Annotated in this window: 49 protein-coding genes and 1 riboswitch (2 of these 50 only partly in view); of the genes, 27 read left to right on the top strand and 22 right to left on the bottom strand. The window is 67.2% G+C overall.

The genetic code is table 11. The features are described 5' to 3' along the window. From GO608_RS11730 to GO608_RS11700, 7 genes are all read left to right on the top strand, one after another. A protein-coding gene (locus tag GO608_RS11730) for a MacB family efflux pump subunit (protein ID WP_169199672.1) crosses the window boundary here: on the top strand, positions 1-1251 show its 3' portion. 735 nt of this gene lie to the left of the window's left edge; only the last 1251 of its 1986 coding nucleotides appear in the window; its start codon lies off the left edge, out of view; it ends in the stop codon at positions 1249-1251. Between the two features lie 77 nt (positions 1252-1328). Next, positions 1329-2741: an efflux transporter outer membrane subunit gene (locus GO608_RS11725; RefSeq protein ID WP_247003083.1), complete on the top strand. Its 1413-nt coding sequence runs from the start codon at positions 1329-1331 to the stop codon at positions 2739-2741. 313 nt (positions 2742-3054) lie between these two features. Beyond that, positions 3055-3603 (top strand): iron transporter, encoded by a 549-nt coding sequence (locus tag GO608_RS11720; RefSeq protein WP_169199670.1) that lies wholly within the window; start codon positions 3055-3057, stop codon positions 3601-3603. Between the two features lies 1 nt (position 3604). Continuing rightward, complete coding sequence (locus GO608_RS11715; RefSeq protein ID WP_169199669.1) at positions 3605-5089, top strand: carbohydrate porin; 1485 nt, start codon at positions 3605-3607, stop codon at positions 5087-5089. A 78-nt stretch (positions 5090-5167) separates the two neighbouring features. Further along, entirely contained in the window at positions 5168-5506 is a 339-nt protein-coding gene (locus tag GO608_RS11710) for a cupredoxin domain-containing protein (RefSeq protein WP_169199668.1), read from the top strand. 20 nt (positions 5507-5526) lie between these two features. After that, positions 5527-6339: an FTR1 family iron permease gene (locus GO608_RS11705; protein WP_169199667.1), complete on the top strand. Its 813-nt coding sequence runs from the start codon at positions 5527-5529 to the stop codon at positions 6337-6339. A gap of 2 nt (positions 6340-6341) precedes the next feature. Next, positions 6342-7727, top strand: a complete 1386-nt coding sequence (locus tag GO608_RS11700) for a 4Fe-4S binding protein (RefSeq protein ID WP_169199666.1) — start codon at positions 6342-6344, stop codon at positions 7725-7727. 75 nt (positions 7728-7802) lie between these two features. On the opposite strand, the gene infA is transcribed toward GO608_RS11700, so the two are convergent. Both infA and GO608_RS11690 read right to left on the bottom strand, forming a co-directional pair. After that, positions 7803-8063, bottom strand: coding sequence for a translation initiation factor IF-1 (gene infA / locus GO608_RS11695; RefSeq protein WP_053421334.1), 261 nt, complete (start codon positions 8061-8063; stop codon positions 7803-7805). Between the two features lie 152 nt (positions 8064-8215). Continuing rightward, entirely contained in the window at positions 8216-8422 is a 207-nt protein-coding gene (locus GO608_RS11690) for a cold-shock protein (RefSeq protein WP_041645847.1), read from the bottom strand. A 317-nt stretch (positions 8423-8739) separates the two neighbouring features. After that, a riboswitch (S-adenosyl-L-homocysteine riboswitch) is annotated at positions 8740-8808 on the top strand. Between the two features lie 75 nt (positions 8809-8883). Here GO608_RS11690 and ahcY point away from each other — a divergent pair. From ahcY to GO608_RS11675, 3 genes are read left to right on the top strand one after another with little or no spacing between them, the layout of a single operon-like run. Further along, on the top strand, positions 8884-10308 hold the full coding sequence (gene ahcY / locus GO608_RS11685; protein ID WP_169199665.1) for an adenosylhomocysteinase: 1425 nt from the start codon (positions 8884-8886) through the stop codon (positions 10306-10308). A gap of 12 nt (positions 10309-10320) precedes the next feature. Beyond that, positions 10321-11154, top strand: a complete 834-nt coding sequence (metF, locus tag GO608_RS11680) for a methylenetetrahydrofolate reductase [NAD(P)H] (protein ID WP_169199664.1) — start codon at positions 10321-10323, stop codon at positions 11152-11154. A gap of 51 nt (positions 11155-11205) precedes the next feature. Then, on the top strand, positions 11206-11709 hold the full coding sequence (locus GO608_RS11675) for a cupredoxin domain-containing protein (RefSeq protein WP_169199663.1): 504 nt from the start codon (positions 11206-11208) through the stop codon (positions 11707-11709). Here the strand turns inward: GO608_RS11675 and GO608_RS19690 are convergent. From GO608_RS19690 to GO608_RS11650, 6 genes are all read right to left on the bottom strand, one after another. Next, the gene (locus GO608_RS19690; protein WP_169199662.1) at positions 11664-11855 is read right to left on the bottom strand and encodes a DUF305 domain-containing protein; all 192 of its coding nucleotides are present in this window, start codon (positions 11853-11855) and stop codon (positions 11664-11666) included. The genes GO608_RS11675 and GO608_RS19690 overlap by 46 nt on opposite strands. Before the next feature lie 77 nt (positions 11856-11932). Continuing rightward, positions 11933-12229 carry a hypothetical protein gene (locus GO608_RS11670; RefSeq protein ID WP_169199661.1) on the bottom strand — a complete coding sequence of 99 codons (297 nt, stop codon included), beginning with the start codon at positions 12227-12229 and terminating at the stop codon, positions 11933-11935. 107 nt (positions 12230-12336) lie between these two features. Then, on the bottom strand, positions 12337-13863 hold the full coding sequence (locus GO608_RS11665; RefSeq protein ID WP_169199660.1) for a helicase HerA-like domain-containing protein: 1527 nt from the start codon (positions 13861-13863) through the stop codon (positions 12337-12339). A gap of 77 nt (positions 13864-13940) precedes the next feature. After that, positions 13941-15149, bottom strand: a complete 1209-nt coding sequence (locus tag GO608_RS11660; protein ID WP_169199659.1) for a 3-oxoadipyl-CoA thiolase — start codon at positions 15147-15149, stop codon at positions 13941-13943. A 26-nt stretch (positions 15150-15175) separates the two neighbouring features. Next, positions 15176-16696, bottom strand: a complete 1521-nt coding sequence (locus GO608_RS11655) for a 3-hydroxyacyl-CoA dehydrogenase (RefSeq protein ID WP_169199658.1) — start codon at positions 16694-16696, stop codon at positions 15176-15178. 3 nt (positions 16697-16699) lie between these two features. Next, positions 16700-17470 (bottom strand): enoyl-CoA hydratase, encoded by a 771-nt coding sequence (locus tag GO608_RS11650; protein ID WP_169199657.1) that lies wholly within the window; start codon positions 17468-17470, stop codon positions 16700-16702. Positions 17471-17709: 239 nt separating this feature from the next. Between GO608_RS11650 and GO608_RS11645 the strand changes: the two genes are divergently transcribed. The 3 genes from GO608_RS11645 to GO608_RS11635 all read left to right on the top strand — a co-directional run bounded on the left by GO608_RS11645 (position 17710) and on the right by GO608_RS11635 (position 21005). Next, positions 17710-18513 (top strand): IclR family transcriptional regulator, encoded by an 804-nt coding sequence (locus GO608_RS11645; protein WP_169199656.1) that lies wholly within the window; start codon positions 17710-17712, stop codon positions 18511-18513. A gap of 88 nt (positions 18514-18601) precedes the next feature. Continuing rightward, positions 18602-20254, top strand: coding sequence for an electron transfer flavoprotein-ubiquinone oxidoreductase (locus tag GO608_RS11640; protein WP_169199655.1), 1653 nt, complete (start codon positions 18602-18604; stop codon positions 20252-20254). Between the two features lie 136 nt (positions 20255-20390). After that, a complete protein-coding gene (locus GO608_RS11635; protein ID WP_169199654.1) occupies positions 20391-21005 on the top strand; it encodes a transferase hexapeptide repeat family protein in 615 nt (204 codons plus the stop codon). 303 nt (positions 21006-21308) lie between these two features. Here GO608_RS11635 and GO608_RS11630 read toward each other — a convergent pair whose 3' ends face one another. The 3 genes from GO608_RS11630 to badH form a co-directional block, all read right to left on the bottom strand. Continuing rightward, the gene (locus GO608_RS11630; RefSeq protein ID WP_169199653.1) at positions 21309-22463 is read right to left on the bottom strand and encodes an acyl-CoA dehydrogenase family protein; all 1155 of its coding nucleotides are present in this window, start codon (positions 22461-22463) and stop codon (positions 21309-21311) included. 111 nt (positions 22464-22574) lie between these two features. Continuing rightward, complete coding sequence (badI, locus tag GO608_RS11625; RefSeq protein ID WP_169199652.1) at positions 22575-23357, bottom strand: 2-ketocyclohexanecarboxyl-CoA hydrolase; 783 nt, start codon at positions 23355-23357, stop codon at positions 22575-22577. 44 nt (positions 23358-23401) lie between these two features. Next, on the bottom strand, positions 23402-24169 hold the full coding sequence (gene badH / locus GO608_RS11620; protein WP_169199651.1) for a 2-hydroxycyclohexanecarboxyl-CoA dehydrogenase: 768 nt from the start codon (positions 24167-24169) through the stop codon (positions 23402-23404). 103 nt (positions 24170-24272) lie between these two features. Here badH and GO608_RS11615 point away from each other — a divergent pair, with 103 nt between their 5' ends. After that, entirely contained in the window at positions 24273-24743 is a 471-nt protein-coding gene (locus tag GO608_RS11615; RefSeq protein ID WP_169199650.1) for a MarR family winged helix-turn-helix transcriptional regulator, read from the top strand. A gap of 7 nt (positions 24744-24750) precedes the next feature. Here the strand turns inward: GO608_RS11615 and aliB are convergent, their stop codons facing one another. Continuing rightward, the gene (gene aliB / locus GO608_RS11610; protein ID WP_169199649.1) at positions 24751-25899 is read right to left on the bottom strand and encodes a cyclohexanecarboxyl-CoA dehydrogenase; all 1149 of its coding nucleotides are present in this window, start codon (positions 25897-25899) and stop codon (positions 24751-24753) included. 399 nt (positions 25900-26298) lie between these two features. On the opposite strand from aliB, the gene aliA (GO608_RS11605) reads away from it, so the two are divergent. The 3 genes from aliA (GO608_RS11605) to GO608_RS11595 are packed head-to-tail and all read left to right on the top strand — an operon-like array spanning position 26299 to position 29798. After that, positions 26299-27948 carry a cyclohexanecarboxylate-CoA ligase gene (aliA, locus tag GO608_RS11605; RefSeq protein WP_169199647.1) on the top strand — a complete coding sequence of 550 codons (1650 nt, stop codon included), beginning with the start codon at positions 26299-26301 and terminating at the stop codon, positions 27946-27948. Continuing rightward, positions 27948-28721, top strand: coding sequence for an enoyl-CoA hydratase (locus tag GO608_RS11600; RefSeq protein WP_211159503.1), 774 nt, complete (start codon positions 27948-27950; stop codon positions 28719-28721). Before aliA (GO608_RS11605) ends, GO608_RS11600 begins: the two co-directional genes overlap by 1 nt. A gap of 36 nt (positions 28722-28757) precedes the next feature. Next, positions 28758-29798 carry a porin gene (locus tag GO608_RS11595; RefSeq protein ID WP_169199646.1) on the top strand — a complete coding sequence of 347 codons (1041 nt, stop codon included), beginning with the start codon at positions 28758-28760 and terminating at the stop codon, positions 29796-29798. Between the two features lie 81 nt (positions 29799-29879). Here the strand turns inward: GO608_RS11595 and GO608_RS11590 are convergent, their stop codons facing one another. Continuing rightward, on the bottom strand, positions 29880-30785 hold the full coding sequence (locus tag GO608_RS11590) for a LysR family transcriptional regulator (protein WP_169199645.1): 906 nt from the start codon (positions 30783-30785) through the stop codon (positions 29880-29882). A 187-nt stretch (positions 30786-30972) separates the two neighbouring features. On the opposite strand from GO608_RS11590, the gene aliA (GO608_RS11585) reads away from it, so the two are divergent. The 3 genes from aliA (GO608_RS11585) to GO608_RS11575 all read left to right on the top strand — a co-directional run bounded on the left by aliA (GO608_RS11585) (position 30973) and on the right by GO608_RS11575 (position 34607). Then, on the top strand, positions 30973-32616 hold the full coding sequence (aliA, locus tag GO608_RS11585) for a cyclohexanecarboxylate-CoA ligase (RefSeq protein WP_169199644.1): 1644 nt from the start codon (positions 30973-30975) through the stop codon (positions 32614-32616). 90 nt (positions 32617-32706) lie between these two features. Continuing rightward, positions 32707-33174, top strand: coding sequence for a CBS domain-containing protein (locus tag GO608_RS11580; protein ID WP_169199643.1), 468 nt, complete (start codon positions 32707-32709; stop codon positions 33172-33174). Between the two features lie 38 nt (positions 33175-33212). Beyond that, the gene (locus GO608_RS11575; protein WP_169199642.1) at positions 33213-34607 is read left to right on the top strand and encodes a GntP family permease; all 1395 of its coding nucleotides are present in this window, start codon (positions 33213-33215) and stop codon (positions 34605-34607) included. A gap of 65 nt (positions 34608-34672) precedes the next feature. Here GO608_RS11575 and GO608_RS11570 read toward each other — a convergent pair whose 3' ends face one another. Together GO608_RS11570 and GO608_RS11565 are read right to left on the bottom strand one after the other, a co-directional pair. Then, a complete protein-coding gene (locus GO608_RS11570) occupies positions 34673-37732 on the bottom strand; it encodes a sensor domain-containing protein (protein ID WP_169199641.1) in 3060 nt (1019 codons plus the stop codon). A 292-nt stretch (positions 37733-38024) separates the two neighbouring features. Further along, positions 38025-38639: a TetR/AcrR family transcriptional regulator gene (locus tag GO608_RS11565; RefSeq protein WP_169199640.1), complete on the bottom strand. Its 615-nt coding sequence runs from the start codon at positions 38637-38639 to the stop codon at positions 38025-38027. Positions 38640-38801: 162 nt separating this feature from the next. Between GO608_RS11565 and GO608_RS11560 the strand changes: the two genes are divergently transcribed. The 5 genes from GO608_RS11560 to GO608_RS11540 all read left to right on the top strand — a co-directional run bounded on the left by GO608_RS11560 (position 38802) and on the right by GO608_RS11540 (position 45660). Next, complete coding sequence (locus GO608_RS11560) at positions 38802-40016, top strand: efflux RND transporter periplasmic adaptor subunit (protein WP_211159502.1); 1215 nt, start codon at positions 38802-38804, stop codon at positions 40014-40016. A gap of 10 nt (positions 40017-40026) precedes the next feature. Continuing rightward, entirely contained in the window at positions 40027-43188 is a 3162-nt protein-coding gene (locus tag GO608_RS11555; RefSeq protein WP_169199639.1) for an efflux RND transporter permease subunit, read from the top strand. Beyond that, on the top strand, positions 43188-44618 hold the full coding sequence (gene adeC / locus GO608_RS11550; protein WP_169199638.1) for an AdeC/AdeK/OprM family multidrug efflux complex outer membrane factor: 1431 nt from the start codon (positions 43188-43190) through the stop codon (positions 44616-44618). The genes GO608_RS11555 and adeC overlap by 1 nt, the downstream gene beginning before the upstream one ends. Positions 44619-44800: 182 nt before the next feature. Continuing rightward, positions 44801-45172, top strand: coding sequence for a DUF6152 family protein (locus GO608_RS11545; protein WP_169199637.1), 372 nt, complete (start codon positions 44801-44803; stop codon positions 45170-45172). Between the two features lie 8 nt (positions 45173-45180). After that, entirely contained in the window at positions 45181-45660 is a 480-nt protein-coding gene (locus GO608_RS11540) for a hypothetical protein (RefSeq protein WP_169199636.1), read from the top strand. 63 nt (positions 45661-45723) lie between these two features. Here the strand turns inward: GO608_RS11540 and GO608_RS11535 are convergent, their stop codons facing one another. The 4 genes from GO608_RS11535 to GO608_RS11520 form a co-directional block, all read right to left on the bottom strand. After that, a complete protein-coding gene (locus tag GO608_RS11535; protein ID WP_011236940.1) occupies positions 45724-46260 on the bottom strand; it encodes a Dps family protein in 537 nt (178 codons plus the stop codon). 140 nt (positions 46261-46400) lie between these two features. Continuing rightward, entirely contained in the window at positions 46401-49169 is a 2769-nt protein-coding gene (locus tag GO608_RS11530) for an Hsp70 family protein (protein ID WP_169199635.1), read from the bottom strand. Positions 49170-49174: 5 nt separating this feature from the next. Then, the gene (locus GO608_RS11525; RefSeq protein WP_169199634.1) at positions 49175-51019 is read right to left on the bottom strand and encodes an Hsp70 family protein; all 1845 of its coding nucleotides are present in this window, start codon (positions 51017-51019) and stop codon (positions 49175-49177) included. Beyond that, entirely contained in the window at positions 51016-51570 is a 555-nt protein-coding gene (locus tag GO608_RS11520) for a DUF2760 domain-containing protein (protein WP_169199633.1), read from the bottom strand. Before GO608_RS11520 ends, GO608_RS11525 begins: the two co-directional genes overlap by 4 nt. Positions 51571-51951: 381 nt before the next feature. On the opposite strand from GO608_RS11520, the gene GO608_RS11515 reads away from it, so the two are divergent. Beyond that, positions 51952-52680 carry a glutathione S-transferase gene (locus GO608_RS11515; RefSeq protein WP_169199632.1) on the top strand — a complete coding sequence of 243 codons (729 nt, stop codon included), beginning with the start codon at positions 51952-51954 and terminating at the stop codon, positions 52678-52680. Here GO608_RS11515 and GO608_RS11510 read toward each other — a convergent pair. Further along, complete coding sequence (locus GO608_RS11510) at positions 52677-54305, bottom strand: isovaleryl-CoA dehydrogenase (RefSeq protein ID WP_169199631.1); 1629 nt, start codon at positions 54303-54305, stop codon at positions 52677-52679. The genes GO608_RS11515 and GO608_RS11510 overlap by 4 nt on opposite strands. A 163-nt stretch (positions 54306-54468) precedes the next feature. Next, positions 54469-55824, bottom strand: a complete 1356-nt coding sequence (locus GO608_RS11505) for an IS1182 family transposase (protein WP_169200653.1) — start codon at positions 55822-55824, stop codon at positions 54469-54471. 101 nt (positions 55825-55925) lie between these two features. On the opposite strand from GO608_RS11505, the gene GO608_RS11500 reads away from it, so the two are divergent. Further along, on the top strand, positions 55926-56993 hold the full coding sequence (locus GO608_RS11500; protein ID WP_247003081.1) for an NAD(P)/FAD-dependent oxidoreductase: 1068 nt from the start codon (positions 55926-55928) through the stop codon (positions 56991-56993). 69 nt (positions 56994-57062) lie between these two features. On the opposite strand, the gene GO608_RS11495 is transcribed toward GO608_RS11500, so the two are convergent. Next, positions 57063-57148, bottom strand: partial view of a tellurite resistance/C4-dicarboxylate transporter family protein gene (locus GO608_RS11495; RefSeq protein WP_169199679.1) — the 3' end only. 988 nt of this gene lie beyond the right edge of the window; only the last 86 of its 1074 coding nucleotides appear in the window; its start codon lies off the right edge, out of view — the gene reads right to left on this strand; it ends in the stop codon at positions 57063-57065.

Here is a 57148-nt window from a genome sequence, read left to right as displayed (position 1 = left end):
GGCCCCCATCCGCGCCCCGGCGTCGAGCCCGACTTCGCGCCGCACGTCGACCGCAGCTCGCCGCTGTCCGACATCGTCGAAGCCGCGCGCACTGCGTTGCGGGCGCTGCGCGCAAACATCTTTCGTGCCGCGCTGACGCTCCTCGGCATCGTCATCGGCGTCGCGGCGGTCATCGCGATGCTCGCGATCGGCGACGGCGCGAAGCAGGATGTCGTCGATCGCATCAGCTCGATGGGGACCAACCTGCTGACGGTGCGCCCCGGTGCGCCGAACCAGCGCGGCCGCGACACGGCGACGCTCGTGCTCGACGACGTGCGTGCGATCGCCGACCTGCCCAACGTCCTCGCCGCAGTTCCCGAGCAAAGCTCGACGGTGACGATCCGCTCCGGCAACGCCGACCACCGGACTTCGGCGAACGCGACGGGCGCCGACTTCACGCTCGCGCGCGCCTGGCCGATCGCCCGCGGCACGTTCTTCAGCGCCGCCGACGAACGCAGCTATGCGACGGTTGCCGTCCTCGGCCAGACGGTCGCGAAAGCGCTGTTCGGCGACGCCGATCCGGTCGGCGAGTTCGTGCTCATCAACAGCATCATGTTCCAGGTGCTCGGTGTCATGGGCCCGCAGGGCGCGACGCCGTGGGGCACCGATCAGGACGACGTGATCTTCGTGCCGTACTCGACCGGCAGCCTGCGGCTGTTCGGTCAGCGCCACCTGCGCAGCGCAACGGTCGCGGTCGAGGACGTCGCCGCCATCGACGACACGCAGGCGGCGGTGCACGAGCTGTTGCAGGCACGCCACGGCGGCATCGAGGACTTCCAGATCCGCAACATGGCGTCGGTCATCGAGAGCGTGTCCGAAACGCAGAACACGCTGACAGTGCTGCTCGGCACCGTCGCCGCGATCTCGCTGCTGGTCGGTGGCATCGGCGTCATGAACATCATGCTGGTGTCGGTCACCGAGCGCACCCGCGAGATCGGCATCCGCATGGCGACCGGCGCGCGGATGAAGAACATCCTGCAGCAGTTCCTCATCGAGGCGCTCGTCGTCTCGGCGCTCGGCGGCGTCATCGGCGTCGTCGTCGGCTTGGGCGCAGCGGCGATCATCGAAGCTTTCGACACGCCGATCGTCTACTCGCTGCCGCCGGTGCTGCTCGCGTTCGGCTGCGCCTTCGCGACCGGCCTCGTCTTCGGCTACCTGCCGGCACGCAAGGCAGCCCGCCTCGATCCGGTCGTCGCGCTCGCTTCGGAATGACATCCCCGATGCACTCATCCTCCTTTCCCGCGCCGCCAGGTGGCTCGTCCCGAGCCGGCCGGCGTGGACGGCGCGCTTTGCTCCTCGCCGTCGTTGCGCTGCTCGCCGCTGGCTGCGCGATCACCGAGCCGACGACGCGGCCCGCGTTGACGATGCCAGGGGGGTGGTCCGAGCCCGTTCCCGCCGCCCCGATGCAACCGGGCGCCGGCTGGTGGCGCAGTTTTTCGTCGCACCAGCTCGAAGGCCTGATCGGTGAGGCGCTCGCCGGCAGCCCCGATTTCCGCATCGCGGCGGAACGCGTGCGCCAGGCCGAGATCCGGTTACGCACCGCCGGCGCGACGCTGCTACCGTTCGCCACCATCGGTGGCGACACCGACTGGCGCCGCACCGAGCCCGCCCGAGGACGTGCGATCGACAGCGAATCGTCGGGCGCGAGCCTCGCGGTCAGCTACGAAGTCGACCTGTGGGGCAGGCTGGCCGCGGGCGTCGCCGGCGCCGACGCGAGTCTTGCGGCGACCCGCCACGACTTCGACGCGGTGCGGCTGACGCTCGTCGCCGGCGTCGCGAGCACGTATTTCCAGCTGCTCACGACCCGCGCCCGCCTCGACATCGCGCGCGACAACCTCGCGATCGCCGAGCGCGTGTTCGACATCGCCGAGGCCCGCTATCGCAATGGCGCCGCGTCCGCGCTCGACGTCAGTCGCCAGCGCGGCATCGTGCTCGCGCAGCGCGCCGCGCTGCTGCCGCTCGAAAACCAGGAGCGCCAGACGCTCACCGCGCTCGCCGTGCTGCTCGGCCGCGTCCCGCAGGACTTCGGCGTCAACGGCGAAACGCTCGCCACGCTCGCGATTCCCGAAGTCGCCCCAGGCCTGCCTGCCGACCTGCTGGTGCGCCGCCCGGACCTTGCCAGCGCCGAAGCGCAGCTCGCCGGGGCGGACGCCGACGTCGCCGCCGCGCGCGCCGCGCTGTTGCCGGCAGTGCAGCTTTCGGGCTCAGCCGGCTTGGCGAGCACGGCGCTGCTGTCGCTCGCGAACCCGTCGAATAGCGTCGCGCTCAGCACGAGCCTTGCGCAGACGCTGTTCGACGGCGGGCGGCTGCGCGGCGACGTCGAGTCAGCGCGCTCACGCCGGCGCGAATTCGTCGAGAATTACCGCGCCGCGATCTTCACCGCGCTGAAGGAGGTCGAAGACGCGCTCGGCAACGCGGACCGCAACCGCCGCGAGGAAGACACCCAGCAGCTGATCCGCGACGAGGCGGCGCGCGCGCTGCGGCTCGCCGAGCTGCGCTACCGCGAAGGCGCCGACGACCTCCTCGCGGTGCTCGACGCACAGCGCACGCTGTTCCAGGCGCAGGACCGGCTCGCACAGCTGCGCTTCGCGCGGCTCGCCGCCGCGCTCGACCTCTTCAAGGCGCTCGGCGGCGGATGGGAGCACTCGGGTCCGGCAGCTTCCAGCACCGACGAAAACATCCGGCATGTATCCCAGCGATGACGCCGGGGACTGACCAGCTGCGCCCGCCCCTTCACCGCCAAGCCTCGCCCAAGGCCTGCCCCCTGGCATCCAAACCTCACGCGGCGACGCATTCCGAGCCTGATCGACGGGGCTGAGGCGCGATTCCGGCGGCGCCGTTCGTGCCGCCCGTCCCGAGTCCTGCCACCGTCGTTCCTCCCGGGCGGGATATTCGTTCCACGACAGCGAATCTCAAATTGGCTATTGCGAACAACTCTCATTATCTTTATTATTCTCACACATTCCGCTCATGGGTGCCGCATCCTGCCCATTCCAATTTTCGAAAGGATTCCCGATGCACCGTTTCCCGCTTCGCCCCCTCGCCGTCGCCGCGCTGGCCAGCCTGTCGTTCGCCACCCATGCCCTGGAATATCCCATCGGCACGCCGCAGCACCGCGACGGTATGGAAATCGCAGCCGTCTATCTCCAGCCCATCGAGATGGAACCGGACGGCATGATGAAGAAGGCATCGGAGTCCGACATCCACATCGAGGCCGACATTCGCGCGCTGGCGAACAACCCGAACGGCTTCGAGGAAGGCAGCTGGATTCCGTACCTGACGGTCAAGTTCGAGATCGCGAAGCTCGGCAGCGACTGGAAACAGTCGGGCGAGTTCATGCCGATGGTCGCAAGCGACGGCCCGCATTACGGCGACAACATCAAGCTCGCGGGCCCGGGCAAGTACAAGGTCAAATACACGATCCTGCCGCCGGGCGCCGCCCACCATGGCAGCCACTTCGGCCGCCACACCGACCGGGCGACGGGCGTGCGGCCGTGGTTCAAAGAGTTCGAGGTCGAGAACGAGTTCACGTACGTCGGCGTCGGCAAGAAAGGCGGCTACTGAAATGGCGCTGACCCGATTCGCCCGGACCGCCGTCGCGCTCGCGGTGCTGGGCGCAACCGGTGCGGGCCACGCCGCGCCCGCCCCGGACAAGGTGCTTGCCGAACTCAGGCGGCTCGCCGAACGGATCGAGAAACTCGAGCAGCGCAACAGCGAACTCGAAGCACGGCTCGCGGCGACTGCAACGCCCGCTCCGGCACTCGCACAGCGCGTCGAAGCGCTGGAACAGGCGAACCAGGATCTCGCCACGAGCCTCGGCAGCGACCGCATCAGCGAGCGTGAACCGGAGCTCGCGATCCGGCTCAAGGCGATCGAGGAACGGACCAATGCGATGGGCGCACCGTCGCGCCTGGCGGAGGCTCTCGATGGCATCGCGGTCGAAGGCAGCGTCGCTACCGTCGCGCAGCGGATCGACGGTGACGCGCGCGAAGACGGCAGGCACGAATCGCAGCTGTCATGGCGCGGCGACCTCGGCATCACGTTGCCGGCGGGCGATATCGGCCGGGGCCAAGGCGAGTTCTACACGCAGTTGCGGATGGGCCAAGGCGACAGCTTCACCGGCCTGAAGCCCACGTTCACCGCCGCGTTCAACAGCCTCGCGTTCCAGACCGGTGGCGGCTCGGAGGAAACCTACGTGATCGTCGCGCAGGCCTGGTACCAGCTGACGACGCCGCTCGGCGACAGCGCGGAGTCGCCGCACAGCCTGCAGCTCACCGTCGGCAAGATGGACCCGTTCGTGTTCTTCGACCAGAACGCGATCGCCGACAACGAAGCCGAGAAGTTCCTCAACAACGTCTTCGTGCATAACCCGATGCTCGACTCGGGCGGCGGGGTCGGCGCCGACAGCTACGGTTTCACGCCCGGCCTGCGCTTCGCGTACCGCAACGAAAGCGGCGCGCCCGACTGGTGGCAGGCGTCGATCGCGGCGTTCGGCGCCGGCGAAGGCGCGCGCTTCGGGCGCAGCTTCAACAAGCCGTTCGTCATCGGCCAGCTGGAGTACGGGCGCAAGAGCCACGGCTTCGACGGCACGTACCGCCTGTATGCGTGGCGCAACGGCCAGCACGAAGGTTTCGACGCGACGACCCGCAGCGCCAGCGGCTGGGGCGCGAGCGTCGACCAGCGCGTGCATGAGGACGTGACGCTGTTCGCGCGCTTTGGCCAGTCGAGCAGCAGCAAGGTGGCGTTCGACCGCGCCGTGACGATCGGCACCGAGATCGCCGGCAACGCCTGGGGACGCGGCGCCGACAGCGTCGGGTTCGCGTGGGGCTGGCTGCGCGCGAGCGACGAATTCCGCGACGCCGCCCCGCTGCTCGACGATTTCGGCTTCACCGCGCGTGGCGCCGAGCAGGTTGCCGAGCTGTATTACCGCTGGCACCTGAACGACCAGCTGTCGCTGACGCCGGACCTGCAATACGTGCGTCGCGCTGCCGCCGACCCGGACGCGAAAGCGATCACCGTCGTCGGCCTGCGCGGGCTGTATGCGTTCTAGACCTGCACGCCCCTCCTGCCCCGCCCGGCTCCCCGCCGCGCGGGGTTTTCGTCATTTTCAGCACAGGAATTCCCGATCGTGATTGTTCCGCGCCTGCTCGCCCGTGTACTGGGCATCCTGGCCCTGACGGCGTCGAGCGCCGTGCAAGCCGAATTGCCGACGTTCGAAGTCGTGGCCGAAAACGGCCGCTTCACGCCCGACACGATAACGGTGCCGGCCAACACCCGCTTTCGCTTGCAGCTGACGAACCGCAACGCCGGCCCCGAAGAGTTCGAGACGACGAGCCCGTTCAAGGAACTCGTCGTCGCGCCGGGCGTGACGCGCAGCACCATCTTTCCGCCGCTGAAGCCCGGCACCTACCCGTTCTTCGGCGAGTTCCACCCCGACACGGCAAAAGGCCGGTTCGTCGCCCAGTAACCGCAGATTCAGGAAACATCATGGGTAATTCGCTCTTCATCGTGTGGCGCGAGAGCGTCGAAGCGATCCTGGTGATCAGCATCCTCTACGCGTGGATTCGCACGCGCGGCAACGGCCGTATCGGCGTCCATCACCTGTGGGCGGGCGTGGCCGGCGGGCTGCTGCTCGCCGGCGTGCTCGCGCTGGCGATGCTCGGACTGCAGAGCCAGCTCGCCGGCGACGCGCTGGAGGCGTTCCAGGCCGCCATCGTCATCGTCGCCGCCGGCCTGATCACGCACATGGTGTTGTGGATGCGTGCGCACGGGCGGCACATGAAGCGCGAGCTCGAAGCGGGGCTGGCGAAAGCCGCCGACGCCGCGGGCGGAGTGTCGGTCGCGCTGCTCGCGGCGATCGCAGTCGGCCGCGAAGGGGCCGAAACCGTGCTGTTCCTGTACGGCCTCGGCGTCGAGCAGTCCGGCGACACGCTGACCCGCATGCTCGCCGGCGCCGGCCTCGGCTTCGTGCTGGCGCTGGCCACCGCGTGGCTGATTCAGCGCGGCTCGCACTGGCTGCCGAGGCGGGTGTTCTTCGGCGCGACCGAGATCGTGCTGTGTTTGCTCGCGGCCGCGCTGCTCGTGTCGGGCGTCGAACGGCTGATCAACATGGAATGGCTGCCGCCGCTGCTCGAGCCGGTATGGGACAGCTCCGCGCTGCTCGCCGACGGCAGCACGGCCGGCGGCATCGCCGCGGCGTTCGCCGGCTACCGCGCGCAGCCGTCGCTGACCGTGCTGATCACGTGGTTCGGCTACTGGGCGCTGTTCGCATGGTTCGGCCGCCCGCCGCGGAGAACCTGAGCATGACGAGCTGCAGTCTGCCCGCAATGCGCCCGCCGCGGCTCGCCCGGCTCGGCGACCTGATGCGCCGTCACCGCAACTGGATCGTCGGGGTCCAGTGGGCAGTGCTCGTCGCCTACGTTTTCCTCGTCGTCACGCCGGCTTTCCTGCCGCTGCCCGAGTCCGGCGCGCACGTCTGGGACAACTTGACATTGTTCGCACAGTTCGTGTTCTGGGGCATCTGGTGGCCGTTCGTGCTGGTGTCGATGATGCTGATGGGGCGCGTGTGGTGCGGCGTACTGTGCCCTGAAGGCTTCGTCGCCGAGCAGGCGTCGCGCGTCGGCCTCGGGCGTCCGGTACCGCGCTGGATCAAGTGGGGCGGCTGGCCGTTCGTCGCGTTCCTCGCGACGACGGTGTATGGCCAGCTCGTCAGCGTGTATGAATACCCGAAAGCCGTGCTGCTCGTGCTCGGCGGCTCGACTGTCGCGGCGGCTGCAGTCGGCCTCGTATACGGCCGCGGCAAGCGCGTGTGGTGTCGGCACCTGTGCCCGGTGAGCGGCGTGTTCGGCCTGCTCGCGCGGCTCGCGCCGGTGCATTTCCGCACCGATCGCGAAGCGTGGCAGGCGCATCCGGCAAAGCGGGTGATCCCGATCAACTGTGCACCGCTGGTCGATATTCGCCGCATGGAGAGCGCTGCCGAGTGCCACATGTGCGGGCGCTGCAGCGGTCACCGCGACGCGGTGCAGCTGGTCGGGCGCATGCCCGGTGCCGAAGTCGCGAGACTGCGCAGCGACGAAACCGACGTATGGGAAGCGCGCCTGCTGGTGTTCGGCGTCATCGGCACCGCTATCGGCGCGTTCCAGTGGTCGGCGTCGCCATGGTTCGTCCAGGCCAAGCTCGCTGCCGCCGAATGGCTCGTCGAGCGCGACGCCTTCGCGCTGCTCGACAGCGACATTCCGTGGTGGGTGCTGACGCATTACCCCGAAGCGAACGACGTGTTCACGTGGCTCGACGGCCTGATGATCCTCGGCTATATCGGCACGACCGCGCTCGTTCTCGGCGGCTGGATCACGCTGTGGCTGCGTGCCGCCGCGGGGCTCCTCGGCGACGCGGCGGCGCACCGGCGGCTCGCCTACGCACTGATTCCGCTCGGCGGCGTCGGCGTGTTCCTCGGCCTGTCGGCGCTGACCGTCACGCTGCTGAGTGCCGAAGGCGTCGTGCTCGCGAACCTGCCGCTGGTGCGCGGACTGCTGCTCGCCGTGGCTGCCGGAGCCAGCCTGGTGCTCGGCGCGCTGCAGGTGCGGCGTACGGTATCGTCCGGCCTGCGCCGGGCCACTGCGCTGCTCGCTTTTTGCACCGCCGCCGCAGGCGCGGTTGCGCCGTGGGTGACAATGTTCTTTATCTGGTGAAACGGGGTACGGGCGAGGACAGCAGTCCGCCGCCCCGACGCCTTCAGGCAGCCAGGTCCTGAATGCGGGACGCGATCAGCGTCTGCGCCGCTGCTGGGGACCGAGAGGCCCGCGACCTTCGATGTGGCGGAAAGTGATGCGCCCCTTGCTCAGGTCGTAAGGGGAAAGTTCAAGTGAAACTTTGTCGCCGCACAGGATGCGGATATGGTGCTTGCGCATCTTGCCCGCGGAGTAGGCGACGAGGTTGTGGCCGTTGTCGAGGGTGACACGGAAACGGGAGTCGGGCAGGACTTCAACTACCATCCCGCTCATTTCGATCAGTTCTTCCTTGGCGATGACGATGTCTCCAGAAGGAAAGCAGAAAGGGAAAAAGTCCGGCATGCGCCGTAATTTTTCCCTCGGGGAGGCGTTCTTGAAGGAATGCCGCAATCCCGGCCCCGTGTGGGGCCGAAGGCATGGCATTGCTGCCATGCCGCGTCCGGGAACGCTCAGTCAGCCGGACGGATGTTCGACGCCTGCTGGCCTTTCGGGCCGGAGGTGACGTCGAAGCTGACGCGCTGGCCTTCAGCCAGGGTCTTGAAACCCTGTCCCTGGATCGCGGAGAAGTGCGCGAAAAGATCGTCGCCACCGCTTTCCGGGGTGATGAAACCGAAGCCTTTGGAGTCGTTGAACCACTTCACGGTACCTGTTGCCATGTCTTGAATATCCTGAAAAATGAAGGGACGTGCCCTAAGGTGAGGGCGAAGCTCAAGACGGCAGGGTGATGAGGGAGAGATACCGCAGAAAAGCAGATACTGAACCTGACAACAACGGTGCTACTTGAAGATCGCTGCGGTGCACTGTGGACTGGATCACCGGGTTTTGCAAACGGAACGCACATTCTTACATCTGCTCAGCTCCGGATGAATGCCTCCGACATCGCCGATTGCCGCCGTTCCGGGGTGGTCCAAAAGGCGGGCATTGCAAATCGAAGCGGCGCTCCACGCGCCGCCGCGGACAGTTATAATCCGTGCCTGCCGAGGAGCGCTGCGAGACTTTCGTCCCAGGCTCGGCTCATTTTCCGCAACTGCGCTCACCTTAACCCGTGCCGGGCACGGGGTGACGAAGGTGAGCCCACCGCAGCACCCCTTCCCGGCCACACGTTCAAGGAATTCACATGAACTCTGTGGCTGAAAACTTCACCGATTACGTCGTCGCCGACCTCGCGCTCGCCGGCTGGGGTCGCAAGGAAATCCGCATCGCCGAGACCGAGATGCCCGGCCTGATGGCGATCCGCGACGAGTTCGCCGCCGTGCAGCCGCTCAAGGGCGCGCGCATCACCGGGTCGCTGCACATGACGATCCAGACCGCGGTGCTGATCGAGACGCTGACCGCGCTCGGCGCCGACGTGCGCTGGGCATCGTGCAACATCTTCTCGACGCAGGACCACGCTGCGGCCGCGATTGCCGCGTCCGGCGTGCCGGTGTTCGCGGTCAAGGGCGAGTCGCTCGCCGACTACTGGGACTACACGCACCGCATCTTCGAATGGCCGGGTGCGAACGGCGAGCCGGCCTTCAGCAACATGATCCTCGACGACGGCGGCGACGCGACGCTGCTGCTGCACCTGGGCGCACGCGCCGAGCAGGACATTTCGGTGCTCGCGAAGCCCGGTTCGGAGGAGGAACGCATCCTGTTCGCGGCGATCCGCGCGAAGCTCGCGATCGATCCGACGTGGTATTCGGAGCGTCTCGCCGCGATCCGGGGCGTCACCGAGGAGACGACGACCGGCGTGCATCGCCTGTACCAGATGTTCGAGCGCGGCGAACTGAAGTTCCCTGCGATCAACGTCAATGATTCGGTGACGAAGTCGAAGTTCGACAACCTGTACGGCTGCCGCGAGTCGCTCGTCGACGGCATCAAGCGCGCGACCGACGTGATGATCGCCGGCAAGGTCGCAGTCGTGTGCGGCTACGGCGACGTCGGCAAGGGCTCGGCGCAGGCGCTGCGCGCGCTGTCCGCTCAGGTGTGGGTCACCGAGATCGACCCGATCTGCGCGCTGCAGGCGGCGATGGAAGGCTACCGCGTCGTGACGATGGACTACGCCGCCGAACATGCCGACATCTTCGTCACCTGCACCGGCAACTACCATGTGATCACGCACGACCACATGGCGAAGATGAAGGACCAGGCGATCGTCTGCAACATCGGGCACTTCGACAACGAGATCGACGTCGCGAGCATCGAAAGCTACGAGTGGGAAGAGATCAAGCCGCAGGTCGATCACGTGATCTTCCCGGACGGAAAACGCATCATCCTGCTCGCGAAAGGCCGCCTCGTGAATCTCGGCTGCGCGACCGGCCATCCGAGCTACGTGATGTCGTCGTCGTTCGCGAACCAGACGATCGCGCAGATCGAGCTCTTCACGCGCACCGCGGATTATCCGGTGGGCGTCTATACGCTGCCGAAGCACCTCGACGAGAAAGTCGCGCGGCTGCAGCTGAAGAAGCTCAACGCGCAGCTCACCGAACTGCGCCCGGACCAGGCGGCCTACATCGGCGTGCCGGTCGAAGGGCCGTACAAGTCCGCCCACTACCGCTACTGACCGGGGGGCATCATGCACAAACCCGAACTTTCGATCGAGTTCTTCCCGCCGCAGACGCCGGACGGGGAAGAAAAGCTGCGGGCGACGCGCGCCACGCTCGCGGCGCTGAAGCCGACGTTCTTCTCGGTGACGTACGGCGCAGGTGGCTCGACGCGCGAGCGCACGTTCTCGACCGTCAGGGAGATCGCCGCCGACGGCTTCGAAGCCGCTCCGCACCTGTCGTGCATTGGCTCGACGCGCGCCGGCATCCGCGAAATCCTCGACGACTACGCGTCGGCCGGGATCCGGCGCATCGTCGCACTGCGCGGCGATCTGCCGTCCGGCGTCGGCGATCCCGGCGAGTTCCGCTACGCCAACGAGCTCGTCGAGTTCATCCGTGCGGAAACCGGCGATCGCTTCCGCATCGAAGTCGCCGCGTATCCTGAATGGCATCCGCAGGCGAAAAACCCGAAGGACGACCTCGCGGCATTCAGGCGCAAGGCCGAGGCCGGCGCGGATTCGGCGATCACGCAGTATTTCTACAATCTCGACGCTTACGTGCATTTCGTCGACCAGGTGCGCGCGATGGGCGTGGAGATCCCGATCGTGCCCGGCATCATGCCGATCGCGAGCTTCTCGAAGCTCGCGCGCTTCTCGGACGCGTGCGGCGCCGAGCTGCCGCGCTGGATGCGGCGCAAGTTCGAGGGGTACGGCGACGACACCGACTCGATCCGGGCGTTCGGCCTCGACGTCGTGACGAACCTGTGCGAGCGCCTGCTCGCTGCCGGCGCGCCCGGCCTGCATTTCTACAGCATGAACCAGGCCGGGCTGACGACGGCGATTTGCGAGCGTCTCAAGCTGGGTTGAAGGAGGCCTTCCGTTGAAGGCTCGTCGGACGGCAACCGAACGGAGCAAGTAATGAAGATTCGCAACAGTTTCCTGGCCGCTGCCCTCGTAACCGTCTCCCTGCTTTCGGGCGGCGCGGCAATCGCTCACGGAGAGGCGACGCACGCAAGGAACGCGGCACCGGTCAACAAGGAACAGCAGGACTGGGGCATCGCCGGGGACGCGGACGCAGTGACTCGCACGCTCCGGGTGACGATGACCGATCAGATGCGTTTCGACCCGGACCGCATTCAAGTGCGGCTGGGCGAGACGATCCGGTTCGTGCACCGCAATGCCGGGAAGGTGATGCACGAGATGGTGATCGGAACCAAGTCGGCGCTTGACGAACATGCCGATCTGATGGTGCGGTTCCCGGAAATGGAGCATGACGAGCCATGGATGACACACGTGGCGCCCGGCGGAAGCGGCGACATCATCTGGACTTTCAATCGGCCGGGCGAGTTTGACTTCGCGTGCCTGATTCCCGGCCATTACCAAGCAGGGATGGTAGGCCGCATCATCGTGTCCGGCGGATGACGGGGCCTGCCCCATACCCCTTGCAGAACCAGCTCGTACCACGCCTGCAGCCAAGTTTGCATATCGGCGACCTCGGTCTGCTGAGCGGCGATGATCTGCTGGCACAGCGATCGCAGCTTTTCGTGGACGGCCTTCGCAGGTTTCAACTTCGAAGCCGGTGATCAAATGCAGCCGTTCGACCCGAGCCTATCGAAAAGCGTCGACACTGTCGCTCGCACGGCGGTTAGCTCATGCCGTGGCGTCGCATCCAGTTGCGGAAATCCTCCTTCGCCGCGGCGCCCCGCAGGCGCCCGAGATGCAGCACGAGGTTTTCCACCATCGTGTGCGCGGCTATTGCGGCCATCACTTCCAGCCGTGCTTCGGCAGTCATGCCATGTTCGGCGAGTTTGCGGTCGATGGCGCAGAAGTGTTGGGCCATCAGGCGGCGGGCTTCATGCTCGCCGATGGCGAGGTCGCCGAAGTCGATGCGGTCTTCGGCCTCGATCTCGGCAATCAACGATTCAACGGATTGTGGCGTCATCGCGGACCTCCAGCTGACAATTGGTGGCGATTGGACCTGCGCCACCCCTCATCAGTGCCCGCCGACGCGTCATCCGTCTGCGACAGTCGACCCGCGCACGCGCAAAATCAGCGCTTGCGGCTGCTCCCGCCGAACAGCGAGCCGAGCACGCCGCGCACGATCTGCCGACCGACCGAACTGCCGATCGTGCGCGCGACGGTTTTCGCCGCGATATCGACGAGCCCGTCGCGCTTGCCGCCGCGTGGGCCGGTCGAACCGAACAGGATGTCGCCCATGCCGCCCATCAGGCCGCCCGACCCCGTACCTTCGGCCGGGCCAGGTCCGGAAGCCTGGGCTGCATCCGCCGCGGTCGCCGCAGCCGCCTGCGCCCGCAGTAATTCGTACGCGGACTCGCGGTCGAGCAGCTTCTCGTAATGACCGTACAGCACCGAGCCGCGGATCGCCTGGCTGCGCTCGTCGGGCGTCAGCGGACCGAGCCGCGACGCGGGCGCGATGACGGAGGCGCGTTCGACGATTTCGGGACGGCCTTTTTCGTCGAGGAAGGACACCAGCGCTTCGCCGACACCCAGCTCGGTGATCGCCGTTGCGGCGTCGAACGCCGGGTTCGCGCGCATCGTCTCGGCCGCGGTGCGGACCGCTTTCTGGTCGCGCGGCGTGAAAGCGCGCAACGCGTGCTGCACGCGGTTGCCGAGCTGGCCGAGCACGGACTCGGGCACGTCGAGCGGGTTCTGCGTGACGAAATACACGCCGACGCCTTTCGAGCGAATCAGCCTCACGACCTGCTCGACCTTGTCGACGAGAGCCTTCGGCGCGTCGTCGAACAGCAGGTGCGCTTCGTCGAAGAAGAACACCAGCTTCGGCCGGTCGAGGTCGCCGACTTCGGGCAGCTGCTCGAAAAGCTCCGCGAGCATCCACAGCAGGAAAGTCGAATACAGCGCCGGCGAGTGGTACAGCTTGTCGGCGGCGAGCACGTTGATGACGCCGCGGCCGTCGGCATCGGTCTGCATCAAGTCGGCGAGGTCGAGCATCGGCTCGCCGAAGAACTGGTCGCCGCCCTGCTCCTCGAGCGCCAGGAGGCCGCGCTGGATCGCGCCGATCGACGCGGCCGAGACGTTGCCGTACTGCGTCGTGACGGACTTCGCGTTCTCGCCGACGTGCTGCACCATCGCGCGCAGGTCCTTCAAGTCGAGCAGCAGCAGGCCGTTGTCGTCAGCGATGCGGAAGACGATCTGCAGCACGCCGGCCTGCGTCTCGTTGAGGTTCAGCAGCCGCGCGAGTAGCAGCGGTCCCATGTCGGAGACGGTTGCGCGCACCGGGTGCCCGGACTCGCCAAACACGTCCCAGAAGACGACGGTGTTCGCGCGCGGCGTGTAGTCGGTGATGCCGATCGCGGCGAGCCGTTGCAGCAGCTTGTCGCTCGCGACGCCGGCCGCCCCGATGCCGGACAGGTCGCCCTTGATGTCGGCGACGAACACCGGTACGCCGATGCTGGCGAAGGATTCGGCCATCTTCTGCAGCGTCACCGTCTTGCCGGTACCGGTCGCGCCGGCGATCAGGCCGTGCCGGTTGGCGAGTCGCGGCAGCAGGTTGATGTCCTTGTTCCCGGTGCGGGCGATCAAGAGCGGCTCGACCATGGCGAAATCCTCGATGGATGAATTCGCCCGAGTTTAGCAGGATGCCGGGGCGCAGGCCTCCCGGCATCCTGCGGCGATCACCCCGGAACGCGTTCGATGACCAGCGCGATGCCGTGGCCGACGCCGATGCACAGGCTGACGACCGCGTAACGCCCGCCGCGGCGCTCGAGTTCGCGCGCGGCCGACAGCGCGATGCGTGCGCCGGACGCGCCGAGCGGATGGCCGATCGCGATCGCGCCGCCGTTCGGGTTGACACGCGGATCGTCGAACGCGACGTCGAGCAGCTTCAGGCAGCCCAACACCTGCGGCGCGAACGCCTCGTTGATCTCGATGACGTCCATGTCCTTGAGCGTCAGCCCGGCGCGCGCGAGCGCTTTCGGGATCGCGTAAGCCGGTCCCACGCCCATGATGCGAGGCTCGACGCCGGCGACCGCGCCGCCGAGGATGCGCGCCATCGGCGCAGCGCCGGCCCGCTCGCCGGCCGCACGGCTACCGACGATCAGCGCAGCCGCGCCGTCGTTGATGCCCGAAGCGTTGCCGGCAGTGACGACGCCGTCGGCGAACAGCGGCTTCAGTTTCGCGAGCGCCTCGTACGTCGATTCAGGGCGCGGATGCTCGTCCTCGGCGACGACCAGCGGCGGCGTCTTGCGCCCGGTCGGCACCGAGATCGGAAGGATCTCGCCGGCATAGAAGCCGGCTTCTTTCGATGCCGCGTATTTCGCCTGAGACGCGGCGGCGAAGCGATCCGCGGCGTCGCGCGTGATGCCGAACTCCGCGGCCACGTTGTCGCCGGTCTCCGGCATGCTCTCGTTGCCGTACTCTTCGACGAGGCGCGGATTCGGGAAGCGCGCGCCGATCGTCGTGTCGAACACCTTGAAATCACGGCTGTACGCGGATTCGGCCTTCGCGACGACGAACGGCGCGCGGCTCATGCTTTCGACGCCGCCGGCAACGTACAGATCGCCTTCGCCGCAAGTCACCGCGCGCGCGCTGTCGAGCACTGCGGCAAGACCGCTGCCGCACAGGCGGTTGATCGTCTGGCCGGCGACCGTGGTCGGCAGGCCGGCGAGCAGCGCGGCGTGGCGGGCGACGTTGCGCGAATCCTCTCCGGCCTGGGCCGCGCAGCCGAGGATCACGTCCTCGACATCGGCGCCCTGGAACGGCGAGCGGACCAGCACTTCGCGGATCACGGTCGCGACGAGGTCGTCGGGGCGAACGGCAGCGAGCTTGCCGGCGTGGCGGCCGATCGGGGAGCGCAGACCGGCGTAAATGTAAGCGTCGAGCATCAATAGTCCTTGTAGGAAAAGCAGGTTCAGTTTTCGGGAGTCAGCAGCGACACGCCGAGGCGTGCGCGCCGGATCAGCCACGGACTCGGGCGGTAGCGCGGGTCGCGGTAGAAATCGTGGAGCCGCTCGAGGATCGTCAGCACCGTGGCGGCGCCGAGCGCATCCCCCAGCGCGAGCGGGCCTTTCGGGTAGCCGAGGCCGAGCCGGACTGCGGAGTCGATGTCCTCGGGAGTTGCGACGCGCTGCTGCGCGATGTCGCAACCGATATTGACGATCATCGCGACGACGCGCTGCGCGACGAAGCCCGGGCTGTCGTGGATCACCGAAACCACGATATCTTCGCCCGCGAGCGCGGCCCACGCGGCGTCGCGCGCGGCGGACGTCGTCAGCGGGTTCGTCATCAGCGTCAGGTGGCCGTCGAGAAACAGCGGATCGAGCGCGAGCGTGCGCGACGGGTCGAGTTCTTCGGCGAGCGCGGTCGTCGTCGTATCAAAGCCGACCGGCAGCACGAGGCACACCGAGCTGTCGGCCGGACGCTCGCCGTAGTCGATCGGGATGCCGCGCCCGGCGAGGAGCGTCAGCACGCGCGCGTGCCGGACCGGGTCGCTCGGGCTGACCCAGATTGGCGTCTGCGTCAGCGCCGGCACCGCCGGCGTCGCGACCGGCTCGGCTTGGCCGTTGGTATATGTATAGAAGCCGCGCCCGCTCTTGCGCCCGAGCAGCCCTGCGGCGAGGCGCGTGCGCGTCAGCGGCGACGGACGGAAACGCGGCTCCTGGTAATACTGCGCGTAGATCGACTCCATGACCGGGTGCGAGACATCGAGCCCGGTCAGGTCGAGGAGCTCGCACGGTCCCATGCGAAAGCCCGCGGCATCGCGCAGGATCGCATCGACGGCCGGGACTTCGGCAATGCCTTCGCCGAGGACGCGCAGCGCTTCGGTCAGATAGCCGCGCCCGGCGTGATTGACGATGAACCCCGGCGTGTCCTTCGCGCGCACCGGCGTGTGGCCCATGCGCCGCGCGAGCGCCGTCAGCGCTTCGCCCGCCCACGGCGAGGTCAAGGTACCGTCGATGACTTCGACGATCTTCATCAGCGGCACCGGGCTGAAGAAATGGAAGCCGGCGACGCGTTCGGGCACGCGGCAGCCGGCGGCGATCGACGTCACCGACAGCGACGACGTGTTCGTCGCGAGCAGGCACACGTCGGGAACGATCGTTTCGAGGTCGCGGAACAGCTGGCGCTTAGCGTCGAGGTCCTCGACGATCGCCTCGACGACGATGTCGCAGTCGGCGAGATCCTGCAGCGTATCGGCGATGTGCAGGCGCGCGACAGCGGCCTGCGCGTCGTCGGCGCTGAGCTTGCCTTTCTCGGCGAGCTTCGCGAGCATCTGCGCGACCGCATCGCATGCTTCAGCCGCGGCGCGCGGGCGGCTGTCGAAAAGCCGCACCTGCACGCCGCCCTGCACCGCAATTTGCGCGATACCGCGGCCCATCAGGCCGGTGCCGACGACTCCGAGAGTCAGGTTCTGGCGTGTCGCATCGAGCATGATTCACTTTCCTTCAAAGTTGGCTTTCCGTTTCTCGAGGAAGGCCTGCATGCCTTCCTTCTGGTCTCGGCTCGCGAACAGCAATTGGAATGCCTTGCGCTCGAGCATCAGCGCCGTCTCGAGCGAGGCGTCCTGGCCGGCGATCAGCACTTCCTTGATCTGCGCGATCGCCAGCGGCGGCAGCGCGGCGATCTGCGCAGCCAGTTCGATGGCGTGCGCCTGCACGTCCGCATCGGCGACGACTTCGCTCGCCAGGCCCATTTCGAGCGCGTCGCGCGCGCCGATCGGCTGGCCCGTTAGGACCATCTTCATCGCCTTGAACTTGCCGACTGCGCGGGTGAGACGCTGCGTGCCGCCGGCGCCCGGCATGATGCCCACTTTCACTTCCGGCTGGCAGAACGATGCGGATTCGCCCGCGACGATGATGTCGGCGTGCATCGCGAGCTCGCAGCCGCCGCCCCACGCGTAGCCGTTGACTGCGGCGATTACTGGTTTCGGGCAGCTCGCGATCGCCTGCCACAGGCGATGGGTGTGGCGCAGCATCATGTCGATCGCGCCAGCATCGGCCATCGCGCGGATGTCGGCTCCGGCGGCGAAGAACTTGTCCCCGCCCGTCAGCACGATGCAACGCACGTCCGGGTCCTGGCCGAACGCGGTGAAATGCGTCGCGAGCTGCTGCCGGACTTCCTGGTTCAGCGCATTGCGGGCGTCGGGCCGGTTCAGGCGCAGCAGCACGATGCCGGGCCCCGGGCGCTCGATGAGGACTTCGTCCATGGTCTTCCCCTTTTGTTTCGCTCTGCGAACGATGCGTTTGCACAACACGTTGAATCAACGATACGGTCTTTGCCGTCCGGTGTAAATACTGCGCCCAGGAGGGCCGTAGCACGCGAGCCGTTGTGTTTCGCTGTGCGAACCATGATGCCGCATTTGCATTGACACGTGCGAATTCGCCATGTCACCATGGCAGCGGAAAACGAAACTGAAAACCGCCACGCGGAACCCGGGGACTTCTCATGGATGACGACATCCAGGTATTTGCCGACGACGAGGAAAGCAGGGACCGCCAGTTCGTCAACGCGCTCGCACGCGGCCTCGAGCTGTTGCGCTGCTTTCGTCCCGGCGACACCGAACTGAGCAACGCCGAACTCGCGCGCCGCACCGGCCTGCCGAAACCGACCATTTCACGGCTCACCCATACGCTGACCAAGCTCGGCTACCTCGGTTTTTCCGAGAGCCGCGGCACCTACCGTCTGGCCGCCGGCGTGCTCGCGCTCGGCTACGCGCTGCTGTCGAACCTCGACGTGCGCAAGGTCGCGCGGCCGTACATGGAAGAGCTGTCCGAGTACGCGCAGGTGTCGGTGTCGATCGGTGCGCGCGACCGCCTGAGCGTCGTTTATATCGAGAGCTGCCGCAGCAGCGCAAACGTCACGCTGCGCCTCGATGTCGGCTCGCGCATCCCGCTCGCAACTTCCGCGGTCGGGCGCGCGCTGCTGTGCGGCCTGCCGCAGGGCGAGCGCGACTACCTGATGGATCACATCCGCCTGCGCGACGAGGAAAACTGGCCGCGCGTCAAGGCCGGCATCGAGCAGGCGCTGCGCGACTACCACGAGCGCGGCTTCGTCGTGTCCGCCGGCGACTGGCAGAAGGACGTCCACGCGGTCGGCGTGCCGATGACCGGCGTCGACGGCGAGCGCGCGATGGCGTTCAACTGCGGCGGCCCGGCTTTCCTGCTGTCGCGCGAGCGGCTCATCGGCGAGGTCGGCCCGCGTCTCGTCGAGCTCGTGCACAAGGTGGAAGCCGATCTCGGCCGCGCCTGAAACACGCGCCTGAAACATTCTCGGATCGAGTCGTTCCGCGGCAGAGCGTGGCGGAACGCGACGAAATACAGCCTGTGGAGATGCAAAGATGAGTCGTGAAGCAATGGAATTCGACGTCGTGATCGTCGGCGGCGGCCCGGCCGGGCTTTCCGCGGCGATCCGCCTGAAGCAGCTCGCTGCGGACGCCGGCAGCGAGCTGTCGATCTGCGTCATCGAGAAAGGCTCGGAAGTCGGCGCGCACATCCTGTCCGGCGCGGTGATGGACCCGCGCGCGCTCGCCGAGCTTTTTCCCGACTGGCAGGCGCTCGGCGCGCCGCTGAAAGCGGCGGTCACCGAAGACCGCTTCCTGCTGCTCGGTGAAGCCGGCGGGCGGCAGCTACCGAACGCGCTGCTGCCCGACTGTTTCCACAACCACGGCAATTACGTCGTCAGCCTCGGCAACGTGTGCCGCTGGCTCGCGACCCAAGCCGAAGCGCTGGGCGTCGACGTCTATGCCGGCTTCGCCGGGGCCGAGATCCTGTACGACGCCGAAGGCCGCGTGACGGGCGTCGCGACAGGCGACATGGGACGGCTGAAGGACGGCTCGGAAGGCCCGAACTTCCAGCCCGGCATGGAGCTGCAGGCGAAATACACGCTGTTCGCCGAAGGCTGCCGCGGCCACCTCGGCAAGCAGCTCGAGGCGAAGTTCGACCTGCGCCGCGACTGCGATCCGCAGACCTACGGCATCGGCATCAAGGAGCTGTGGGAACTCAAGCCCGAACGCCACCGCGAGGGTCTCATGATCCACACCGGCGGCTGGCCGCTCGAGCCGGACACCTATGGCGGCGGCTTCCTGTACCACATGGAAGACAACCTGGTGTCGGTCGGCTTCGTCGTCGGCCTCGGCTACCGCAACCCGCACCTGTCGCCGTTCGACGAGATGCAGCGGCTCAAGACCCACCCGCTGCTGAAGGATTTCTTCGCCGGGGCGCGGCGCGTCGGGTACGGCGCGCGCGCGATCGCGGCCGGCGGCCTGCAGTCGATGCCCAAGCTGGTGTTCCCGGGCGGCGCGCTGATCGGCGACGACGCAGGCTTCCTCAACGCGAGCCGCATCAAAGGTTCGCACTGCGCGATCAAGTCCGGTTCGCTCGCTGCGGAAGCCTGTTTCGCCGCGCTCGCGACGAGCCGCGCGCACGACGAGCTCACCGCCTACCCCGAGGCGTTCCGCGCCAGCTGGCTGTACGAGGAGCTGCACAAGGCGCGCAACTTCAAGCCGTGGATGAGCAAGGGGCTGAAGACGGGCTCGCTGATGTTCGGCATCGACCAGATCGTGCTACGCGGGCGCGCACCCTGGACGCTGAAAAACAGCGCCGACCACGGCAAGCTGCGACCCGCAGCCGACTGCGCCCCGATCCTCTATCCGAAGCCGGACGGCGTGCTGACGTTCGACCGGCTGTCGTCGGTGTTCATCTCGAACACGAACCACGAGGAAGACCAGCCCTGCCACCTGACGCTCGGCGATGCCGCGGTGCCGATCGACGTGAACCTCGCGCAGTTCGACGCGCCGGAGCAACGCTACTGCCCGGCCGGCGTCTATGAGGTCGTCCGCGACGCGGACGCCTCATCCGCCAGCGGCGCGCGCCTGCAGATCAACGCGCAGAACTGCCTGCACTGCAAGACCTGCGACGTCAAGGATCCGACGCAGAACATCACGTGGGTCGTGCCGCAGGGCGGCGAAGGGCCGAACTATCCGAACATGTGAGCGCCATCACGCCCGCCGCGGCAACCGCGTTCGCGAACCGGCGCCGCTCGCAGCGCGTGTCGTGATGCCGCCCCATCCCGACCCCGCGCCATCCGACCCTATTTCGCCCGCAGTGCGCGGGCAGCAAGGAGACAGCATGAAACCGCCCCGCGTCTATGCCATCGACGGCGTCGTTCCGGTCATCGACCCGAGCGCCTACGTCCACCCCTCCGCCGTGCTGATCGGCGACGTCATCGTCGGCCCCGGCTGCTACGTCGGCCCGTGCGCGAGCCTGCGCGGCGACTTCGGCCGGCTGATCCTGAAGGCCGGTGTCAACGTCCAGGACACCTGCGTCATCCACAGCTTTCCGGACCACGACACGGTGGTCAACGAGAACGGCCATATCGGCCACGGCGCCGTGCTGCACTGCTGCACGATCGGCCGCAACGCGCTCGTCGGCATGAACGCCGTCGTCATGGACAATGCGGTCGTCGGGGAGAACGCGTTCGTCGCCGCGTGCAGCTTCGTCAAGGCCGGCATGCAGGTGCCACCGGGCACTCTTGTCGCCGGCACGCCGGCGAAAGTCGTCCGCCCGCTGACCGAACAGGAGATGGCGTGGAAAGTCCAGGGCACCGGCATCTACCAGAATCTCACCCGCCGCTGCCTCGCAACGATGGTCGAGACCGACGCGCTCGCCGCCGTCGAGGCCGACCGCAAGCGCATCGTGATGCCGGAAATCATCCCGCTGAGCGAGCAGAAACAGCGCAGCTGAGAAAAAACCGGCCCGACGCTGCTGCGTCGGGCCGGTGAAAACTCCGGCGAATCAGGAAGGAGGAGAGGGAGAAACTTTCGCCGGAGGCAAGACCGGGTTCAGGCGCGGTCTGAGCGCCAAAGCTCAGAGCAAGCGTCGTTCCCTGCCGGGTGGCCTGCGAACGGCCGAAAGCTCGGCGCCGCGAACAGGCCCGGCAGCCCGCCGGGGGCGGCGTCGAAAGGCCGGAACGGCGGGTGCGGTGCGAACAGCGCCGGCGACATTGCGGACGCCTTATCGGCGGCCCCGATGTCCGGCGGGGTTTCGTCAGCCCGCATGCTCGCGGATCATGTTGCGGGCGATGACGAGCTGCTGGATCTGCGTCGTGCCTTCGAAGATGCGGAACAGGCGCACGTCGCGGTAGAAGCGCTCGATGCCGTACTCGGCCAGATACCCGGCACCGCCGAAGATCTGCACTGCGCGGTCGGCAACGCGACCGCACATTTCCGACGCGAAGAGCTTCGCGCACGCGGCTTCGGTGCCGACATCGAGCCCGTCGTCGCGGCGCCGCGCGGCATCGACCACCATGCTGCGCGCGGCATAGATCTCCGCCTTGCTGTCGGCGAGCATCGCCTGGATCAGCTGGAACTCGGCGATCGGTTTGCCGAACTGCTTGCGTTCGAGCGCGTAGCGCAGCGCATCGTCGAGCATGCGTTCGGCGACGCCGACGCACACGGCAGCGATGGTGATGCGGCCCTTGTCGAGCACTTTCATCGCGGTCTTGAAGCCGACTTCCTCGCGCCCGCCGATCAGGTTCGCGGCCGGCACGCGGCAGTCGTCGAAGATCACGTCGCAGATGTGCGCGCCTTTCTGGCCCATCTTCTTGTCGATCGGCCCGAGCGACAGGCCCGGCGTGCCCTGCTCGACGATGAACGCCGAGATGCCGTGAGCGCCGCGCGAGTCCGGCGTCGTGCGCGCCATCACCGTGAAGATGCCGGCTTCCGGGGCATTCGTGATGTAGCGCTTCGTGCCGTTGAGCACGTAGAAGTCGCCGTCGCGGCGCGCGCTCGTGCGCAGGCTCGCAGCATCCGAGCCGCTGTCGGGTTCGGTCAGCGCGAACGAGCCGATGATCTCGCCGGACGCGAGCTTCGGCAGGTAATGGCTTTTTTGCTCTTCAGTGCCGTCGATGACGATGCCCTGCGCGCCGATGCCGTTGTTGGTCGCGAACAGCGACCGGAAGCACGGCGAGGTCTTGCCGATCTCGAAAGTCGCGAGGACTTCCTCTTCCATCGTCAGCCCCATCCCGCCGTATTCCTCGGGGATCGACAGGCCGAAGAGGCCGAGTTCCTTCATCTCGTCGACGAGCTCCTGCGGAATCTGGTCGGTTTCGGCGACGTGGGCTTCCTGCGGCACGAGGCGCTCGCGCACGAAGCGCGAGATCGTGTCGAGAAGAATGTTCAGAGTCTCCTGATCGCGGATCATGTCCTGTTCCCTCTCCGGTCGTGATGGTGCGTTGTGGTTTTCAGGGTGATGCGTGCGAAACGCCGCCGGCCGATCGATGACCGGCCGGGACGGCGGCACCTGCGCCAGGGCTTACTTGGCGTGCTTGCGGAACTCGGGCTTCCTCTTCTCGCGGAACGCGTTTCCGCCCTCGGCCGATTCGGCCGTCTCGTAGTACAGCTTCAGCGCGTGCATCGCCAAGCCGCCCATGCCGCGAATCATCTCGGTGTCGACGTTGAACGACTTTTTCGCCAGCGCGATCGCAGTCGGGCTCTTCTCGACGATCTCGTCGCACCACTTCTTCACTTCGGCGTCGAGCTGGTCGTGCGGCACGACCGCATTGACGAGGCCCATCGCGAGCGCTTCCTGCGCAGTGTAGCGGCGGCACAGATACCAGATCTCGCGTGCCTTCTTTTCACCGACGACACGCGCGAGCAGCGCCGTGCCGAAGCCGGGATCGACCGAGCCGACACGCGGACCGGCCTGGCCGAGCTGCGCCTTTTCCGAGGCGATTGCCAAGTCGCAGACCGTCACGAGCACGTTGCCGCCGCCGATGGCAAAACCATTCACGCGCGCGATCACCGGCTTGGCGATGTCGCGGATCGCGCTCTGCATCTCCTCGACCGGCAGGCCGATGACACCGCGGCCGCCGTAGCCGCCGTCCTGCGTGCCCTGGTCACCTCCGGTGCAGAACGCCTTGTCGCCCGCGCCGGTCAGCACGACGACGCCGATCTGGCGATCGAAATCCGCATCCTTCAGCGCGTGGATAATTTCCTCGCAGGTCTGCGCGCGGAACGCGTTGTATTGCGCCGGACGGTTGATCATGATCGTCGCGATGCCGTCTTCCTTGGTGTACAGAATGTCCTGGTATTCCATTTTGATTTCCTCTGAATGTTAGATTGGGGGTCACGAGTCCGCGCTCAACCAGCCATCGTCAGGCCGCCGGACACGCTCAGCACCTGGCCAGTGATGAAGGACGCGTCGTCGCTCGACAGGAACAGAATCGCGCCGGGCAGGTCATCGGGCTGGCCGAGCCGCCCGAACGGCACCGCGCGCGTGAAGGCGGTGCGCAGCTTGTCGCCCTTCTCGCCTTCGCCGCAGATGTCGTCGAGCAGCGGCGTGTCGGTCGGGCCGGGGCACACGACGTTGACGCTGATCTGCTGGCGGGCGAGTTCGCGCGCCATCGTCTTCGAGAACGCGATCAGACCGCCCTTGCAGAACGAATACACTGCCTCGCCCGACGAGCCGCCGCGGCCGGCGTCCGACGCGATGTTGACGATGCGGCCCGAACCGCGCTCGACCATGCCCTTGGCGACGGCGTGGTGCATGTACAGCGCGCCGTACAGGTTGATCGCGACGATCTTGTCCCACAGCGGCTTGTCGGTGCTGAGGAAGTTGCCGATCTTGTCCCAGCCGGCGTTATTGACCAGCACATTGGTCGGGCCGAGCGCCTGCTCGGCGGCCGTCACCGCGGTGATCACCGAATCCTGGCTCGTCAGATCGACCGCGAACGCCTGGGCGTTGCCGCCTTTCGCGCGGATATCCGCAGCGACCGTTTCGGCCGCTTCGCGGTTGATGTCGAATACCGCGACTTTCGCGCCTTCTTCGCCGAAGCGGCGGCAGATTGCCGAACCGATGCCGCCTGCGCCGCCGGTGACGATCGCGACTTTGTCCTTGATTCCTCTCATCTGTGCTTCCTCCTGTTGGATACCGCTCAATTTCCGACCCGTTTGCGTCCGGGCCGCTGTTTGCGTTTCAATGGGCGCCGTTCGAACCCTGCCTGCCCATCCGATGACCGATGCTTCCGCCGCCAAGAACCTCGCCACGATCGAGATCAGCAACCGCCTGTTTTTCCGCTTCTTCCAGGCGGCCAACACGCTGCACACTAAAGGCACGCAGGCGCTCGACGAGTTCGGCGTGACGACGCAACAGTGGTCGGTGCTCGGCGCGCTGTCCCGCCCGAAGGCGAAGGACGGCATGGGCATCAACGAGCTCTCCCGCTTCCTGCTCGTCAGCCGCCAGAACCTGTCCGGCCTGCTGACCCGCCTCGAACGGGACGGCCTGATCGAGCGCGTGACCAGCGAGGAAGACCGCCGCTCGCGCAAGGTCAGGCTGAGCCCGAAGGGCGAAGAGCTGTGGATCAAGCTCGCCGAGCCGATCCACGCGTTCTACGACCAGGCGCTCAAAGGCTTCTCGTTCGACGACCGCCTGCAGTTCATCCATTACGTGAGCCTGCTGCAGCGCAACATGGCGAAGCTCTAGCGCCGCCTCAGATCCGGTGCGCTTCGAGCTTCTCGCGCCCGATGATCATCTTCATGATGTTCGCGGTGCCGTCACCGATCTGCAGTCCCATGACGTCCCGGTAGCGCTGACCGAAGTCGTAGTCGGCTGCGTAGCCGCCATGGCCGTGCGTGAGCAGGCACTGGTGGATGATTTCGCACGCGAGCTTCGGCGCCCACCACTTGCACATCGCGGCTTCCGACGTGTGCGGCAGCCCCTGATCCTTGAGCCACAGCGTGCGCAGGCATAGCGCGCGGCAGGCTTCGTACATCGTCTCGGCTTCGGCGAGCGGGAACGTCACGCCCTGGAAGTCGCCGATCTTCTTGCCGAACGCCTCGCGCTCCTGGATGTAGCGCCAGGTCTCGTCGAGCGACGCGCGCACGACACCCATGCACTGCAGGCCGATCAGCGCGCGGCTGTAATCGAAGCCCTGCATCACCTGGATGAAGCCCTGCCCTTCGGTGCCGAGCATCATGTCGGCCGACACTCGGACGTCGTCGAAGAAGATCGAACCGCGGCCGACCGGACGCGTGCCGATGTCGTCGAACGCCGTGCGCGTGATGCCGGGCAGGTCCATCGGCACGAGGAAGGCGCTGATGCCGCGGGCACGGTCGGCTTCGCTGCCAGTGCGCACGAAGACGACCGCGACATCGGACTGCGTCGCCATCGAGATCGACGTCTTCTCGCCGTTGAGCACGAAGTCGTTCCCGTCTCGCACCGCCTTGAGCTTCAGGCGTGCGGCATCGGACCCCGCGGAGGGCTCGGTCAGCGCGATCGCGATCGTCTTGTGCCCGGCGATCACTTGGCCCAGCCATTCCTTTGCGATGTCCGGCCGGGCGTGGCCGGCGACGATCTGGCCGCACAGCGACGTGAGCAGGTTCACATACGAGACGTTGAAGTCGCCGTACGAGATTTGCTCGAGCAGCAGCCCGCTGGTGAGGCAGTCGACGCCGAGCCCGCCGTGCTCCTCGGACAACTCCGGACCGAGGAAACCGAGTTCGCCCATTTCGCGGATCACTTCGCGCTCGATGCGCTCGGCTTTCTCGCGCGCCTTGTAGCCTGGCGCCAAACGTTCGCGGGCAAAGCGGCTCGCGGTATCGACCAGCGCCTGCTGTTCCTGACTGAGACTGAAATCCATCACCTCTCCTCCTTTCTAGCGTTGAATCGATTCTAGGAGAACGAAGGTTTTTGTGTCAATAGATTTACTTATATTTAAGTTACGAATGGTAATCCGGCATCTCTGCACTTCCTCAATGTAACGCATAATTCCTTTAGAAATAGCGCTTTCAAGTCCCATAGCAAATTACCAAGCGATTGGACACGACGCCGAAATATAACAATGTATTGACTTATAAAAATCGAAGCGATAGCTTGGTGTGCCGTCGGGACAGACCGCCGGAAGACGAACCCAAGGAGAGAGACTTGCGCGCAAAACAATCAGAAACCGGCGCGGCCGCCAATGCCGCACTGCCGTTCAACGAATCCAACAGCAAGCTGGTCCGGCGGTGAGCGGGCCGGTCGAGAGAGGAGACTGCCAATGAACTTCGAACCGGTACTGCTTGCGGACCGCATGGGCCCGATGAAGGCCGCCGGCCTGTGGCGCGACGAGACGATCGACATGCATTTCCGCCGCGCGCTCGAGAACTGCCCCGACAAACCGGCCGTGGTCGGATATCGCGACGGCGAGCCCGAGCCCGTGCAGCTCAGCTACCGCGAGCTCGACCGCCGCGTCGACCGCATCGCGCGCGGCCTTGCCGTGCTCGGGGTCGGCTACGGCGACGTCGTCACTTTCCAGTTGCCGAACCGCTGGGAATTCATCGCGCTGTCGCTCGCCTGCGCGCGCCTCGGCGCGGCGGCGAACCCGGTGATGCCGATCTTCCGCCAGCACGAACTCACCTACATGCTGAACTTCGCCGAGTCGAAAGTCTTCATCGTGCCGGCGGTGTTTCGCAAGTTCGACCACGCCGCGATGGCGCGCGAGCTGCAGCCGAAGCTGCCCCATCTGAAGCAGGTCGTCGTCCTCGATGGCGACGGCGACGACAGCTTCGAGCGCCTGCTGATGCGCGACGACTTGCCGCCTCTTGCCGGCCCCGGCCTCGACCCCGACGACGTCGCGCTGCTGATGTACACGTCGGGCACGACGGGCGAGCCCAAAGGCGTGATGCATACGTCGAACACGCTGTTCTCGAACCTGCACGCGTACATCGAGCGGATGGAGCTCGGCGTCTCCGACGTCGTCCTCGGCGCGTCGCCGATGGCGCACCTCACCGGCTACGGCTACCTCGCGATGCTGCCGCTGATCCTGAACTCGACGACCGTGCTGCAGGAAACCTGGAACGCGGCGCGCGCGCTCGAGATCGTCCGCGACGAGGACGTCACGTTCAGCATGGCGTCGGCCGCGTTCATCTCCGACCTATGCACCGCAGTCGAAGCCGGCGCGCCGGTGTCGCCGAAATTTACGAAGTTCAACTGCGCCGGCGCGCCGATTCCGCCGGTCGTGGTCGAGCGAGCCTACGCACTGATGGGCCTCCTCGTGTGCTCGGCGTGGGGCATGACCGAATGCGGCGCGGTCACGATTACCGAGCCCGCGCGTGCGCTCGAGAAGTCCGGCGTGTCGGACGGCCGGCCCGTGCCCGGCATCGAAGTGAAGATCGCCGATGCGAACGGTGCGGAACTGGCGGAGGGCGAAACCGGCCGCCTGCTGATCCGCGGCGCGTCGCTGTTCGCCGGCTACCTGAAGCGCCCGCACCTGAACAGCGTCGACGCCGAAAGCTGGTTCGACACCGGCGACCTCGCGTTTCAGGACGCCGAAGGCTACATCCGCATCAACGGCCGCAGCAAGGACATCGTCATCCGCGGTGGCGAGAACATCCCGGTCGTCGAGATCGAGAACCTGCTGTACCAGCATCCGTCGATCACGACGGTGGCGGTCGTCGGCTACCCGGACCGGCGGCTCGGCGAGCGCATCTGCGCGTTCGTGTCGCTCAAACCCGGCTGCACGCTGACGTTCGCCGATCTCACCGCGCATCTCGACCGCCAGCAGGTCGCGAAACAGTACTACCCCGAGCGGCTCGAGATCGTCGCCGACCTGCCGCGCACGCCCGCCGGCAAGCTGCAGAAGTTCAAGCTGCGCGAGACTGCGAAAACTTTCGGCGACGCCGCCAACGCCGCCGTGGAGAAATCCTGATGAATCCCGTGATCCTCGTCGAAACCCGACACAAGGTCGGCCTGATCCGCATCAACCGGCCCGAAGTGCACAATGCGCTCAACGACGAAGTGATGACTGAGCTCGGCCGCGCGCTCGATGCGTTCGAGGCCGACCGGACCATTGCCTGCGTCGTGCTGACCGGCTCCGAAAAAGCTTTCGCCGCCGGCGCCGACATCGCGGCGATGCGCGCAATGGATTTCATGGACGCCTACAAAGCGGACTTCATCACGCGCAACTGGGAGCGACTGCGGACTTTCCGCAAGCCGGTCATCGCCGCGGTGAACGGGGTCGCGCTCGGCGGCGGGTGCGAACTGGCGATGATGTGCGACATCGTTTTCGCCGCCGACAACGCGCGTTTCGGCCAGCCCGAGATCAAGATCGGCACGATTCCCGGCGCCGGCGGCACACAGCGCCTGCCACGCGCGATCGGCAAGACCAAGGCGATGGACATGTGCCTGACCGGCCGCCTGATGGACGCACAGGAAGCCGAGCGGGCCGGCCTCGTCGCACGCATCTTCCCGGCCGCCAGCGTGCTCGACGAGGCGCTCGCGGCCGCCGCGCAGCTCGCCGAGTATTCGCTGCCGGTGCTGATGATGATGAAAGAGTCGGTCAACCGCGCTTACGAGAGCCCGCTCAGCGAAGGGCTGCTGTTCGAGCGGCGCACGCTGCACGCGACTTTCGCGCTCGCCGACCAGAAGGAAGGCATGAACGCGTTCGTCGAGAAGCGCAGGCCGCAGTTCGCGCACTGCTAGCAACGCTCGTTCCAGGCTCTTATCGAAAGGGAATCAATGAACAAAAAACAATCAACGGTCGCAGCCGGCGTTGTTTTGGCGACTATGGCGCCGGCGCCCGTCCTGGCTCAGTCGACGACGACGCTCTACGGTGTCGTCGACGCCTATTTCAGCTACGGAAAAATGGGTGACAACAGGAAGACCGGCATCGATTCGGGAGGCCTGACCGGCTCCCGCGTCGGCTTTCGCGGCACCGAAGAGCTGGGCAACGGCGTGGCGGCCGTGTTTGCGCTCGAATACGGGCTTCTGAACGATGCCAACGAAGGCATCGGCACCACCGGACTGCGCGCGCGCCAGCAATTCGTCGGGCTCAAGGGCCGCTTCGGCTTCGCCGGCCTCGGCCGTCAGTACGCGCCCGGCTACTATGTCTTCAAATACGACGCTGCGATCGGAACGCCGTGGGGGCCGCAAGCGATGCTCGGCATCAAGGCCGGCGCGACGATCGTGCCCGCGAGCCCGGCACGCGCGAACAACGCGCTGAACTACATTTCGCCGAACATGGGCGGTCTCACCATCAACACGATCTACGCATTCGGCGAGGAAAATCAGGCGACGAACCGCCGCCAGGGCGATCGCTTCAGCATCGGCGCCGAATATGCGAACGGACCGGTCGGCGCGAACGTGATCTACCACCTCGGCCGCGACATGCCGGCCGCAGTCGGCGTCGACGACAAGAAGGAATGGTACGCGGGCGGTTCCTACAATTTCGGCGTCGTCACGTTGCTCGCCAGCTACCAGCAGGTCGAGCAGGATTCGGACACCAACACGGTCTACCAGGTCGGTGCGATTGGGCCGGTCAGTTCGGCCGGCAAGCTCCATTTCGCGATCGGCCGCCTCGATCACGAGAATTCCGACATGGACGCGACGAATCTGACCATCGGCCACAGCCACGCACTTTCCAAGCGGACCACGGCTTACGCCTTCGCCACGCGGGTGAACAACGACTCCGCGCAAAATGCGACGTTCGTCGCCAGCGCGGTCGGTCAGACGGGTGAGAACAGCACGAACCTCATGGTCGGCGTGAATCACACCTTCTGATCCTTTCCTGACCCGTGCAGTCGACGGGCGCTGCGGCGCCCGTTTTCGTTTGCATCCCCGCAATACTGGCACCCAGCGTGATCAGCCGTTGCGACGGAAGCACTGCGGACGCTGCTCGATCAGCTCCCGAATGAAGTCCCACACGACGCGGATGCGCTTGATCCGCAGCAGGTCTTCGGGCGCGGCGATCCATAGCGTCCGGGTCACCAGCGACTGTCCGGGGAACACGCACACCAGGTCGTCGGACAGTTCGGCGACGAAAGGCGACAAGGCCACGAGCCCCATGCCGGCCGCTGCGGCCTCGCGCTGGGCAAGCACGCTGGTCGAGGTGAAGATCCTCCGGGGATGCGGCGTCAGCTCTTCGAGCACGCGGAAGTGGCCGCTGAGCGAGCCGTCGTGGATGTAGTCCACGAAGCTGTGCTCGGCGATATCGCTCAACTCGCGGATGCGTGGGTGGGAGTCGCGGTAGCCGGGCGAGCAGTAGATGGAATAGTCGACGTCGGTCAGCCGCGCGACCTTGTAGCGTCCCACCTCGGGCGGGTCGAGCGTGATCAGGATCTCGACCTCGCGCGTAACCAGGCTCGGATACTGCGGCTGGGGCATCAGCTGGACATGCAGTTCCGGGTGCTCGCGATGCAGTTCCGCCAAGCCCGGTGCGATCAGGTGAATGCCCAGGCCCTCGGGCGTGCCCACGCGCACCGATCCCGTCACCCGCACCCCCAGACCCGCACTCTCCTCGACAGCCTCGAGCAGCGCGCTTTCCATTCTTTCGGCATGAGGAATGAGCGCATGACCGGCCTCGGTCAGTGAATACCCGGTGCGCCGGCGATCGAACAGGACAACACGCAGGCCGGCCTCGAGGCGGTCGATGCGGCGCGAAACCGTCGAGTGCTCGATGCCCAAGCGCTCGCCGGCGAGGGAGATCGTCCCGAGCCGTGCGACCGCGAGGAAGATGCGCAAATCGTTCCAGTCAGGGAGGGCGTCCATGCGGGCCATTGTGCATTGGCGCACAAGTCGTGTGCAACTCGTTGCTTTGGCGTGGGAAATTTGAAGCAGATGATAGATGAGCGCAGGCCCCAGATTATGAAAACCATGAATGCTCGCCCATGCGCCGACCAAAAACGCGACGTCGAACCGAATCGTCCACCCACTTCCATACCCATAGGAGACACCAATGGACTTTGACGCAGTCTTGCTCCCCGCTCGCCGTGCGGCCTGCATTGCCGCCAGCACGTGGCCCGATCGCACGATCAACGATGAACTCGACGCGTGCGTCGCCGACTTTCCGGAAAAAGTTGCGCTGACCGCGATGCGCGCCGAAGACGGCGCAACGCGGCGATTTACGTACCGAGAACTGGCTGCGCTGGCCGATCGCGTCGCCGTCGGTCTCGCGCGCCTCGGTGTCGGCCGCAACGATGTCGTCGCGATGCAGCTGCCGAACTGGTGGCAGTTCACGGTGCTGTATCTCGCCTGCACGCGCATCGGCGCGGTGGTCAATCCGCTGATGCCGATTTTCCGCGAGCGCGAGCTGTCGTTCATGCTCGGCCACGGCGAAGCGAAAGTGCTCGTCGTGCCGAAGACTTTCCGCGGCTTCGACCACGAGGCGATGGCGCGCGCACTGCAGCCGAGCCTGCCGGCACTCAAGCGCATCGTCGTCATCGACAGCGACGGCCCGGACTCCTTCGACGCGCTGCTCGCCGCGCCGGCTTGGGAGAACGAACCCGACGCTGCCGACATCCTCACGCGCAGCCGCCCGGGTCCCGACGACATCACGCTGCTGATGTACACCTCCGGCACGACCGGCGAGCCGAAAGGCGCGATGCACTCGGCCAACACCGTGATGGCGAACCTCGTCGAGTACGCGCGGAAGCTGCGCCTGGGCCACGACGATGTGGTGCTGATGGCCTCGCCGATGGCGCACCAGACCGGCGCCGCGTACGGAATGATGCTGCCGATCCTGTTGCGCGCGCGCTCGGTGATCCTCGACAAATGGGAGCCGGCGAAGGCGGTCGAGCTGATTCGGGCCGAAGGCGCAACGTTCACGATGGCCTCGACGCCGTTCCTGACCGACTTGACGAAGACCGTGCAGGAGCTCGCGCTGCCGGTGCCGACGCTGAGAAGCTTCCTGTGCTCCGGAGCGCCGATTCCTCCTCCGCTGGTCGAGCAGGCGCGCAAGGTCCTCGGCACCAAGATCGTGTCGGCGTGGGGCATGACCGAGATCGGCGTGATCACGATGATCGATCTCGACGACGACGACGAGCGCGCGTACTCGACCGACGGCAAGGTGATTCCGGGTGCCGAAGTCCGCATCGTCGATGAAGACGGTGTCGAGCTTCCGCGCGGCTCCGTCGGTCGCCTTGTCGTGCGCACGTGCTCGGCGTTCGGCGGCTACCTCAAACGGCCGCAGTGGAACAACGTCGATGCCGAAGGCTGGCTCGACTCCGGGGATGTCGCGAAGATGGACGAGCGCGGTTACATCCGCATCAGCGGTCGCAACAAGGATGTGATCATCCGCGGCGGCGAGAACATTCCGGTGTTCGAGATCGAATCCTTGCTGTATCGCCATCCGGCCATCGACCAGGTGGCGATCGTCGCCTACGCGGACGAGCGGCTCGGCGAGCGCTGCTGCGCCGTCGTCGTGCCCAAGCCCGGCCAGACGTTCGACTTCGCGTCGATGGTCGCCTTCCTGAAAGTGCAAAAAGTCACGCTCCAGTACATCCCCGAGCGCTTGATCGTGCGCGACGCGATGCCGTCGACGGCGACCGGCAAGATCCAGAAGTTCAAGTTGCGCGAGCTGCTGCGCGACGAGCTGCTTTGACCCCCGCGGCAAGGCAGGGTTAGGTCGCGTTCAATCATCAACGCAAAAACAAGCGCATTTCGCGACCCCACACAACGAAGGAGACAGGCAATGGAAAAGACCGTAAAGACGGCCAAGCAATTGGTGGAGGAGACCGGGAACGGCGTAGTGTCGGTCGCTCCGGACGCGCTCGTGATCGCGGTGTTGCAGACGATGGCGGACAACAACGTCAGCGCCGTTCTGGTCATGGACGAGCAAAAACTGCTCGGCATCGTTACCGCGCGCGACTACGTGCTGAAAGTCGAATTGCTGGGCCGGAACGCCAGGGACACGCGGGCGCACGAGATCATGACCCGCGACCTCCTTTGCGTCTCCGCCGACGATTCCAGCGAGCGTTGCATGTCGATCATGCACAACAAGCAGGTGCGCCATCTCCCGGTGATCGAGCAAGGCAGCGTGATCGGAACGCTTTCCATGCGCGACGTGCTGGAGGAGGTGGTCGCCGAAGACGAGCACCTCATCAAGGACCTGGAGCGCGAGCGTATCGAGTCCAGCGGTGAGACCGGCGGTAGCTACTAACCCGGTCTTCCCCCAACGCACTCGATAAGGCTTTCCAAATGTACGAATTCACAGTCGTCCTGGCGGCGCTGCTGTTCCTGATGTTCGTCGCGTACCGCGGCTTCAGCGTGATCATCTTCGCCCCTGTCGCCGCCCTCGGCGCAGTGTTGTTCACCGATTCGTCGCTCGTGCCGGCAATGTTCACCAGCGTCTTCATGGACAAGATGGCCGGCTTCATCAAGCTCTACTTCCCGGTCTTTCTGCTCGGCGCAGTGTTCGGCAAGGTGATCGAGCTGTCCGGCTTCTCGAAGTCCATCGTTTCCGCAGTGATCAAGCTTGTCGGGCGCGACCGCGCGATGTTCTCGATCGTGCTCGTCTCCGCGATCCTCACTTACGGCGGCGTGTCGGTGTTCGTCGTGGTGTTCGCGGTCTACCCGTTCGCCGCCGAAATGTTCAGGCAGAGCGGCATCCCGAAACGCCTCCTACCGGGAACGATCGCGCTCGGCGCGTTCAGCTTCACGATGGATGCATTGCCGGGCTCGCCGCAGATCCAGAACATCATCCCCTCGGCCTTCTTCAACACCAATGCCTGGGCCGCCCCCTGGCTCGGCGTCGTCGGCTCGGTCTTCATCCTGCTGGTCGGATTGACCTATCTGACTTGGCGGCGCAAACAGGCGGCAGCGAGAAACGAAGGCTACGGCGAGGGTCACCTCAACGAACCCGAGCCGTTCGGCGGCGAGATTCTGCCCAACCCATTGATCGCGATCCTGCCGCTGCTCGCAGTGGGGGTGTTGAACCGCGTTTTCGGCGTGTGGATTCCGCAGCTGTACGGCGGCACCCATGAAATAACGGTGGCCGGGGGCGGAAAACCGATCGTCACCGAGGTCTCCAAGGTCGCTGCGATCTGGGCCGTGGAAGCGGCGCTGCTGGTGGGCATCCTCACCGTGCTGGTGTTCGCGTTCAAGACGGTGAGCGCGAAGTTCGCCGAAGGCACCAAGGCGGCGGTGTCGGGTACGCTGCTGGCATCGGTGAACACGGCTTCGGAATATGGTTTCGGCGCGGTCATCGCCATCCTTCCAGGCTTTCTGATCGTCGCCGATGCGCTGAAGGCCATCCCCAACCCGCTGCTCAACGAGGCGATCACGGTCACCACGCTGGCCGGCATCACCGGCTCGGCCACGGGCGGCATGAGCATCGCGCTGGCGGCGATGGCGGAGCAGTTCATCGCCGCGGCCAACGTCAGCGGCATCCCGATGGAAGTCCTGCATCGCGTCGCCTCGATGGCCAGCGGCGGCATGGACACCCTGCCCCACAACGGCGCGATCATCACCCTACTGGCGGTCACCGGCCTCACCCACCGACAGGCCTACGGCGACATCTTCGCCATTACCTGCATCAAAAGTGTGGCGGTGTTCGTGGTCATCGCGTTCTATTATTTGACGGGTCTGTACTGAGGAGCGCCCGCAGGAAACGGCTTTGCCTCGTGCTGCGCGGCCGATGCGCTCGCTCGGAACATCCTCTAGGGTCCGCGCCCCTTGCCCAGGAACTGCCGCGCGAACTCGTCGCGAGGGAGCGGGCGGCCGAAGAAATACCCCTGGCCCTGGTCGCAGCCGTGTGCCTTCAGGTACGCGAACGCGTCGCCGCTTTCGATGCCTTCGGCGACGACTTCCAGCCCCAGCGTGCGGCCGAGCGCGATGACAGCCTCGACAACCGCGCGGCTCGTCGGATCCTGGCGGATGCCCTCCACGAACGAACGGTCGATCTTGAGCTTGTCGAGCGGCAGCGAACCGAGATGGGCCAGGCTCGAGCAGCCGGTGCCGAAGCCGTCGAGCACGACCTTGACGCCGAGCGCCCTGACTGAGGCGAGGATTCCGGCGGCATCGTCGGCGTTGTCCATCACCGCGCTTTCGGTGATCTCGAGCAGCAAGGATGCCGGATTCATGCCGCCCTCGCGCAGGATGTCCGCGAGGCGCTGCACGAAGCGCCGCTGCCGGAACTGGACCGGCGACACGTTGATCGCGATCGGCACCGGTTCCAGCCCCTCGGCGGCCCACGCAACGTGCTGGCGGCACGCTTCAGCAGTGACCCACTCGCCGATGGCGCCGATCAGGCCCGACGATTCGGCGACGGGAATGAAGAGCCCGGGGCCGAGCGCCTCGCAGTCCTCGCCGGCAAAGCGGAGGAGCGCCTCGGCTCCCGTGACGGCACCGGTTCTCAGGTCGATCACCGGCTGGTAATGCAGCGCGAACGTGTTTTTTGCGAGCGCCTGCTTGAGCCGGCCCTCCACCGTCGTCGACATGTCGTCGCGGTGTTCGAGGTCCGGCGCATACACGCAGTAAGCGCCGCCGCTGCAGTGCTTGGCCTGGTACATCGCCAGATCGGCGGCGCGGATCAGCGCATCGACGGTCATGCCGTGCTGCGGAAACAGGCTGATGCCGATCGACGGTGAAACGGAGACTTCTGCGTCGCGGATCATGAACGGCTGCGACACGCTTTCGACGACGTACTGCGCGATGTTCATCGCTTCCTGCGTCTGCTCGAGATAGGGCAGCAGGACGATGAACTCGTCGCCGCCGAGCCGCCCGACGATATCTTCCTTGCGCACGCCCGCCTTCAGGCGGCACGCGACCTCCTGCAGCAGCCGGTCGCCGGCTTCGTGGCCGTAGAGGTCATTGACCGGCTTGAAGCGGTTCAGGTCGATGAACAGGAACGCACCCTGGCTGTGCTTGCGCCCGGCCGCCGCGAGCAGATGCTCCGCATATTCGAAGATCAGCCGGCGGTTCGGCAGCGCGGTCAGCGAGTCGTGCAGTGCTGCTTCATGGGCGCGCTGTTCCGCCTCTTTGCGGTCGGTGATGTCGATGTTCATGCCGACCCATTTCTCGACCTGGCCGTCCGCCCCGACGAGCGGCGCCGCCCTCACGTTCGCCCAGCGCCACTCGCCCAGGTGACGCAGGCGAAGTTCCGTATCGAACACACGCCGACCGGCAACCGCCACGCGCCATTCCCTTTCGACGCGGGCGCGGTCGTCGGGATGAATCGCCTGAAGCCATCCGAAACCTGCCATTTCCTCGAAAGTCTGGCCGGTGTAGGCGGACCAGGACGGCGAATGGACGACCAGGGCTCCCGCGGCATCGCCTTCCCACACCGCTTGGGCGGTTTCCTCGACGAGCACGCGGAAACGTTCCTCGCTCTGGCGTAGCCGGTCGCTCGCGAGCTGCCGCGCGAGCGCAGTCCCGGCGGCACTCGCCAGCACCTCGAGCACCGCGACCTCCTCGTCGTCTGGCCGGTGCGGCCGGAGCCAATACGCGCCGACGGCACCGGTGGGGATCGCACCGCCAACCGGAACCATCACCAGGCCGCGCTTCGATACCCCTTCGAGCACCTCCGCGGGCACGCGCTCGTCGTCGCGCACATCGACGATCACCGCTGTCCGGCAATGGCGGATTGTCCAGTCCGCCACGCGCGCGACCAGCGGATGATGGCTGCGTTCCCACACCGCCCCGTTCATCGCCCCCCTGCCGATGCAGCGGAACCGGCCATTGTCGAGCTCGACGGTGATGCCGTCCGCACCGACAAGCCTCTGCGCCGCACGCAGCAGCTCCTCCAGGAGTTCGGCGCTGCTGTCCGCGCGGGAGAGCCGCTCGAGCCCTTCGGACAGGCGGCGGAAGCGGACATGCCCGGCCAGCAGCGCCGCTTCGGTGCGCACCTCGTCGGTGATGTCGCTGAACACGACCGCTACCTGGCGCTCGTCCGGCTTGCCGTAACGGAACGCGTAGACGTCGAACCAGCGGTCGAGCATCGCGGCGCGCCGCTGAAAACGGACCGGCTCTCCGGTGAGCGCCACTTCGCCGTAGATCTGATACCAGAAGGATTCATGTTCCGGCACCAGCTCGCGCATGCGGCGCCCGACCACATCGACCAGGCCGGTGTGTTGCCCGAACGCCGGATTGACCTCGATGAAGCGATAATCGACCGCTTCTGCGCGCCCGTCGAAGATCATCTCGACGATGCAGAACCCTTCGTCGATCGATTCGAAGAGCGCCCGGTAGCGCGCCTCGCTCGCCTCCTGGCGTCGGCGCGCGAGGATCCGCGGCGTATCGTCGATCACCGTCACCAGCACGCCGCCAATGCTTCCGTCCTCGCAACGGACCGGGCTGTAGCAGTTCGTCACGTACAGCGGCCGAGCGCTGTCACCGGACGACGGATCGACGACCTGCTCTGAGAGCATCACCGCGTCGCCGTCGGCCATCACCTGCCGGCACAGCGGTTCGTGAACCTGCCACGCTGCGGTCCCGCTGTCCCTTGCGCTGCGCCCGAGCGCGTCGGGATGGCGCACGCCGAGCAGCGGCCGAAAGCCATCGTTATAGATCTGGACGAGATCACTGCCCCACAGCAGCGCCGCTGGAAAACCCGCCCCGAGGACCAGCGCGACGACCGTTTTAAGGCTCCCCGGCCACTGCGCGACGGGGCCGAGCGCTGTCCGGCCCCAGTCGATGCGGCGCACCAGCGCCCCCGTTTCGCCGCCGGGGGGGAGCCACTCCGGAAAAGGAGTGCGCCCGTCGCTGAGAGGGTCGTCCAAAATACACCTCGTCTGTGAATCCGGCGTTCGCCACCGCGGCGAGCGGACATCCGGCGCCGGACTTCCGACATCTGGCGTCCCGCCCTTCCGTGGCAGTGGGAACCCTTGATTCCGCTGGAGATATTCATCAAAGGACAGGAATCCGTTCCGCGCAACCCATGAAACTGAAACGTACCTGACGCGACTCAGTGCTGAAATACCTCGAAACAATGATTTTCATGCCCCACGGATATTCCGGAAGCAATTTCCGGCCGGCGCGGCTGCCCTCCACGGGCCGGGGAGAAGGCAGGAGTCAGGAATTCTGACTGAGCAGGTCGCGCAGCGCGCCCTGGAACAGCCGCACGACGACGCTGCGGTCGAGATCCGGGTTGCGGATGCTGCGGCTCGCGAGCCCTTCGAACATCGCAGCGAGCACTTCGATCATGCCGGCGATCGTCGCCTCGTCGTCATCATGGCCGCTCGCGCGGCGCATGTCGCGCAGCGTCAGCGCGAGGCTGTCACGGCACACGCGGTCGGCAGACCGGACGATCTCGGCGACATGCGGGTTGCGGGCCGCTTCGGCAAGGATCTCGAGATTGAGTCCCGCCGCACGCGGCTCGAGATTGCGCTCGACGCCGTCGGCGACGTGCTCGACCATCGCTTCTTTCATGTTGCACGCGGCACGCAGCGAAGCGGTCATCGCCAGGACATGTTCGAGATCCTGCGCGACGATCGCCGCGATGATCGCTTCCTTGTTTTCGAAGTAGTGATAGATATGCCCCGGACTCATGCCGGCGATTTTCGAGATCTGCGCGATGCTCGCACCGTGGAAGCCCTTGCTGCGAAAGCAGTCACCCGCGGCGGCGAGAATCTGCGCGCGGCGGACTTCGGCGCGCGGCTGGTCGGGAGGGGCGGAGTCGGGAGGCATTCGCAGGGTCTCCGGAAATATTGAAGAGGTCTTGCATCGATCTTGCACTGCGGAAAATCCTAACATAGAATGACCATTCTAGAATAAACATTCTATTTTTTGCACCCGACCCGAACGGGGCACACTTTCCAACACCGGCACCACCATTTCGAGAGGCGATTCATGGGGATCAACGGCAATCGGCTGTTCCGGCCAGTGGCCATCGCACTGGCAAGCGCCGTGCTGCTCGCCGCCTGCGGGAGCGACAAGCAACGGGGCTCGGCAGACGCCGCCGCACCCGCCGCACCTCCTGCGCCGACAGTGACCGTCGTCACCGTCCACACCGAAGCGGTGCCGCTTGTCGTCGAGCTGCCGGGGCGTACGGCGCCTTACCTGATCGCCGAAGTGCGGCCGCAAGTCACCGGCATCGTCAAGCAGCGCCCATTCACCGAAGGCAGCGACGTCAAGGCGGGTCAGGTGCTGTACCAGATCGACCCGGCGACCTATCAGGCCGCCTACGACAGCGCCAAGGCGAACCTCGCACGCGCCGAGGCGAATGTTTACGCCGCGCGCCTCAAGGCCGACCGCTATGCCGACCTGGTCAAGATCAACGCCGTGAGCAAGCAGGCCTTTGACGACGCGACGGCCGAACTACAGCAGGGCCAGGCTGAAGTCGCGGCCGCGAAGGCGGCGATCGAGAAGGCAAAAATCGACCTCGCCTTCACCCGCGTCACGTCGCCGATCGCCGGGCGCATCGGCCGTTCAGCGGTCACGCCGGGCGCACTGGTGACGGCGAACCAGAGTGAGGCCCTCGCCACCGTGCAGCAGCTCGACCCGATCTACGTCGACGTCACCCAGTCGAGCAGCGAGCTGCTCCGCATGAAGCGCGATCTGGCCGAAGGAAGGCTGCAACGGGCGAGTGGCGACACCGTGCCGGTGCGCCTGGTGCTGGAAGACGGCAGCGTCTTCGGCGCCGAAGGCAGGCTCGCGTTTTCCGAGGTGTCCGTCGATCCCGGCACCGGCAGCGTGACGCTGCGCGCGGTGTTCCCGAATCCGCGCGCCGAACTGCTGCCCGGGATGTATGTGCGGGCGCGGCTCTCGCAGGGCATCAAGAGCGACGCCGCGCTCGTGCCGCATGCTGCGCTCAGCCACGATCCGCGCGGCAACGCCCAGGTCATGGTCGTCGGTGGCGAAGGCAAGGTCGAGGCGCGCCGCGTCACCGCCGAACAGTCGCTCGGCGACAAATGGGTCGTGACCGCCGGCCTCGCCGACGGCGACCGGGTGATCGTCGAAGGCCTGCAGCGCGTGCGCCCCGGCGCGCAGGTGCAGGTGACCGAAGCCGGTGCCGCCCCTGCCGCCGCAGCGGCCGCTCCCCCTGCCGCCGCGCAGAAGAACTGAGGACGCGACGATGGCACGCTTCTTCATCGACCGACCGATTTTCGCGTGGGTCATCGCGATCGTCATCATGCTCGCCGGTGCGCTGTCGATCCTGACGCTGCCGGTGTCGCAATACCCGTCGATCGCCCCTCCGACAGTCGTCATCAACGCCAGTTATCCCGGCGCCTCGGCGAAAGCGGTGGAGGATTCGGTCACCCAGATCATCGAGCAGAAGATGACCGGCCTCGACGGGCTGCTGTACATGGCATCGGCGTCGGACTCCTTCGGCCGGGCCACAGTGACGCTGACGTTCGACGCCGGCATCAATCCCGATATCGCGCAGGTGCAGGTGCAGAACAAGCTGCAACTGGCCTTGCCGCTGCTGCCGCAGGCGGTGCAGCAGCAGGGCGTGCAGGTGGCGAAATCGTCACGCAACTTCCTGATGGTGATCGGCTTCGTGTCGCAGGACGGTAGTCTCAAGCAGGTCGACCTGGCGGACTTCCTCGTCTCGTCGGTACAGGACCCGCTGTCGCGCGTGACCGGCGTCGGCGAAGTGCAGGTGTTCGGCTCGCAGTACGCAATGCGGGTGTGGCTCGACCCGGCGAAGCTGATGAAGTTCGGGCTCACGCCAGGCGACGTCCAGGTCGCGATCCGCACGCAGAACAACGAGGTTTCGGCCGGCCAGCTCGGCGGCACGCCGGCGGTGGAGGGACAGGGTTTCACCGCGTCGATCACGGCGCAGAGCCGGCTGGAGACGGTCGGGCAGTTCGAGGACATCCTGCTGCGCAGTTCCGCGCAAGGCGGCGAAGTGCGCCTCGAGGACGTCGCGCGCATCGAGATCGGCGCCGAGAACTACGGTACCGTCGGCCGCTACAACGGCCAGCCCGCCGCCGCGATCGGCATCAAGCTCGCCGCCGGCGCGAACGCGCTCGATACCGCGGCTGCGGTGCGCGCGCGGCTCGACCAGCTCGTGCCGTACTTTCCCGCCGGCGTGAAAGTGGTGGTGCCTTACGACACCACGCCTTTCGTCGCGATCTCGATCCAGGGCGTCGTCAAGACGCTGCTCGAAGCGATCGCCCTGGTGTTCCTCGTGATGTACCTGTTCCTGCAGAACATCCGCGCGACGCTGATCCCGACGATCGCCGTGCCGGTGGTGCTGCTCGGCACTTTCGGCGTGATGGCGGCGTTCGGCTTCACGATCAATACGCTGACGATGTTCGGCCTGGTGCTCGCGATCGGCCTGCTCGTCGATGACGCGATCGTCGTCGTCGAGAACGTCGAGCGCGTCATGAGCGAAGAGGGCTTGCCGCCGAAGGAGGCGACGAAGCGCTCGATGGACCAGATCACCGGCGCGCTGGTGGGCATCGGCCTCGTGCTGTCGGCGGTGTTCATCCCGATGGCGTTCTTCGGCGGCTCGACCGGCGTCATCTACCGGCAGTTCTCGATCACCGTCGCCGCGGCGATGGCGCTGTCGGTGCTGGTCGCGATCATCTTCACGCCGGCGCTGTGCGCGACGATGCTCAAGCCGGTCGAGAAAGGCCACGAACACGGCGAAGGCGGCTGGTTCTCGGGTTTCTTCCACTGGTTCAACGGGATGTTCGCGCGCAACACGCGGCGCTACGAGTCGACTGTCGGGCGCATTCTGCACCGCAGCCTGCGCTTCCTCGCGATCTATCTGGCGATCATTGCCGTGCTCGCGCTGCTGTTCCTGCGCATGCCGACCTCGTTCCTGCCCGAAGAAGACCAGGGCGTGATGTTCAGCCAGGTCACGCTGCCGGCCGGCGCGACCCAGGATCGCACGCTGGCGGTGCTGAAGAAGGTCGAGGACCATTTCCTCGAGAACGAAAAGGACACGGTGCGCTCGATCTTCACCGTGGCCGGTTTCAGCTTCGGCGGCAGCGGCCAGAACATGGGCATCGCGTTCATCAACCTGCAAGACTGGGACGAGCGCGGTGAGCCGGGAATGGACGTCAAGTCCGTTGCCGGGCGCGCGATGGCCGCATTCGCGCAGATCCGCGAAGCGATGGTGTTCGCGTTCGTGCCGCCGGCCGTGCTCGAGCTCGGCACCGCGAGCGGTTTCAACGTCATGCTGCAGGATCGCTCCGGCCTCGGCCACGACGCGCTGATCGCCGCACGGAACCAGTTCCTCGGGCTCGCGGCGCAGGACAAGCGGCTCGTCGGGGTGCGGCCGAACGGCCAGGACGACATGGCCGAGTTCCAGATCGATATCGACCATGCAAAAGCCGGCGCGCTCGGCGTCTCGATCGCGGACATCAACGAGACGCTGTCGACCGCGTGGGGCGGCACCTACGTGAACGATTTCCTCGATCGCGGCCGCATCAAGAAAGTGTATCTGCAGGCCGACGCCGACGCGCGCATGAGCCCGGAGGACCTGTCGAAGTGGTACGTGCGCAACCGTCAGGGCGAGATGGTGCCGCTGTCGGCGTTCTCGACCGCGCACTGGGAATACGGTTCGCCGCGCCTGGAACGCTACAACGGCCAGCCGTCGGTCGAACTCCTCGGCCAGGCGGCGCCCGGGTTGTCGTCGGGCGACGCGATGGCCGCGGTCGAGGAGATCATCGCGAAGCTGCCTGCCGGCATCGGCTACGAATGGACCGGCACTTCATACGAGGAGCGCCGTTCCGGGGCGCAGGCGCCGGCGCTGTATGCGCTGTCACTGCTGGTCGTGTTCCTGTGCCTCGCCGCGCTGTACGAAAGCTGGTCGGTGCCGTTCGCGGTGATGCTGGTGGTGCCACTCGGCGTGCTCGGAGCGCTGTTGGCGGCGACCGGGCGAGGCCTGTCGAACGACGTCTATTTCCAGGTCGGCCTGCTCGCGACGATCGGCCTGTCGGCGAAGAACGCGATCCTGATCGTCGAGTTCGCGAAAGCGCAGATGGAGCAGGAAGGCAAGGAACTCGTCGCCGCGACGCTCGAAGCGGTGCGCATGCGGCTGCGCCCGATCCTGATGACTTCGCTCGCGTTCGGCCTCGGCGTGCTGCCGCTCGCGATCTCGAGCGGCGCCGGCTCCGGCAGCCAGAACGCGATCGGCACCGGCGTGCTCGGCGGCACGATCGCGGCGACCGTGCTCGGCATCTTCTTCATTCCGCTGTTCTACGTCGTGATCATGCGCATCTTCCGGAAAAAGCCGGCTCCGCCCGCAACCATCGCACCTGTCGCCGAGGAAGCCAAGTGATGACCCGACTGCGTATCCTGGCCGCCGCACTCGCCGCCACTGTCGCGAGCGCATGCTCGACGCTCGCGCCGGACTACCAGCGGCCGCCAGCGCCGGTTCCGGCGTCTTTCCCGCAGGCGCCGGAAACGGTTTCGGCAAGTGCTGTCGCGGCCGACGCCCTGCCGTGGCGCGATTTCTTCGCCGCCCCCGGCCTGCGCGAGCTGATCGCGCTGGCGCTCGACAACAACCGCGACCTGCGCGTGGCGGCCCTCAACATCGAGCGCGCCCGCGCGCAGTACCGCATCCAGCGCGCGGACCTGTTCCCGGCGATCGGCGCGAGCGGTGGCCAGAACGCGCAGCGCCTGCCGGCGGACCTCGTGCGCGGCAGCAGCGGCGGCAACGGCAACGGCGATGCGACGATCAGTCGGCAGTACAGCGCGACGATCGGCTTTTCGGTGTGGGAGCTGGATTTCTTCGGCCGCCTGCGCAGCCTCAACGAGCAGGCGCTGGAACTGTACCTCGGCACCGAGGAGGCGCGCCGCAGCGCGCAGATCAGCCTCGTCGCCGAAGTCGCGAACGCGTGGCTGACGCTCGCCGCCGACCGCGAACGCCTCGCGCTCGCGCGCAATACGTACCGGACGCGACAGGAGTCGTACGAGCTGACGCGGCGCAGCTTCGAGGCCGGCGCGGTGTCGGCGCTCGACCTGCGGCAGGCCGAGACGCTGCAGGAAGACGCGCGCGCCGACGCCGCCCGTTTCGCCGCGCTCGTCGCGCAGGACGAGAACGCGCTCGCGCTGCTCGCCGGCGCGCGCGTTCCGCCCGAGCTGCTGCCGCCGCAGCTCGCCGACACGATGATGACTGCAGTCGCCGAGTTGCCGGCCGGCGTGCCGTCCGAAGTCCTCGTGCGCCGCCCCGACATCCTCGAGGCGGAGCGCCAGCTGCGCGCGGCCAATGCCAATATCGGCGCAGCGCGCGCCGCGTTCTTCCCGTCGATCACGCTGACCGCGGTGGCCGGCAGCGCGAGCAGCACGCTCGACGGCCTGTTCTCGAGCGGCTCCGGCACGTGGAGCTTCGTACCGCAGATCCGCATCCCGATTTTCGAGGCCGGCCGCCTGCGCGCGAACCTCGACGTCGCCGAGATCCAGCGCGACATCAACGTCGCGCAGTACGAAAGGGCGATCCAGGGCGCGTTCCGCGAAGTCGCCGACGCACTGGCCGAGCGCGCGACCCTCGCCGAGCAGCTCGATGCGCGCCGCCGCCTCGTCGAAGCGACCGCCGAGAGTTTCCGGCTGTCCGAGGCGCGCTACAAAGGCGGCGTCGACAGCTACCTCGGCCTGCTCGATGCGCAACGCACGCTGTACGGCGCCCAGCTCCAGCTGATCGCCGTGCGCGAGTCCGACGCGGCGAACCGCATCGCGCTGTACAAGGCGCTCGGCGGCGGCTGGCAGTGAGGTTTTAGCGGCCGGGGACGGCGCGGCACCGACGTGGTGGCGCCCCTCGTGGCAACTTCCTGGCACGCGCCCCAGCCGGCGCGCATGGAATTGTCCGTCTGCCACGCGGTCGAAGCGCGACCGGGGAGGCGCACAGCAGCACGCGCAGCCCCGCGGGTCACGGTCCACTGGAGGGCGTCATCATGCGCATTCGATATCCCGGCCTCCTCGTCGCGTTCCTCGCCGCGCTCGCGGCGGCCGGCCCGGCGCTCGCGCACCACGGCTGGAACTGGGCCGAGCCCGACAACTCGGAGCTCACCGGGGTCGTGAAATCGGTGCGGCTCGGCAATCCGCACGGGCGCGTGACGCTCGATGTCGGCGGCGAGCAATGGGTCGCCGAAGTCGGCCAGCCGTGGCGCAACTCGCGCGCCGGACTGCGGGACGAGATGCTCGTCGAAGGTGTGCGAGTGACGATCTCGGGTCATCGCTCGGCGCGCCCCGGCGAGAAACTCATCAAGGCCGAGCGCGTGATCATCGGCGACACGACATACGACCTGTACCCTGACCGCGACTAGGGGCGCGAATGTTCGGCGAACTGCTCGCCGCGATCGATGCCTCGGCGCTGTCGGTCCATCTGCGGCATTCGATCTGGCTCTACCCGGTCGTTAGCGCCGCCCACATCCTCGGCATCGCGCTACTGGTCGGGGCGATCGTACCGATGGACGCGCGGCTGATCGGCGTGTGGCCGTCGCTGCCGGTGGCGCTGTTCGCACGCACGATCCTCCCGTTCGCGGCCAGCGGCTGCATCCTGGCGATCGGCACCGGCATGCTGCTGTTCATCGTGCAGCCCGCCGATTACGCCGCGCTGCCGGTGTTCTGGACCAAAATGGCGCTGGTGCTGGCGGGCGTCGCCAATGCACTCGTACTGCGGCGCAGCACGGCGTGGCGGCGCGGGATCGCGGAGACGACCGGCACGACGCAGGCGCTGCGGCTTTCCGGCAGCCTGTCGCTCGCGATCTGGCTCACGACGCTGTTTCTCGGCAGGCTCCTCGGTTTCCTGTGACGGACGGCGGCGTGCTAGCGCACCCTCGTGCCCTGCCAGCCGCCCCGGTTATCACAACGGCGTTCAGTCTTCGAGGAGGCTGCGCAGCATCCACGCGGTCTTTTCGTGGACTTCGAGGCGCTGCGTCAGCAGATCAGCGGTCGGCTGGTCGTTCGCGTCATCGACGACCGGGAACAGGCTGCGCGCGGTGCGCGCGGTCGCTTCCTGCGCGGCGACGAGGCTGCGGACCATGTCGAACGCTTTCGGCACCCCTTCGATTTCCTTGATCGACGCGCGCTCGACGAATTCCCGGTAGGTCCCAGGCGCGGGAAACCCGAGCGCGCGGATGCGCTCGGCGATCAGGTCGAGCGCCGTCCATTGCTCGGTGTATTGCTGCATGAACATCACGTGCAGCGTGTTGAACATGGGCCCGGTGACGTTCCAGTGGAAATTGTGCGTCATCAGGTAGAGCGTGTAGCTGTCGGCGAGCAGCGCCGACAGACCGTCCGCGATCTTCGCGCGATCATCCTCGCTGATTCCGATGTCGATCCGTGCCACCCCTCTTCCGAGCTTCTCCAGCTTGTCCTGTTTTTCCTGCTTGTCCTGCTTCTTCGATGCCATGCTGTTCTCCTTGTTGAAAGCAAACGAAACCGGGTGCATTGCACCTGCAGGACTATATACGGGATGCGGCGGCAGGGCACAGGACAAGGGCATTGCCGCGATGCGCGCAGCGAATGACGGCATGCCGTAGGGTTGCGGGTTCAGTGGTCGAGGAGCTGCAGCCCCGGCGGCAGCGCTTCGCCGAATGCACGCCATTTCTCGGCTTCCTCGAGCACGACGACTTCGCGCACCATCGCGGTCCAGCTCGGCGGTGCGTTGATCGCCGCGAGGCGCCGCGCCACTTCGTCACGCAGCTCGGCCGGCAGGTCGCGCGAGCGGTCGCCGGTCATGCGGGCGATCTGGGCTGCGGCGAACGCGGCCGGCTCGATGCGCTTCCAGTCGAGTGCGAGGATCGCGTCGAGCCAGCGCGTCGCCACGTCGGCCGGCACGACGTTGTGCGCGCTGCCGTACAGCGGCTCGCGCGCGCCGATGCGCCCGACCGCCCACCACGCGTTGTGCTTTTCCGCGGGTCTCTGCAGCCGCTCGATCAGCCATTCGCCGATCTCGATGCGATGTTCGACTTCGACCCGCTCGAGCGATGCGGCCAGCCGCACGAGATCCTCGAGGCTGCCGCGCGTCCCGAGCGGCTGGCGCGCGCGTCGCGCGGCGTCGTCGGCTTCGAGCTGTTCGCCCGCCGCCTGCAGCACGAGCAGCTGTTCGGCCGCACCCAGTCCGCCCGCCGCGCGCCGCCACAGCGTCCACCATTCCGACCAGTTCTGCCGCTCCCGCACGTACTGGATGCCCTGCCCGAACAGCGTCCACAGCTGCTCGACGCGCCAGTCGTCGAGCGGATAGCCGAGCCCGGGGCGCAGGCAGTAGCCGGCGAGGTTCAGCCACAGGCGTTCGTGCTCGGCCGAGCGGCGCCGGCGGCGCACACGCTCCCACAGCACGTCGAACAATGCGCGCAGCAGCGGCACGTCCCAGCTTTCGCGCTTGCCGAGCAAGTGGTCGAGCTGGCCGCGCAGCTGACGCACTTCCTTGCCGCTGAGGTCGTGCGAGCGCGAGCCGAAGACGCGGTCGACCGCTTCGACCGCGTCGGCGAAGCGCGGCGGCAGCGCCGCAACCGTCTCCGCCTGCGCCGCGCCGTCGCCGCGCAGCTGGAACGCCAGCAGCCAGCGGCGCGCGGGCTCGGCGATGCTGACGCAATGCATGTCGAGCGTGCCGACTTCGGTCATCGCGGCGACGATCCGCACCGGCACGTCGACCACAGCGCTGCCCGCCGACGGGATGACGGTCGCGATCGGCGGCAGGCGCACGAAGTCGTCGCCGACGAGGTCGACGAGGTCGCCGGCCCGATGCGGCGTGTCGGCAGCCGACGACACGAGGTGGAACTGCACCGGCTGGCCGAGCTTCAGCGCGAAGCTGCGCTCGGGCAGATGGACTTCGACGGCCTCTTCGGTGCCGCGCGGCAACACGCACACGCCGCGCCGCGACGGCCCCTCGCCGTCGATGACGAGGAAGTAGCTGCGCGGCGAACCGCCGCCGATGCGCGGCCCCTTCCCTGCGCGCACCAGCGCGTACGCGACGGCGCCGCGCGCGACCGCGACGTCCGGGTCGTCGTTGTGCAACAGGCGCAGCGCTTGGCCGCGCCAGCCGCCGAGCACGTGCTGCAGCCGTTCGCTGAGCGCATGCGAGCGGAACACACCGCCATTGAGCAGCACGGTGTCGGGCACCGGCAGCTCGGGCGCTTCGGGCGCATCCGCGCCGAGCGCTTCGCGCGACGCGGCCGCGTGCCGATCGAGAAACGCCGCGAGGTGGCGCGTAATCGCGGGATCGGCCGGATACGGCAGGCCGAATTCGACGATGCCGGCACGCCGCCGGGCCGGGCGCTGATCGGCACCGGCTCGAGGCAGGAAGCCGTCGACGATCAGGTGCTCGACTTCGTCGCGTGCGAGCTCGACCGAGCGCGCGCCGCCGACGAGCCGGCTGCCGGCCCCGAGCAGCGTCACCGTCGTGCGCTCGGGCGCGGCCGGGCCGAGCAGTTGCTCCTTCGCACCGCGGCAGCGCTGCAGGAGCTGCGAAAAGCGCGCCGCGGTGAGCTTGCTCTCGGCCGCGCCGAGGCGCGCTTCGACGACGTGCGCGAGCGCGAGATCCATGTTGTCGCCACCGAGCATCAGGTGGTCGCCGACGCCGATGCGGGTCAAGCGTGGTTCGCCGTCCTCGACGGCGACGCGGATCAGCGTGAAGTCGGTCGTGCCGCCGCCGACGTCGCAGACGAGGATCAGCCGCGTCGCCTCCAGTTCGGCGGCGAGGCTCGCGCGGTGGCGGAACAGCCAGTCGTAGCACGCCGCCTGCGGCTCCTCGAGGAGGCGCAGCGCCGGCAGCTGCGCGAGCCGTGCCGCTTCGAGCGTCAGCGCCCGCGCCCCTTCGTCGAACGACGCGGGCACGGTGAGCACGACCTGCTGTCGCTCCAGCGGCGCGTCCGGGAAGCACGCGTTCCACGCCGCACGCACGTGCGCGAGGTAGCTCGCGCTCGCCGCGACCGGCGACACTTTCGCGACGTCGTCGCCGGCGCCCCACGGCAGGATCGGCGCGCCGCGATCGACGCCGGCGTGCGACAGCCAGCTTTTCGCGCTCGCGACGAGCCGTCCCGGCACCTGCGCGCCGAGTTCGCGCGCGAGAGTGCCGACGACGACCGGCTCGACGCCGGCGACATCACTCACCGCCCACGGCAGCTGCAGGTCATCCGGGCTCAGCTCGCCCGGCGCCGGATGGTAGCGCAGCGACGACAGCAGCGGTTGCGCCGCGACTTCGCCCGGGGCGACGAGCTGATCGATCGGCAGCAGCGCGATATCGTCGTCGCCCGGCGCCGCGTACGCGACGACGGTGTTACTGGTCCCGAGGTCGATCCCGACGAGATAAGGCTTCACGGCATTCAGGACTGTCCGCCGCGCACGTCGAACGACACTTTCCAGCGCGCGCTGCCGTCCGCGGGCAGCGCTTCGAGCTCCAGCGTGCCGGCTTCGGTGACGCGCGCATGCAGCTTCACGCGCACGATCTCGCCCGCGGCGCGGCCTTCGGCCGGCAGGCTGGCCTCGATCTCCTCGAGCTCCTGCAGCTCGTCGGGCGCCCAGAAGTCGAGCAGCGTGCCGACTTCGTCCTGGCGCCGCACCGACGAACCGAAGAAGCGGAACCGTACCGGCTCGCCGACGACCAGGCCGAACTCCTGCGCCGGCAGCTGCGCTTCCGTCCCTTCCTCCATGCCGAACGGCGCCAGGCACAGCGCCTGGATCGGCGGCTCGACGCCCGGCACCGCCAGCATCGCGGACTCGACTGCGACGTAGTATGCCCGCGCAGTGCCGCCACGGATGCGCACGCCGCGCCCGCGCCGCACGTAGCCGTAATACGCGGCGCCGCGCGCGACCGCGAGATCGAGATCGGCGCGCTGCAGCACGCGAACCGGCGCGGCCCCTTCCGCTTCGAGCCAGCCGTCGAGCGTCGCCAGCACGCGGTCGGCGAGCAGCGCGGATTTGAACACGCCGCCGTTGAACAGCACCGCGGTCGGATGCAGGAAGCTCGCGTCGGTCGGATGAAGCGCGCCGAAACCTTCGAGCTCGGCGGTCGCGCCAAGCTGGCGGCCCAGAAACGCCGCGAGGTGGCGCGTGATCGCCGCGTCCTGCGCATACGGCAGGCCGAGCTGCGTGAGGCCGGCGCGGGCGCGCGCGAGCGGCCGGTCGCTGACCTGGGCAGGCGGGAAGAAGCCGTCCACGATCGTCGCGGTCAGCATCTCGCGGCCGAGTTCGGTGCGGATCGAGCCGCCGATGAGCTTCGAGCCGCGGCTCGGCACGACGATCGGCACGGCCTCGACCGTCGGGTCGCCGAGCAGCGTCTCCTTCGCGCCGCGGCACGCGTGCGCGAGCGCGCGCATCTGCCACGCATCGAGCTGCGTGCCCGCTGCCGCGAGGTTGCGCGCGACCGCGTACGCGAGCGCGAGATCCATGTTGTCGCCGCCGAGCAGGATGTGCTCGCCGACCGCGACGCGGTGCAGTTCGAGGTTGCCGTCGCGTTCGACGACGGCGATCAGCGACAGGTCGGTCGTGCCACCGCCGACATCGACGACGAGGATCACGTCGCCGGGCTTCGCCTCGTCGCGCCAGTGCCCTTCGCTCATCTGGATCCAGCTGTACAGCGCCGCCTGCGGTTCCTCGAGCAGCGTCATGTGACGGTAGCCGGCGCTGGCTGCGGCTTCGGCGGTCAGCTCTCGCGCGGCCGGGTCGAACGACGCCGGGATCGTCACCGTGATGTCCTGCTCGTCGAACGGCGCGTCGGGCTGCGCGTCGTTCCACGCGTCGCGCAGGTGCGCGAGGTAGCGGATCGACGCTTCGAGCGGCGAAATCCGCGCGACTTCGTCCGGCGCCTCGCTCGGCAGGATCGCCGCCTTGCGGTCGACGCCCGGATGGCACAGCCAGCTCTTCGCGCTCGACACGAGGCGGATCGGCGTGCCGGCGCCGCGCGAGCGCGCGAATTCGCCGACGACGTAGTCCTGCGCGCTCGCCCACGGCAGCGTCAGGTCGCCTTCGCCGAGCTCGTTCTCGTGCGGCAGGTAGAGGAAAGACGGCAGCAACGGCAGCGCCTCGACGGCGCCGGGAGCGGTCAGCTGAGGGATCTCCAGCACCTGCTGGGCGGCGTGTTCGCCGTCGCTGCCGGCAATGTCGACGTACGACAGCGCGCAGTGGGTCGTGCCGAGGTCGATGCCGATGACGAAACGCGGATCGCTCATAGCTCCACCTCCGCCTGCGCGATGATCGACGCGTCATGATGCTCGGCGAGCTTCGGCAGACGCGCATCGGTAACGCGCCAGCCGCGATGGCTGATCGTGCCGGTGAACGGCGGCTTGCCGACGACGTTGCCGGTGAGGCGGATCGCGGCGGCGTCGAATCCGTCGGCGAGCGTCACGCGACTACCTTCGGCGTCGGCGCGCACCGGCTCGATGCTGAAATGCTCGCCCAGCACTTTGCGACAGCCAGCGTGCACCAGCCGCGCCGCGCCGCCGACATCGGCGTCGGAATAGGCCGTGATGTCCTCCGCGACAAAATCGACGAGGCGCGCTTCCCGCTGCAGCATGCCGAGCAGCTGCAGCGCGGCCTCGTGCGGCACTTCGCGCAGTGGGCGAACGTCGGAGGGCGCTTCGGCGGCGGCCGGTGCCGCGAGGTCCGCCCCGGCGCGCAGGCGCATTACCTGCGCGGCGAAGTCGCGGTTGCCGATGATCGAGAAGAACGCGCCGAACGCGAGCGACAGTCGGCGCATGAAAGAGGGAGGGGTCTGATCCATGAAAAGGTCCTGTAGGTCCTGTGGTTGTCCGGCAACGGCGGGCTTGGATCGCGTCTCGGCGGCGGAACGAGCCCACGCCAGCGGCTCGTGCCCCGAGCGGCGGTAATGTCGCCCCCGCCGCGCCTTGCCTTCCCGTCCGGGAACCGTCCCGCCGGGCGCTGCAATTCAATTCGGTTGTCGCATCATTGGCCAGGCGGGCGAGCCGGCGCCAGGGATGGTGCGACGCAATATAGTCGATTCTTCGACCAGCGCCCACAATGACAGCGAGACCGGCCGGAAGCGCGCCAGCATGCGGATCGTACCATCGGGGCCGGCTCAGGGCGCCGGCCGCCGCACCACCGCCGACGCGGTTCGCGCCGATCACCGCGGGAGAACATCCTCATGCGCTACGAACTGTATTACTGGCCGTCGATCCAGGGGCGCGGCGAATTCGTTCGCCTGCTGCTCGAAGAAGCGGGTGCCGACTACGTTGACGTCGCCCGCCTGCCGGAGGAAAACGGCATGGGCCTGGCGGCGCTGCTGCGGCTGCTCGGCGGCGAATCGCTGGAACACGTGCCGTTCGCGCCGCCGTTCCTGAAAGCCGGCGACCTCGTGATCGGGCAGACCGCCAACATCCTGCTGTATCTCGGCCCGCGGCTCGGCCTCGCGCCGAAGACCGAGGCGGGGCGACACTGGGCGCACCAGCTGCAGCTGACGATCGCCGACCTCGTCGGCGAAATCCACGATACGCACCACCCGATCGCGAGCAGCCTGTATTACGAAGATCAGAAGCCCGAAGCGCTGCGCCGCGCGAAGGACTTCACGAAGAACCGGCTGCCGAAGTTCCTCGGCTATTTCGAGCAGGTCCGCGCGCAGAACAGCTTTCGCAGCGGCTACCTCGTCGGCGACACGCTGTCGTACGTCGACCTGTCGATGTTCCAGGTCGTCGCAGGCCTGCGCTACGCGTTCCCGCGCACGATGGCGCGCCTCGAACCGGGCTGCCCGGGTCTCGTCGAGCTTCACCGCCGCGTCGCCCGACGCCCGCGCCTCGCCGCGTATCTCGCGTCGGATCGCCGCCTGCCGTTCAGCGAAGAGGGCATTTTCCGCCACTACCCGGAGCTCGACCGTTAGGCCGGCCACGCCCGGTCGATCAGCGCGGCCGCGTCGGGCACCGCGAGCAGGCCGGCGACCTGCCCGGCCGGGCGGTTGAAGCGGCTGTCGATGAACGTCCCCGCGACATTCCCCGGCGCGTGCCGCAGCAGCAATCCCGCCTGCACGAGCAGGACCAGCTGCATCGCGACGCGGCGAGCGTGCCATTCGGCTTCGGCCGGCGCGCGCAGCGCATTTCCGAAGTCGCCGAGCGCCTGCACGAGCGCCGCTTCGCCGGCGAAGCCCTGCGACAGTTCCTGCAACAGCGCTTCGACTCCGTCCGGCTCGCGCGCGGCGGCGCGCAGCACGTCGAGGCACATGACGTTGCCGGAACCTTCCCAGATCGAGTTCACCGGCGCCTCGCGGTACAGGCGCGCCATCGGGCCGTCCTCGACGTAGCCATTGCCGCCCCACGCTTCCATGCATTCAGCTGTGAAGGTGATCGCGCGCTTGCAGATCCAGAACTTCGCCGCCGGCGTGACGATGCGCCGCCACGCGCGCTCCAGCGGATCGTCGTCAGCCTCGACCGCTTTCGCCAGGCGCATTGCGAGCATCGTCGCCGCTTCGCTTTCGAGCGCGAGTTCCGCGAGCACGTTGCGCATCAGCGGTTGCGCGACAAGCACGTTGCCGAACGCGGAGCGGTGGCGGGCGTGATGGATCGCTTCGACGAGCGCGCGGCGCATCAGCGCGGCGCTGCCGAGCACGCAGTCGAGCCGGGTCTGCGCCGCCATCTCCATGATCGTCGCGATGCCGCGCCCCTCGTCGCCGACCAGCGTGCCGAAAGCGTCCTCGAACTCGACTTCGGCCGACGCGTTCGAGCGGTTGCCGAGCTTGTCCTTGAGGCGCCGGATGCGCACGTTGTTGCGGCTGCCGTCGGGCAACCAGCGCGGCACGAAGAAGCACGACGGCCCCGCGCTGGCCTGCGCCAGCACCAAGTGCGCGTCGCACGTCGGGACCGAGAAAAACCACTTGTGCCCGATCAGCAGGTGGTCGCGGCTGCCGGCGGCGAGCGGGCGCGCTTCGGTCGTGTTCCCGCGCAGGTCGGAGCCGCCCTGCTTCTCGGTCATGCCCATGCCGATCATCACCGAGCGTTTGTCGGCGAGCGGCACGTCGCGCCCGTCGTAGTCGCGCGAGCGGAACTTGTCGGCGAGCGCGCCGAACAGCGCCGACTCGCGGCGCAGCACCGGGATCGACGCGAACGTCATCGTCACCGGGCACAGCGAACCCGCTTCCGCCTGGCCGTGCAGGAAGAACGACGCAGCCCGCGCGACGTGCGCGCCGGGGCGCGGCTCGAACCACGCCGAGCTGTGCACGCCGTCGGCATACAGCATCGCGAGCAGGCGCGACCACGCGGGGTGGAAATCGACGTCGTCGATACGCCGCCCACAGCGGTCGTACGCGACGAGCTCCGGCACGTGACGATCGACGAGTTCCGCGAGCCGCTGCGTGTCGGCGCTGCCCAGCACTTCGCCCTGACCGTGCAGCGCCTCGGCGTGCCACCCCGCGCCTTCGCGCACGACCGCTTCGCGCAGCGCGATGTCGGTGTCGAACAGGTTCCAGTCGCTCAGCACCGGTACCTGGTTGAAGACTTCATGAGTTCGCCACATGGGGGCCTCCCGCCGCGACGCTTTCGCCGTGCTTCAGCCTAGCAGTCCGTCGGACTACGCCACCCACGGTGGCGTAGTGTTCGCGATGCGAAACGTGAATCGGGCGTGAAGGCCGTTTTCACCGTCATTTTTGCGAGAATGCGCACGATTCCCCGCCGTTTCCTTACTGTGGACGCAATACGGCCATGCGCTTCAGATTCCACGCGAGGCAAACGAGGCTCCATTCGTTCGTCACGTTGTCGAGGCCGCGCAGCAGAAACTGCCGGAAGCCCATCACCGACTTGATGATGCCGAACACCGGCTCGACGGTTTGTTTGCGCAGGGCATAAGCCGCGCGTCCGGCACGTGTCTTCAACCGGTGCTTCATCGTCTCGACCGCCGAGGCCCCCGCGGCCAGCGGTTCGGGTTCGCTGAAACGTTCCCGCCAATCCGGATGATGCGCGTCGCGCTTGACCGCGATCAGCGGTTCGATCTTCGCGGTGACGCACGCCGTGACGTTCTTCTCGCTGTAGTAACCGGTGTCGGCGAGCCAAATCGCCGGCTGATTCAACCCCTCGGGATTGGCCTGGACCTTCGCCAGCATCGGCTCGATCTGTTCCTTGTCGTTGGTCGCCTGGGTCACGTGAGTGGCGAGGATGAGCATCGATTCGGTATCGACCACCGCCTGCGCGTTGTAGCTCTGCTCGAATCCGCCACCCGCGACCGGCATGATCCGGGACTCTTCGTCGGTCAGATTGATCTGGTCGTCGGCGCGGGGCCCGGCTTGCGGCGGTTTCGGCCCTTTGCCCTTGGACTTCTTGCCCGTTTCGGCTTCCTTCTTTGCGCGGGCGGCGAGCTTCGCCTGGTGCTCGGCCTGTTCGCGTGCGAAGCGCTCCGCGGCACGCGCTTCGATCTTCGCTTTCGCTTCCGCGATCGCCGCCAGCCGGTCTTCCCGGCGGCGGATTTCCTCGGGCAGCTTCACCCCGTCCGGCAGCGAGGATTGATCGGCCGCCTCGGCCAGCTTCATGAGCTCCTGCACCTCGGCCTTGAGCTGCGCCTCGATCGTCCGTGCGTGCCCATAGGAGAGCGCACTGTGCCGGCTCGCGTTGGCGTGGATCTTGGTCCCGTCCAGACTCACCGTGCCAAAGCGCGAGAGCTGGTTCTCGCGCGCCACCTGCAGCACCTGGACAAAGGCCGCTTCGAACTCCCCGCCGAAGCGCTTCCTGAAATTGGCCAGCGTGTCGTGATCCGGATGCCGATTGCAGGCGATGAACCGGAAGGCGAGCGAGTCATACGTCGCCCGCTCGATCTTGCGGCTCGAGAAGGTCCCGGTAGCGTAGCCGTAGATCAGCAGCGCGAGCAGCGTTGCCGGATGATAGGCGTCGCTGCCTCGTCCCGCGTATGCCCGCTCGATCGCCGACAGATCCAGCTGCTCGACGACGTCCACCACGTACCGCGCCAGATGCGCTTCCGGCAACCACTCCTGCACCGAGGGCGGCAGCAGAAAGTCAGTGTCCCGGTCTATCGGGTGGAAAGCCATTTCCGCAAATCCCGTCAGTTCGCCTGGCTATGATTATCGCCTATCCCGCTCAAAGTCCGACACGCTGCTAGAACGCGGCCGCAGCGCATGTCCACCTGCGCATGGCCGCCCGCTTCATGGCGTGTGATGCGGCGGAGTCCACGTTCGTGTTTCTCGACCGAGGTCCTGAAGGCGGCGCGGAGAGCTTTTTGCTTCGGCTGCTGGCGCGAGGTTCTTGTTGCCACCTCTCGGGCGGGCAGGCCGACGCAAATCATCAAATACGGGGAGCGAGCATGGCGGATATCTACGATGCCTTGGTGATCGGCGGCGGGCCGGGCGGCCTGACCGGAGCGCTCTACCTGGCGCGCTTTCGCCGCCGCGTCCGGGTCGTCGATGACGGTTGCAGCCGGGCTACGCGTATCCCCCGCTCCCACAACATGCCAGGCTATCCGCACGGCGTTCCCGGCAGCAAGCTGGTGGCGGCCATCCGCAAACAGGCCGAATCTTATGGCGCGGAACTTTCCGTCGGCCGCGTCGAGAGGTTGGAGCGGGTGGCGCCGGGCTTCGCCGCCGTTCTGGCGGATGGCACCCGCCTGTCGGCCCGTACCGTCCTGCTGGCGACGGGCGTCTCCGACGTCGAACCGGATCTCCCGCACCTGGTCGAAGCGGTACGTACCGGCGCACTGCGCTATTGCCCGGTCTGCGACGGCTACGAAATCATCGACAAAGCGGTCGGCGTACTCGCCGCCAGCGAAGCCGGCATCCGCGAAGCGCTTTATCTGCGCAATTTCACCGCCCGCCTGCACGTTTTCCGGGTATCGCACGACTTCCGCATCGAAGAGCATTCCGACCGCCTGGCCGAAGCCGGCATCTGGTGGGCTCCCGAGCCTGTCGACAGCCTGCGCCTATGGGACGCAGAAGTCCGCATACGTCACGGCGCGGCCGAAACCAGCTGCGACTCGGTGTATAGCGCGTTGGGTACGCGCATCCACGCGGAACTTTCGATGGGCGCCGACACCGATGAAGCCGGTTATCTCCTCACCGACCGCCACCAGAAAACCAGTATCGACGGTCTTTATGCCGCGGGCGACGTCGCACAGGGTCTGAACCAGATCAGCGTCGCCGCCGGCGGCGCCGCGATCGCCGCTGCCGCGATCCACCTCGCGCTGGCACCCGGGTGGCGCAAATGAAACTTTTGCATTTCCCGCGACTTATTTCTGAACGAATTTTTCCGTCGCAGGAGACGGGGAATAGGCTCGCTAACCACGGGGAGTGCCAAGGCGGCGCCACAGGTCGCGCACGACGCCGACGAACGCGGCGGTCCAGGCGGCGAGCGCGGCATACA

The sequence above is a fragment of the Aromatoleum buckelii genome, from assembly GCF_012910785.2.
In the GTDB taxonomy this organism is placed as follows: Bacteria; Pseudomonadota; Gammaproteobacteria; order Burkholderiales; family Rhodocyclaceae; genus Aromatoleum; species Aromatoleum buckelii.
The sequence above is the reverse complement of the archived record's forward strand: the minus strand, read 5'-3'. Positions and strand labels throughout refer to the sequence as shown.

What these genes read in the sequence shown, in the direction of transcription:
- GO608_RS11720 (WP_169199670.1), top strand. Translation starts at nt 3,055, where the DNA reads ATGCACCGTTTCCCGCTTCGCCCCCTCGCCGTCGCCGCGCTGGCCAGC.
- GO608_RS11715 (WP_169199669.1), top strand. Translation starts at nt 3,605, where the DNA reads ATGGCGCTGACCCGATTCGCCCGGACCGCCGTCGCGCTCGCGGTGCTG.
- GO608_RS11705 (WP_169199667.1), top strand. Translation starts at nt 5,527, where the DNA reads ATGGGTAATTCGCTCTTCATCGTGTGGCGCGAGAGCGTCGAAGCGATC.
- GO608_RS11700 (WP_169199666.1), top strand. Translation starts at nt 6,342, where the DNA reads ATGACGAGCTGCAGTCTGCCCGCAATGCGCCCGCCGCGGCTCGCCCGG.
- GO608_RS11690 (WP_041645847.1), bottom strand. Translation starts at nt 8,422, where the DNA reads ATGGCAACAGGTACCGTGAAGTGGTTCAACGACTCCAAAGGCTTCGGT.
- ahcY (WP_169199665.1), top strand. Translation starts at nt 8,884, where the DNA reads ATGAACTCTGTGGCTGAAAACTTCACCGATTACGTCGTCGCCGACCTC.
- metF (WP_169199664.1), top strand. Translation starts at nt 10,321, where the DNA reads ATGCACAAACCCGAACTTTCGATCGAGTTCTTCCCGCCGCAGACGCCG.
- GO608_RS11675 (WP_169199663.1), top strand. Translation starts at nt 11,206, where the DNA reads ATGAAGATTCGCAACAGTTTCCTGGCCGCTGCCCTCGTAACCGTCTCC.
- GO608_RS11670 (WP_169199661.1), bottom strand. Translation starts at nt 12,229, where the DNA reads ATGACGCCACAATCCGTTGAATCGTTGATTGCCGAGATCGAGGCCGAA.
- GO608_RS11665 (WP_169199660.1), bottom strand. Translation starts at nt 13,863, where the DNA reads ATGGTCGAGCCGCTCTTGATCGCCCGCACCGGGAACAAGGACATCAAC.
- GO608_RS11660 (WP_169199659.1), bottom strand. Translation starts at nt 15,149, where the DNA reads ATGCTCGACGCTTACATTTACGCCGGTCTGCGCTCCCCGATCGGCCGC.
- GO608_RS11655 (WP_169199658.1), bottom strand. Translation starts at nt 16,696, where the DNA reads ATGCTCGATGCGACACGCCAGAACCTGACTCTCGGAGTCGTCGGCACC.
- GO608_RS11650 (WP_169199657.1), bottom strand. Translation starts at nt 17,470, where the DNA reads ATGGACGAAGTCCTCATCGAGCGCCCGGGGCCCGGCATCGTGCTGCTG.
- GO608_RS11645 (WP_169199656.1), top strand. Translation starts at nt 17,710, where the DNA reads ATGGATGACGACATCCAGGTATTTGCCGACGACGAGGAAAGCAGGGAC.
- GO608_RS11640 (WP_169199655.1), top strand. Translation starts at nt 18,602, where the DNA reads ATGAGTCGTGAAGCAATGGAATTCGACGTCGTGATCGTCGGCGGCGGC.
- GO608_RS11635 (WP_169199654.1), top strand. Translation starts at nt 20,391, where the DNA reads ATGAAACCGCCCCGCGTCTATGCCATCGACGGCGTCGTTCCGGTCATC.
- GO608_RS11630 (WP_169199653.1), bottom strand. Translation starts at nt 22,463, where the DNA reads ATGATCCGCGATCAGGAGACTCTGAACATTCTTCTCGACACGATCTCG.
- badI (WP_169199652.1), bottom strand. Translation starts at nt 23,357, where the DNA reads ATGGAATACCAGGACATTCTGTACACCAAGGAAGACGGCATCGCGACG.
- badH (WP_169199651.1), bottom strand. Translation starts at nt 24,169, where the DNA reads ATGAGAGGAATCAAGGACAAAGTCGCGATCGTCACCGGCGGCGCAGGC.
- GO608_RS11615 (WP_169199650.1), top strand. Translation starts at nt 24,273, where the DNA reads ATGACCGATGCTTCCGCCGCCAAGAACCTCGCCACGATCGAGATCAGC.
- aliB (WP_169199649.1), bottom strand. Translation starts at nt 25,899, where the DNA reads ATGGATTTCAGTCTCAGTCAGGAACAGCAGGCGCTGGTCGATACCGCG.
- aliA (WP_169199647.1), top strand. Translation starts at nt 26,299, where the DNA reads ATGAACTTCGAACCGGTACTGCTTGCGGACCGCATGGGCCCGATGAAG.
- GO608_RS11600 (WP_211159503.1), top strand. Translation starts at nt 27,948, where the DNA reads ATGAATCCCGTGATCCTCGTCGAAACCCGACACAAGGTCGGCCTGATC.
- GO608_RS11595 (WP_169199646.1), top strand. Translation starts at nt 28,758, where the DNA reads ATGAACAAAAAACAATCAACGGTCGCAGCCGGCGTTGTTTTGGCGACT.
- GO608_RS11590 (WP_169199645.1), bottom strand. Translation starts at nt 30,785, where the DNA reads ATGGACGCCCTCCCTGACTGGAACGATTTGCGCATCTTCCTCGCGGTC.
- aliA (WP_169199644.1), top strand. Translation starts at nt 30,973, where the DNA reads ATGGACTTTGACGCAGTCTTGCTCCCCGCTCGCCGTGCGGCCTGCATT.
- GO608_RS11580 (WP_169199643.1), top strand. Translation starts at nt 32,707, where the DNA reads ATGGAAAAGACCGTAAAGACGGCCAAGCAATTGGTGGAGGAGACCGGG.
- GO608_RS11575 (WP_169199642.1), top strand. Translation starts at nt 33,213, where the DNA reads ATGTACGAATTCACAGTCGTCCTGGCGGCGCTGCTGTTCCTGATGTTC.
- GO608_RS11565 (WP_169199640.1), bottom strand. Translation starts at nt 38,639, where the DNA reads ATGCCTCCCGACTCCGCCCCTCCCGACCAGCCGCGCGCCGAAGTCCGC.
- GO608_RS11560 (WP_211159502.1), top strand. Translation starts at nt 38,802, where the DNA reads ATGGGGATCAACGGCAATCGGCTGTTCCGGCCAGTGGCCATCGCACTG.
- GO608_RS11555 (WP_169199639.1), top strand. Translation starts at nt 40,027, where the DNA reads ATGGCACGCTTCTTCATCGACCGACCGATTTTCGCGTGGGTCATCGCG.
- adeC (WP_169199638.1), top strand. Translation starts at nt 43,188, where the DNA reads ATGACCCGACTGCGTATCCTGGCCGCCGCACTCGCCGCCACTGTCGCG.
- GO608_RS11545 (WP_169199637.1), top strand. Translation starts at nt 44,801, where the DNA reads ATGCGCATTCGATATCCCGGCCTCCTCGTCGCGTTCCTCGCCGCGCTC.
- GO608_RS11540 (WP_169199636.1), top strand. Translation starts at nt 45,181, where the DNA reads ATGTTCGGCGAACTGCTCGCCGCGATCGATGCCTCGGCGCTGTCGGTC.
- GO608_RS11535 (WP_011236940.1), bottom strand. Translation starts at nt 46,260, where the DNA reads ATGGCATCGAAGAAGCAGGACAAGCAGGAAAAACAGGACAAGCTGGAG.
- GO608_RS11525 (WP_169199634.1), bottom strand. Translation starts at nt 51,019, where the DNA reads ATGAGCGATCCGCGTTTCGTCATCGGCATCGACCTCGGCACGACCCAC.
- GO608_RS11520 (WP_169199633.1), bottom strand. Translation starts at nt 51,570, where the DNA reads ATGGATCAGACCCCTCCCTCTTTCATGCGCCGACTGTCGCTCGCGTTC.
- GO608_RS11515 (WP_169199632.1), top strand. Translation starts at nt 51,952, where the DNA reads ATGCGCTACGAACTGTATTACTGGCCGTCGATCCAGGGGCGCGGCGAA.
- GO608_RS11510 (WP_169199631.1), bottom strand. Translation starts at nt 54,305, where the DNA reads ATGTGGCGAACTCATGAAGTCTTCAACCAGGTACCGGTGCTGAGCGAC.
- GO608_RS11505 (WP_169200653.1), bottom strand. Translation starts at nt 55,824, where the DNA reads ATGGCTTTCCACCCGATAGACCGGGACACTGACTTTCTGCTGCCGCCC.
- GO608_RS11500 (WP_247003081.1), top strand. Translation starts at nt 55,926, where the DNA reads ATGGCCGCCCGCTTCATGGCGTGTGATGCGGCGGAGTCCACGTTCGTG.